The organism is Calothrix sp. NIES-2100, from assembly GCF_963875285.1.
Taxonomy (GTDB): domain Bacteria; phylum Cyanobacteriota; class Cyanobacteriia; order Cyanobacteriales; family Nostocaceae; genus Aulosira.
This window is the reverse complement of record NZ_CAWNLA010000001.1, coordinates 5742203-5799873: the sequence shown is the minus strand read 5'-3', so window position 1 is coordinate 5799873 and position 57671 is coordinate 5742203. Positions and strand designations below refer to the sequence as shown.

General features: G+C 41.1%; 47 protein-coding genes and 1 pseudogene (2 of these 48 running past the window's edge). 25 read left to right on the top strand and 23 right to left on the bottom strand.

Going from position 1 to position 57671, the window contains the following annotated elements; genetic code table 11:
* From AACU32_RS23590 to AACU32_RS23580, 3 genes are all read left to right on the top strand, one after another.
* A protein-coding gene (locus AACU32_RS23590) for an ATP-binding protein (RefSeq protein ID WP_096603657.1) crosses the window boundary here: on the top strand, positions 1-1817 show its 3' portion. The gene continues 457 nt to the left of window position 1, outside the view; only the last 1817 of its 2274 coding nucleotides appear in the window; its start codon lies off the left edge, out of view; its stop codon occupies positions 1815-1817.
* 185 nt (positions 1818-2002) lie between these two features.
* Positions 2003-2446 (top strand): response regulator, encoded by a 444-nt coding sequence (locus AACU32_RS23585; RefSeq protein ID WP_096603656.1) that lies wholly within the window; start codon positions 2003-2005, stop codon positions 2444-2446.
* Between the two features lie 398 nt (positions 2447-2844).
* Positions 2845-4491: a hybrid sensor histidine kinase/response regulator gene (locus AACU32_RS23580; RefSeq protein WP_096603655.1), complete on the top strand. Its 1647-nt coding sequence runs from the start codon at positions 2845-2847 to the stop codon at positions 4489-4491.
* Positions 4492-4598: 107 nt separating this feature from the next.
* On the opposite strand, the gene AACU32_RS23575 is transcribed toward AACU32_RS23580, so the two are convergent.
* Both AACU32_RS23575 and AACU32_RS23570 read right to left on the bottom strand, forming a co-directional pair.
* Entirely contained in the window at positions 4599-5396 is a 798-nt protein-coding gene (locus tag AACU32_RS23575) for a class I SAM-dependent methyltransferase (protein WP_096608142.1), read from the bottom strand.
* Positions 5397-5657: 261 nt separating this feature from the next.
* The gene (locus tag AACU32_RS23570; RefSeq protein ID WP_096603654.1) at positions 5658-6176 is read right to left on the bottom strand and encodes a GNAT family N-acetyltransferase; all 519 of its coding nucleotides are present in this window, start codon (positions 6174-6176) and stop codon (positions 5658-5660) included.
* Positions 6177-6301: 125 nt separating this feature from the next.
* On the opposite strand from AACU32_RS23570, the gene AACU32_RS23565 reads away from it, so the two are divergent.
* Positions 6302-6664, top strand: coding sequence for a hypothetical protein (locus AACU32_RS23565; protein ID WP_339378206.1), 363 nt, complete (start codon positions 6302-6304; stop codon positions 6662-6664).
* Between the two features lie 384 nt (positions 6665-7048).
* Here the strand turns inward: AACU32_RS23565 and AACU32_RS23560 are convergent, their stop codons facing one another.
* Together AACU32_RS23560 and AACU32_RS23555 are read right to left on the bottom strand one after the other, a co-directional pair.
* On the bottom strand, positions 7049-9283 hold the full coding sequence (locus AACU32_RS23560; RefSeq protein ID WP_096603652.1) for a CHASE2 domain-containing protein: 2235 nt from the start codon (positions 9281-9283) through the stop codon (positions 7049-7051).
* Positions 9284-9559: 276 nt separating this feature from the next.
* Complete coding sequence (locus AACU32_RS23555; protein ID WP_096603651.1) at positions 9560-11230, bottom strand: glycosyltransferase family 4 protein; 1671 nt, start codon at positions 11228-11230, stop codon at positions 9560-9562.
* 282 nt (positions 11231-11512) lie between these two features.
* On the opposite strand from AACU32_RS23555, the gene trmFO reads away from it, so the two are divergent.
* Positions 11513-12826: an FADH(2)-oxidizing methylenetetrahydrofolate--tRNA-(uracil(54)-C(5))-methyltransferase TrmFO gene (gene trmFO / locus AACU32_RS23550; RefSeq protein ID WP_096603650.1), complete on the top strand. Its 1314-nt coding sequence runs from the start codon at positions 11513-11515 to the stop codon at positions 12824-12826.
* A gap of 189 nt (positions 12827-13015) precedes the next feature.
* On the opposite strand, the gene AACU32_RS23545 is transcribed toward trmFO, so the two are convergent.
* The 9 genes from AACU32_RS23545 to AACU32_RS23505 form a co-directional block, all read right to left on the bottom strand.
* Entirely contained in the window at positions 13016-13330 is a 315-nt protein-coding gene (locus tag AACU32_RS23545) for a hypothetical protein (protein WP_096603649.1), read from the bottom strand.
* A 192-nt stretch (positions 13331-13522) separates the two neighbouring features.
* Positions 13523-14257, bottom strand: coding sequence for a glutathione peroxidase (locus tag AACU32_RS23540; protein WP_096603648.1), 735 nt, complete (start codon positions 14255-14257; stop codon positions 13523-13525).
* A gap of 81 nt (positions 14258-14338) precedes the next feature.
* A complete protein-coding gene (locus AACU32_RS23535) occupies positions 14339-15247 on the bottom strand; it encodes an alpha/beta fold hydrolase (protein ID WP_096603647.1) in 909 nt (302 codons plus the stop codon).
* Positions 15248-15301: 54 nt separating this feature from the next.
* Positions 15302-16126 carry an SDR family oxidoreductase gene (locus tag AACU32_RS23530; RefSeq protein ID WP_096603646.1) on the bottom strand — a complete coding sequence of 275 codons (825 nt, stop codon included), beginning with the start codon at positions 16124-16126 and terminating at the stop codon, positions 15302-15304.
* A gap of 315 nt (positions 16127-16441) precedes the next feature.
* Positions 16442-16927, bottom strand: a complete 486-nt coding sequence (locus AACU32_RS23525; RefSeq protein ID WP_096603645.1) for a glutathione peroxidase — start codon at positions 16925-16927, stop codon at positions 16442-16444.
* Between the two features lie 26 nt (positions 16928-16953).
* Positions 16954-17847: an isocitrate lyase/PEP mutase family protein gene (locus tag AACU32_RS23520; protein WP_096603644.1), complete on the bottom strand. Its 894-nt coding sequence runs from the start codon at positions 17845-17847 to the stop codon at positions 16954-16956.
* Between the two features lie 823 nt (positions 17848-18670).
* Complete coding sequence (gene sugE, locus AACU32_RS23515; RefSeq protein WP_339378205.1) at positions 18671-19024, bottom strand: quaternary ammonium compound efflux SMR transporter SugE; 354 nt, start codon at positions 19022-19024, stop codon at positions 18671-18673.
* Positions 19025-19212: 188 nt separating this feature from the next.
* Complete coding sequence (locus tag AACU32_RS23510) at positions 19213-20598, bottom strand: cytochrome P450 (protein WP_096608141.1); 1386 nt, start codon at positions 20596-20598, stop codon at positions 19213-19215.
* Between the two features lie 349 nt (positions 20599-20947).
* Complete coding sequence (locus AACU32_RS23505) at positions 20948-22087, bottom strand: saccharopine dehydrogenase family protein (protein WP_096603642.1); 1140 nt, start codon at positions 22085-22087, stop codon at positions 20948-20950.
* A 396-nt stretch (positions 22088-22483) separates the two neighbouring features.
* Here AACU32_RS23505 and AACU32_RS23500 point away from each other — a divergent pair, with 396 nt between their 5' ends.
* The 6 genes from AACU32_RS23500 to AACU32_RS23475 all read left to right on the top strand — a co-directional run bounded on the left by AACU32_RS23500 (position 22484) and on the right by AACU32_RS23475 (position 29932).
* A complete protein-coding gene (locus AACU32_RS23500; RefSeq protein WP_096603641.1) occupies positions 22484-23161 on the top strand; it encodes a HEAT repeat domain-containing protein in 678 nt (225 codons plus the stop codon).
* Between the two features lie 304 nt (positions 23162-23465).
* Positions 23466-24692, top strand: a complete 1227-nt coding sequence (locus AACU32_RS23495) for an RNA-guided endonuclease InsQ/TnpB family protein (protein ID WP_096603640.1) — start codon at positions 23466-23468, stop codon at positions 24690-24692.
* A gap of 81 nt (positions 24693-24773) precedes the next feature.
* The gene (locus AACU32_RS23490; protein WP_096603639.1) at positions 24774-25340 is read left to right on the top strand and encodes a phycobiliprotein lyase; all 567 of its coding nucleotides are present in this window, start codon (positions 24774-24776) and stop codon (positions 25338-25340) included.
* Positions 25341-25765: 425 nt separating this feature from the next.
* A complete protein-coding gene (locus AACU32_RS23485) occupies positions 25766-27196 on the top strand; it encodes a GAF domain-containing protein (protein ID WP_096603638.1) in 1431 nt (476 codons plus the stop codon).
* Between the two features lie 8 nt (positions 27197-27204).
* Complete coding sequence (locus tag AACU32_RS23480) at positions 27205-27630, top strand: response regulator (protein ID WP_096603637.1); 426 nt, start codon at positions 27205-27207, stop codon at positions 27628-27630.
* Positions 27631-27643: 13 nt separating this feature from the next.
* Positions 27644-29932 (top strand): hybrid sensor histidine kinase/response regulator, encoded by a 2289-nt coding sequence (locus AACU32_RS23475; protein ID WP_096603636.1) that lies wholly within the window; start codon positions 27644-27646, stop codon positions 29930-29932.
* A 99-nt stretch (positions 29933-30031) separates the two neighbouring features.
* Here the strand turns inward: AACU32_RS23475 and AACU32_RS23470 are convergent, their stop codons facing one another.
* A complete protein-coding gene (locus AACU32_RS23470) occupies positions 30032-31330 on the bottom strand; it encodes a cation:proton antiporter (protein ID WP_096603635.1) in 1299 nt (432 codons plus the stop codon).
* A gap of 429 nt (positions 31331-31759) precedes the next feature.
* Between AACU32_RS23470 and AACU32_RS23465 the strand changes: the two genes are divergently transcribed.
* On the top strand, positions 31760-32380 hold the full coding sequence (locus AACU32_RS23465; RefSeq protein ID WP_096603634.1) for a helix-turn-helix transcriptional regulator: 621 nt from the start codon (positions 31760-31762) through the stop codon (positions 32378-32380).
* A gap of 60 nt (positions 32381-32440) precedes the next feature.
* On the opposite strand, the gene AACU32_RS23460 is transcribed toward AACU32_RS23465, so the two are convergent.
* Positions 32441-32920 carry a DUF4168 domain-containing protein gene (locus AACU32_RS23460; RefSeq protein WP_096603633.1) on the bottom strand — a complete coding sequence of 160 codons (480 nt, stop codon included), beginning with the start codon at positions 32918-32920 and terminating at the stop codon, positions 32441-32443.
* A gap of 128 nt (positions 32921-33048) precedes the next feature.
* The gene (gene holA, locus AACU32_RS23455) at positions 33049-34038 is read right to left on the bottom strand and encodes a DNA polymerase III subunit delta (RefSeq protein WP_096603632.1); all 990 of its coding nucleotides are present in this window, start codon (positions 34036-34038) and stop codon (positions 33049-33051) included.
* Positions 34039-34323: 285 nt separating this feature from the next.
* Between holA and AACU32_RS23450 the strand changes: the two genes are divergently transcribed.
* The gene (locus AACU32_RS23450) at positions 34324-36210 is read left to right on the top strand and encodes an ATP-binding protein (RefSeq protein ID WP_096608140.1); all 1887 of its coding nucleotides are present in this window, start codon (positions 34324-34326) and stop codon (positions 36208-36210) included.
* A gap of 30 nt (positions 36211-36240) precedes the next feature.
* A complete protein-coding gene (locus AACU32_RS23445; protein WP_096603631.1) occupies positions 36241-37503 on the top strand; it encodes a sensor histidine kinase in 1263 nt (420 codons plus the stop codon).
* A 93-nt stretch (positions 37504-37596) separates the two neighbouring features.
* Here AACU32_RS23445 and cofG read toward each other — a convergent pair whose 3' ends face one another.
* Complete coding sequence (cofG, locus tag AACU32_RS23440; RefSeq protein WP_096603630.1) at positions 37597-38571, bottom strand: 7,8-didemethyl-8-hydroxy-5-deazariboflavin synthase subunit CofG; 975 nt, start codon at positions 38569-38571, stop codon at positions 37597-37599.
* 236 nt (positions 38572-38807) lie between these two features.
* Complete coding sequence (locus tag AACU32_RS23435; protein WP_096603629.1) at positions 38808-39443, bottom strand: helix-turn-helix transcriptional regulator; 636 nt, start codon at positions 39441-39443, stop codon at positions 38808-38810.
* 316 nt (positions 39444-39759) lie between these two features.
* On the opposite strand from AACU32_RS23435, the gene AACU32_RS23430 reads away from it, so the two are divergent.
* From AACU32_RS23430 to AACU32_RS23410, 5 genes are all read left to right on the top strand, one after another.
* A complete protein-coding gene (locus AACU32_RS23430; protein ID WP_339378203.1) occupies positions 39760-40794 on the top strand; it encodes a hypothetical protein in 1035 nt (344 codons plus the stop codon).
* A 105-nt stretch (positions 40795-40899) separates the two neighbouring features.
* Positions 40900-41640 carry a prolipoprotein diacylglyceryl transferase family protein gene (locus AACU32_RS23425; RefSeq protein ID WP_096608138.1) on the top strand — a complete coding sequence of 247 codons (741 nt, stop codon included), beginning with the start codon at positions 40900-40902 and terminating at the stop codon, positions 41638-41640.
* A gap of 102 nt (positions 41641-41742) precedes the next feature.
* On the top strand, positions 41743-43161 hold the full coding sequence (locus tag AACU32_RS23420) for a radical SAM protein (protein ID WP_096603628.1): 1419 nt from the start codon (positions 41743-41745) through the stop codon (positions 43159-43161).
* Positions 43162-43197: 36 nt separating this feature from the next.
* Positions 43198-43518 carry a hypothetical protein gene (locus AACU32_RS23415; RefSeq protein WP_096603627.1) on the top strand — a complete coding sequence of 107 codons (321 nt, stop codon included), beginning with the start codon at positions 43198-43200 and terminating at the stop codon, positions 43516-43518.
* A gap of 150 nt (positions 43519-43668) precedes the next feature.
* A complete protein-coding gene (locus AACU32_RS23410) occupies positions 43669-45738 on the top strand; it encodes a variant leucine-rich repeat-containing protein (protein ID WP_339378202.1) in 2070 nt (689 codons plus the stop codon).
* Positions 45739-46092: 354 nt separating this feature from the next.
* Here the strand turns inward: AACU32_RS23410 and AACU32_RS23405 are convergent, their stop codons facing one another.
* Positions 46093-46647 carry a 1,2-dihydroxy-3-keto-5-methylthiopentene dioxygenase gene (locus AACU32_RS23405; protein ID WP_096603625.1) on the bottom strand — a complete coding sequence of 185 codons (555 nt, stop codon included), beginning with the start codon at positions 46645-46647 and terminating at the stop codon, positions 46093-46095.
* Positions 46648-47279: 632 nt separating this feature from the next.
* On the opposite strand from AACU32_RS23405, the gene AACU32_RS23400 reads away from it, so the two are divergent.
* Positions 47280-47462 carry a hypothetical protein gene (locus AACU32_RS23400; protein WP_096603624.1) on the top strand — a complete coding sequence of 61 codons (183 nt, stop codon included), beginning with the start codon at positions 47280-47282 and terminating at the stop codon, positions 47460-47462.
* Between the two features lie 66 nt (positions 47463-47528).
* Entirely contained in the window at positions 47529-48311 is a 783-nt protein-coding gene (locus AACU32_RS23395; RefSeq protein ID WP_096603623.1) for an HAD family hydrolase, read from the top strand.
* 250 nt (positions 48312-48561) lie between these two features.
* Here AACU32_RS23395 and AACU32_RS23390 read toward each other — a convergent pair whose 3' ends face one another.
* Positions 48562-48834: a GlsB/YeaQ/YmgE family stress response membrane protein gene (locus tag AACU32_RS23390; protein ID WP_096603622.1), complete on the bottom strand. Its 273-nt coding sequence runs from the start codon at positions 48832-48834 to the stop codon at positions 48562-48564.
* A gap of 829 nt (positions 48835-49663) precedes the next feature.
* On the opposite strand from AACU32_RS23390, the gene AACU32_RS23385 reads away from it, so the two are divergent.
* Positions 49664-51229, top strand: a complete 1566-nt coding sequence (locus tag AACU32_RS23385; protein WP_096603621.1) for an adenosine deaminase — start codon at positions 49664-49666, stop codon at positions 51227-51229.
* Positions 51230-51555: 326 nt separating this feature from the next.
* Here the strand turns inward: AACU32_RS23385 and AACU32_RS23380 are convergent, their stop codons facing one another.
* The 3 genes and pseudogenes from AACU32_RS23380 to psbQ form a co-directional block, all read right to left on the bottom strand.
* Positions 51556-52407 (bottom strand): alpha/beta fold hydrolase, encoded by an 852-nt coding sequence (locus tag AACU32_RS23380; RefSeq protein ID WP_096603620.1) that lies wholly within the window; start codon positions 52405-52407, stop codon positions 51556-51558.
* A 272-nt stretch (positions 52408-52679) separates the two neighbouring features.
* On the bottom strand, positions 52680-53774 hold the full coding sequence (locus AACU32_RS23375) for an NAD(P)/FAD-dependent oxidoreductase (protein ID WP_096603619.1): 1095 nt from the start codon (positions 53772-53774) through the stop codon (positions 52680-52682).
* A gap of 86 nt (positions 53775-53860) precedes the next feature.
* Positions 53861-54349, bottom strand: a pseudogene (psbQ, locus tag AACU32_RS23370) (photosystem II protein PsbQ); the annotation flags it as partial.
* A gap of 352 nt (positions 54350-54701) precedes the next feature.
* On the opposite strand from psbQ, the gene AACU32_RS23365 reads away from it, so the two are divergent.
* From AACU32_RS23365 to AACU32_RS23355, 3 genes are all read left to right on the top strand, one after another.
* Positions 54702-55130, top strand: a complete 429-nt coding sequence (locus tag AACU32_RS23365; RefSeq protein ID WP_096603617.1) for a hypothetical protein — start codon at positions 54702-54704, stop codon at positions 55128-55130.
* Between the two features lie 678 nt (positions 55131-55808).
* The gene (locus tag AACU32_RS23360; RefSeq protein ID WP_339378201.1) at positions 55809-56624 is read left to right on the top strand and encodes a polysaccharide deacetylase family protein; all 816 of its coding nucleotides are present in this window, start codon (positions 55809-55811) and stop codon (positions 56622-56624) included.
* An 80-nt stretch (positions 56625-56704) separates the two neighbouring features.
* Positions 56705-57671, top strand: partial view of a DUF5009 domain-containing protein gene (locus tag AACU32_RS23355; protein WP_339378200.1) — the 5' portion only. The gene runs 518 nt beyond the window's last position; 967 of the gene's 1485 nt are visible here — the first part of the coding sequence; its start codon is at positions 56705-56707; its stop codon lies off the right edge, out of view.

The window sequence follows — 57671 nt, the reverse complement described above, 5'->3', positions numbered from 1 at the left end:
AATTTTTGCATCTAGTCGCCATCCAAGTCAGACAAATCACAGCTTTTGATCGGGTAATGGTCTATCAATTTGATCGTACCGGAGCCGGTGCTGTGGTTGCGGAAGCTAAACGGGAGGATTTACCACCATACTTAGGGCTACATTATCCGGCTACAGATATTCCTGAGTCGGCGAGAAATTTATACCAGCGTTCTTGGCTACGATTTGTCCCTAATTTAACCGGTCAACCAGTTAAGCTAGTTCCCATTGAAAACCCCATCACACAACAACCTCTCGATTTAAGCTTTTCAGTACTGCGGAGTGTTGATTCTTGCTGTATTGAATATTACCAAAATATGGGCGTGACCGGAATTTTGGTGATTGCGCTAATGCAAAACCAGCAGCTTTGGGGTTTAATTTCCTGTCATCACGAGACTCCTAAGCATCTTTCCTCCGAACTGCGTCAAATCTGCGAGTTTTTAGGACGGATTGTCTCGTTAGAGTTAAGACACAAAGTTAATCAATTGGAATTAGATTATCAAGTTAAACTTCAATCTCTACAATCTGAGTTCATTGAGTCTATTTCTCAAGCAGATAATTTTAGCGATGCGTTGATTAAACCAGAACTCCGCTTATTAGATGTTGTGAGTGCTTCGGGAGCAGCAGTTTGTTTAGATAATGAAATTACACTTGTCGGCACAACACCTGAGATTGACCAAGTTCGTGCTTTGATTGAATGGGCAGAGACTCAGGTTAAGGACAATCTATTTTCTAGCGATTCTCTACCGCAGATCTATCCAGAAAGCGTTGCTTTTAAAGATACTGCTAGTGGATTATTACTACTGCGGATTTCTCAAGTCCGGCGCTATTACATTCTCTGGTTTCGTCCCGAAGTTATGCAAACGGTAAATTGGGCGGGTAACCCCAATGAAGCTATTCAAGTTGCCGAGGTAGATGGTACGCTTACCTGGAGTCCGCGAAAATCTTTTGCCAAATGGCAAGAAACGGTACAGTTAACTTCCCTAGCTTGGAAACAATGTGAACTTGATAATGCGATCGCTCTGAGAAATGCGATCGTTGGTATTGTACTTTCTAAGGCGGATGAATTAGCCAAAATTAACTCAGATTTAGAACGCAGTAACCGAGAATTAGCCTCTTTTGCTTACGCTGCTTCCCACGATCTTAAGGAACCTTTGCGAGGTATATATAATTACTCAACTATTCTCCTTGAAGATTACGCCCAAATTTTGGATGCTGATGGGCTTGAATGTCTAGAGACAGTGGTAACTTTATCGGTGCGGATGGAAACTCTGATTAATGCGCTGCTGCGACTCGCCCAGTTAGGACAAGCACAACTGCGCCAGCAAGCTACCAATCTCAACGAATTACTCAACCAATTAATTGATGTCTTTCGTGCTAGTCGTCAAGACTCTCAGCATTTTGATATTCGCATTCCTCGACCATTACCCACAGTTGAGTGTGATTCGGTTCTGGTGAATGAAGTCTTTAGTAACCTGATTAATAATGCGTTCAAATACAACGATAAAACAGAACAATGGGTGGAAATCGGCTATCTAGATTCCCCTGAACTCCACAAAAAAAGGCAAACCCCCGAACCACCAGTATTTTATGTCCGCGATAACGGGATTGGAATTCCCCAACATCACTTAGAAACCATATTTCGACTGTTTAAGCGTCTCCACTCTCAGGAAAAGTACGGTGGGGGAGTAGGTGCTGGATTAGCCATTGTCAAGAAGATTATTGAACTTCATAACGGTCGGATTTGGGTTGAATCTACCATAGGCGTTGGTTCAACCTTCTACTTTACCCTGGAATAGATCTCACCCACCCAGCTTCCCTCTCCTTCCTGGAGAGGGAGGAGTAACGAAAAATCATGGTTTTTCTCCCCTCTCCTTTTAGGAGAGGGGCTGGGGGTGAGGTCAAAATCTTGTGTATCGAACTCAGGTTAGTTTAAGATAAGTAACAAAATTCTTTAAATTATGACATTTTGTTAAGACAACTAATGACCACGAGACTTCATGAACCTCTACTAGTTGTTGAGGACAGCAATGAAGATTTTAGGATGCTGCAACGCCTCATGCGACGCATGGCTGTCCAGAACCCGATCTATCGCTGTACTAATGGGGATGAGGTTTTAGACTGGCTCTATAAACAGAGCAGTAATGAAAATTCTAGTGCAGGGCTACGACCTTCTGTAATCCTGCTGGATCTAAATTTACCGGGTATTGATGGTCGTGATATCTTAGAGCGGCTGAAGCAAGATATAACTTTCAAAGAAATCCCGATCGTTGTTTTTACCACATCATCCAACCCTAGAGATATTGAGTATTGTTACCAAAAAGGTGCAAACGGCTATCTCGTGAAGCCAATGGATGCGCAAGGATTGCGAAAAACGATTCAGGCATTTGTAGACTATTGGCTGGAGGCTAATACTCCACCAGCCTGAAAATTATATTTCTGTATTTCTGGTTGATGAGGTAGTCCCCACCAGGACAGGAAGCGGCGCGCGGTACAGCAGCAGACTGTAGTCGTCTGCTTGTGCTGGGGTTTGATATTCAGACTCGATAGAAGTTCTCAGTAAGTCCATATCTCTGTGTCTTCTGGATCTCTTGGTTCTCCGCGTCACGCTGTTTCCCCCTATTTGTGTCAATTTTTTCGATTCCCTATCATCCCTAGCTCACGACTTCATACTTACCTGACTTTTTCGGTTTGTGTAGTCGTTTGCTTTAAGTTTTCTCAAATAATTTTAGATTTTATTTATATTTATTTTAGATTATTTTTAGAATTATGCAATAGCAACCGAGATTAAAAAATCTCTCTTATTCCTCTGATCCTCATAATTTTATGGTGGACACATGGACGCTACTGATCATTGATGATTGTGCAGCGGATCGAAAAATTTATCGTCGATATCTTTTGCAAGATCCCTACTATTCCTATCAAATTTTGGAGGCAGACTGTGCAGAATCCGGACTAGCTTTGTGCCAAAAAATTCATTGTGATGTCATTTTGCTGGATTTTTGCCTACCTGATATGAGTGGGTTAGAACTGTTTGACCAGCTAAAGCAAGAGATATTTGATTCACCAATTACAGTGATTATGCTGACAGGGCGGGGTGATGAAGAAGTCGCCGTACAAGCAATGAAACGGGGTGCGCAAGATTATTTAGTCAAGCAATATCTGAAACCAGATGTACTGCAACTAGCTGTCCGCAATGCTATCAAACAATCGCACTTGCAAGCCCAACTATACAAAAATCGAGAACGACAGCGTTTAATTGCAACGACGGCATTACGAATTCGCCAGTCTTTGGATTTAGAGGAAATTTTAAATACAGCGGTAGTAGAGGTACAGCAACTTCTCAAATGCGATCGCGTGTTGGTGTATCAATTTTCCCCGGATAATGGCGGTAAAACGGTGGCTTCCTCGATGGAATCATGGGAAACGGTGTCATCATGCCATCATATCGAAAATCTTTGCCATGAGGTTAGGGGTGAAAACCATCATTGGGGATGTAAATTAGCCATTCCTCAAGTCTACGAAACGGGCTTGAGTAATTACCTCGATTTATTAGAACAATTTAAAACCAAAGACAATTTAGTTGTTCCCATTAATTTGAGTAACAATGGTAACCAAGAAGATCAGCTTTGGGGACTGTTGATTGCGCACCATAGTACGCAACAGCGAAAATGGCAAGCTGATGAAGTAGAAATACTCAATGAATTATCGGTGCAACTAGCGATCGCCATTCAACAAGCTGAATTACTAGCCCAAACACAAGCGGCGCTTGTCAAAGCAAAACAACTCAATGCATTTAAATCTCAAATCGTCGCCACAGTTTCCCACGAGTATCGTACACCATTGACTTCCATCTTGGCGGCGGCATCAACTTTGCTCAAACATGGTCAGCAATTCGATGAGTTTAAACAACAGAGGTTTTTGGGAATTATTGAGCAAAAAGCCCGGTCGATGTCCAAACTTGTGGATAACATGCTGATGGTTAATCGACTTGAACTCGACAAAACCAAGTTTAAACCCATCCCACTCGATCTGCTGCAATTTTTTCATGACCTGATTGAACAGGAGAGAGAAACAGTGAGCGATCGCCATGAATTAATTTTTAATAGTAGTGGAAACTACCAAAACTTCTGGGGCGATCGCGGTCTTTTGCAACAAATATTTGTGAATCTAATCTCCAATGCTATTAAGTATTCACCACAGGGAGGCAGTGTAGAATTTTACTTAATTGGGAAAGAATCAGAAGTGATATTTTACATTAAAGATGAAGGTATTGGCATACCGATGACAGATCAAGAAAAGTTATTTCAAGCCTTTAGTCGGGGAAGCAACGTAGATACAATTCCTGGGACAGGACTAGGACTAGCGATCGCTAAATCTTGTGTAGAATTACACAAAGGCAATATTTCTTTGTCTAGTCAAATCGGGCAAGGAACTAAAGTTACAGTCAGCTTACCAAAACAACCGCTGTAGTTGAGAAAGAGGGGCTAGGGGCTAGGGAGACAACTGACGGTTGACTGTTGACTGTTGACAAATGACAAATGACAAATGACAAATGACAAATGACAAATGACAACTACCTAACTAGCAGCAACAACTCCCACTGTTCCATGATAGATAGCCCAAGTAGTGGGATCGTCGGCAAACTGACAATACTGCTCAATGTCATCATCAGTTGCTTGACCAGTTGCAATGTATTTTTCTGCCAATTGTATGGCGGACATTTTCATCACTGTTGCCATACCAAAGCCACCATTAGATAATGGTGTATCGTGTTCTACAGATAAATTTTGTAATTTTAATCTTTGGCAGATGGCAGGTAACTTCACACCCAGAGCATAATCAAGTCCTTTATTTGCAAACATTTGCACGATAGCTTGATTAACTCGATGCACGGATTTGAGTGCTTCTGGATTTCCCACAATTGCTCTGGCTGCTGAAAAATCAGGTTCCTCCAGCACAATCCATCCGCCTGGTTTTAGCAGGCTCAACATTTGGGATAAAGCAACTCGAAAGTCGGAGATGTGGATCAAAACAAAACGTGCATGAATTAAGTCAAAAGAATGCTTCTCAAGCTGCAAATACCGAATATCTTCTTTTATTACTTCAACATTAGATGGCTGTAGATCTGTTAAAAACTCAGTATTTATATCTACAGCAACAACACTGCCGTTTTCGCCAACTATGTCTGCTATCCATCGCATGATTGAGCCAGCTCCCGCGCCTACTTCCAGACATCGCCAACCTGCTGTCAGGCCTGTTGCCAAAATTCGTCTGCGGCTTGCTGGATCAAATACTTCTTCAATTTTTTGAAGTCTTTCAAGCTCTCTGAGATGTTGGGAATTAGCAAAAACGTAGCTAGACTCTGTTACTCTCATGTTATTTTCTTCCTTGTTCAACATACCCTAGCAATCTCAAGACTGATCTGACCGAAGAAGAATAACTTAAAAGTACGTCAGCAAAGCTCTCATAATTTGTTCGGTACAGTAATCTTTTAGACTGACTATATCTTTTTAACACATAGAAATCTCTTAGGGATTTACTCGTAAAAAAATATTCCATTGCTATTGTCAACAGTCAACAGTCAACAGTCAACAGTTAACGACTGAAAGCGGAATAATTTATTTTCTGGAGTTCCCTTAGGTAAGACTCCACTGTTCACGGGTGATACCATAAATTAAAACGTCTCTATCAAAAAGTCTAGTTTTGTCTTCCAGCTTTTCTCCCAAGCGTTGAGCTACTTGGATCGATCTGATGTTCTCAGGATAAATGAGGCTGATGACATGATCTATATCTAGGCTGCTAAAACCATAATTAAGTGCTGCTTTTGCCCCTTCAGTGGCGTAACCTCGTCCCCAATAAGCAGGTTTTAGTGCCCAGCCAATTTCAAATCCAGGCCAGCCTTCAGGTTTCCAAAAACCAATTCGACCAAGCAAAACCCCGCTGTTACGTTCTTCAACCGCCCACATTCCATAGCCTCGCAGTTGCCAGTGTCCCACCATAGCTGCCATGCTGCGCCAAGCTGTAAAGCGTGACAAGGGTTCACCATCACCAAGATAACGGACTACTTCGCGATCGCTAAATATCGCAAAGTAGTCTTCAAAATCTTGTTCATGGAACATTCGCAATAGCAGTCTTTCTGTTTCTAGATTTACCATTGGTTTTCAAATTTAGTTACTTTCATTACTTTTGCGTTATTCAAGTTGGTAAATTCTGAACTATATAGTTGCTCAACTTAAGTATTAAATAAAATTACTACCAATGGTTTAGGAAAAGCAAAAACGTGAACCATTTCCAAAAGCTATCCTCAATAGTGTTCCTGCTGTTAGCTTTCGTGTATCCACCTGTGTTAGCCGAAGCTAAGGATACTACTCCCAATCATGTGCTTAATGAACAGAGTATTGACGCACAGACAACATTAGTTGTAGAGCAAGGTGAAGAGCTGCTGTTAGCTCACCGACCAACTCGACGACGTTATCATAGACCGCATCGGACTAGACAATATTATCAACGTCCGGGGACTCGAAAACATTATTATAGAGGACGCTATCGCTCTGTACGTTATCGCGGACAACCATATCGTCATGGACAATGGGAACTTGTGCGCGATCGTCATGGACGATTAATATATGATTGGCAGCGTTAATAGTACACTAGACTCCCAATTTTCCTAGAGAATCTTGATGCGTAAATCTGCATGTAGGTAGACTTGTTCTTGATCGCAAATTAAAGGGAACAGGAAAGAAAGATTTACAAATGTACTTCGTTTTTTGCTCTAATTAAATAAGAGTTATTTATAGCAATCTTATCTGAGTTGTGAAAATATTTTTTGACGAACCGCCCTCCGGGTGACGCTCCTTCTCCCAAGGGGAGACGCTAACGCGAACGTCGCTAACGCTGCGCTAACAGCAGTTCCTCATGGGGGAAACCCCCAAGATCGGACTGCTTCACCAAGTACGCTAAGTACGCCAAGGGTAAGAGAAATAATTGAGAGTTGGTAAATTTCACAAATGATTTAGAACTGCTATATCTAGATTGGTTTTGATTGGGTTGTGTAAATTCTCTGCAATTGTTTCTCAACATCTGGCGGTTGATTTGTAAAGTGAATGTAAAAACTATTCGCTGTGGTTTGTTCTAAAATTTTGGCATAGATATCGGCGCTGAATACTTCACTATTAGGCATGAGTAAGTTAAGTTTGAGATTAGTGAAGGGTGCTAAAACTCCAGTATTTTCATCTTGCTCAAGGTAAATTTCTCCTCCTTTAGCGGAAAGTTTAATTAACCTGCCTTTACGCATATTACTATCAATATGTTTGCCATCTAACACTGTATATTGCAAGGGCAAAGTTTCAGATAATGTAAAATATACTTCTGCTTCTTTAGTCAAATAAAGATTGTATTTTCCGCCAATACCACCAATTTCATAAATATTGATGGGCTGTTGCACACCTTTGGGTTGGACTGCTTTTTGCCCATCGATTCTGACTAATGATTCTACCTGTTTTAAAGTTGATTCAGAAATCAAAATTTGCCCACCAATACTATAAGATTCAATGCGGTAAGTCAGGTTAACTTGGTCGCCAACTATGCCATATTTACTGCGTTTTTCTGAGCCAATGTTCCCGACGACAACTTCACCCGTGTTAATCCCAATTCCCATTTCAAGATGAGGTAATCCTAGTTGTTGCATAACTTGATTCACAGGTTCCATCGCTAATTGCATGGCGATCGCACAAGCGATCGCTCTTATGGCATCATCTTCTCTACTGGTGGGAGCGCCAAACAAGACTAAGATACCATCCCCCATGAATTCATCGATGGTTCCTTGGTATTGGGCGATCGCATCAGCCATGTATCCCAGGTAGAGATTGATAATTTTTATGACTTCTTCGGCGGGTAAGCGCTCAGATATGGCAGTAAATCCCCGGAGGTCTGAAGTAAGAATTGTAATTGTCCGGCGTTCACCTCCCAGTTTCAACCCATCCGGCTGTTCTAATAAATTAGCAACGATTTCATCAGTTACATAACGCCCAAAGGTTTTACGAATTGCGCCAGCACTGCGGGCGAGGTAAGCTGTGATCGCGATCGCACTTCCCCCTAAAGCTAATAATGGCGGGACAACTGGTATCCACCAGCCACCTAAAAAAGCCATAAAAGTCATACCTGTTAAAGCGATCGCTGCCAGAACGGGTGCTATGATTTGACGAAATGAAACTTTGCTCATTCCGTCGGTATATCGTAATTGCCAAATCAGGTTAGCACCGACTCCTGACCATAACAAAATCCACAAATATTCTAATGGATCTGACCAAGTTTTAATTAAGGGACGGCGATCGAGTACACTGCTGAGAATTTGGCTAATTTGATTTGCATGGATTTCGACTCTGGGTGTGCGTTCGATACCTAGAGGAAAACCGCTATTGAAAGGAGAAAAGACGAAATCTTCAAAAATTTCGCCGACGTTACCAACTAAGATAATGCGATCGCGTCCCCAATCGGCTGGTAATCTGTCTTGCAAAACATCTTTCATAGAAACTGAGTGAAAGTACTTTTGCGGCCCCCGGTAGTTTAATAAAATTTGGTATTTGCTATCATTAGCCCGCACATAACCACCATCATTTCCCGTAAAAGCCGGGAATGTGGTTTTTCCTATACGGTATGTTGGCGCGTTAATTTCGGGAGGGTTGATTCCTTCTGGCTGTAAATAACGGAAAGCCAGAAGCATCCCAAAACTCCACATTTGTTTACCTTGGCGATCGCGAATTGATAAAAATCCTCGCCTGACTTTAGCATCTGGGTCAAGAACTAGACCATTAGCTCCTACTTGTCCCTTAGCTTTGAGTATAGGGGTAGGAGGAATACCTGCGCCAGTTATTTGCTGAATCCCAATTAGATTGGCACTATTTTGATAAACTTTGACTAAGTCTGTATGTCCTGGTTCTACAGGTAAATCACGATAAATATCCAGACCAATGGCTCTAGGCTTTCTGGCTTGTAATTTTAACAGTAACTGAGCTAAAAACTTATCTGGGATGTAGTCCTGTCCAATCAGTTCATGTAAATCGTCTTCATTAATACCAACAATTGCAATCCTATCTTCCGGTGCTTCTTGGGGGCGTAAACGCATATATTGATCAAACGCCGCCCATTCTAAAAACTGAAGTAAACCAGAAAAGCGTAGTAAGATAATCAATCCAGCCACACTAGGGGTGATTATCCATAAGCTGCGCCATTGCCAAAGCAGCCGCCTAAGCTTTATCCACATTGCACCAGACCAAATGATTGTTCATTGTATTGTGCGATCGCCAAAATGCCTAGATCCAAGTTGAGGGGTTAGGGTTTAGGGAAGAGAGATTCGGTACCAATACTGCTCGGTTAAGCATTTTTAACTCGGAATTGGGTTTGGGAAAAAGGTTAAAGGGTAAAGGTTAAAGGTTTTTTCTTTCCCCTTTCCCCTTCCCCTTTTCCCCTTAACCGAGAAGTATTGGATTCGGTACAGAATTTTACCATCATTGTAGGGGCGCGGTTTCCGCGCCCAATATTACGAATTGATGCGCAGAACATCAAACTTTACAAGATACAGCAGGGTACGCAGTAATTGGGCGGGAGAAACATCTCGATGAGAATTGAGAATTGTGTCAATTGAAACTGGGCCGTTTTGGGCGATCGCAGTTAATATTGCATCTATAGTTAAATTTGCGTTTCTTTTCTCTGCACCAAAGTTAGTGATCCAATTTTGCCGAATTTGTTGTAAATTTTCTGGTGTACTCATCGCACCCAGTCCTAATACTAAATCCTGGCTGGGCGTGTTACTTGTGTAATGGGCAAAAACCCTAAAAGGATCGTCACATAAAGGGACTGGTGGGCTACCTGGTTGTAAGGGTACAGACATTGGTGCAGTAGCGCGAATTTCGGCTAATTCTTGCCATAAATTTTCATAAGCGGCGATGACAACTGACCAATCATAAGTTTCTCTAGCCCGTTGTCTGCCATTTTCGCCCAAACGCTTTCTTAGTTCCGGCTGAGTAATTAATTTTATGAGTGCGTTGGCTGCTGCATCTATATCAACTGCAACTACCATTGATGAATGGGCAATGTAGCTGCTGTAATTTAAACTATTGTTGTGATACCCAGCAGCTAAATCTAATCCTAACCCTGGTTGTGGCATGAATGTGGGAATTCTCAAACCATCGATTTCATGGCGTACAGACTCTTGATAACCATCCCAATCGGAGACAATTACAGGTAAACCAGCCGCCATCGCTTCAATTGGTGTTAGCCCAAATGTTTCTTGAATATTATCTACTAAAGATATAAATATATCAGCCGCAGACCAAATTCCGGCACGAATTTCTGGTTTGCGTCCATCAACAAAAATACAATTAACTGAGGGACAGAAAGTTTGCGAACTTTGGATAAAACTAACTTTCTCTTTTTCATCTTCAAACCAGCCAGCCAGGACAAAATGAATTTTGGTTTTGGTTGCTTGGGCTGCTTTTTCTAAAGCCAAATACATCGGGACAGGATGGGCTTTAGCGTAAAAGCACAATCTCCCGACAAACAACACCACAATCTCATTTTGGGGAATACCCAGGGCTTGACGCAGGCTGCTGCGTAGATTCTGAGTATTATCACCGTGATTAAATGTATCGCAATCAACACCCAAAGGAATAATTGGCAGTTGGACATTAATCTGCGGTTTACCACCTGTGCGTTGCGCTAAATATTCAGCCCAAGTATTGAGAAGACGGTCAACAGCATTCTTCACAGCCACAGATGTACAGATGATAGCATCCCAAGGCTGAACCGGGGCGATGAGTGCATCACCAATACCATCCATAACCCCCATACTTGCAATCGTATGGGTGACACCGCAGATACTATATCCCCGTTGATTATCAAATCTTCGCGCCCAAGCAAGTTGAGATAAGATGGGATCTGGGTGATAGATTGTCCCGGCTTGTGTAAGTATTTGATGATTGTTGCTGGGTAACCAGGTAACTTGACGAGAGCGTGTCATCCAAGGTTTAATGCGATCGCAAAATTCCGCGAATTCTCCTTGGCTAGAGGTATAACAATACAGCGAATCGGCTTTTCCATGTTGTACTAAAGCCTTGAGGAAACCTTCACCCGCAGCTTGACGACCGAGGAGTCTTGTTCCAGAGGTATCGTAACCATCCTTTTTATAGAAAATTGCAGCAGTGTTATTCATAATAATACATAGGCGTGAATAATGAATAAGAGTCTCACGCCTTCGACGAAGTCGTTCCCGAAGGGTAGGCGCAAAGACGCAAAGGAAAATTTATAAAATCATCTCGCATTTATGCAAGGATTCACAATCTTTCAAGCTTTGTTGCTATATATGGTGATGACTTTGCTTAATCAAGCCTAAAACTCATGTTTTCCTCGTCTCTCATAACAATCATTTATCATTACTATATATAAATAATCCCAGCAAAGCGGATTTGATTAATTAGGAATTGACATTGTAACTATGACTCAACAACCGATACAAGTGATTGGAGGTGGACTAGCTGGGACAGAAGCAGCATGGCAAATAGCCCAAGCGGGAATACCAGTGATTTTGCATGAAATGCGTCCAAAACGCTTTAGCCCTGCCCATCATACAGAACATCTGGCAGAATTAGTATGTAGTAATTCCTTTGGTGCAATGGCGAGCGATCGCGCTACTGGATTATTACACGAAGAGTTACGTCAACTCAATTCCATTGTCATTACCAAAGCCGATGAACACGCTGTTCCTGCTGGTGGTGCTTTAGCTGTAGATAGGGGACAATTTAGTCAAGAGTTAACCGAAACTTTATCCAGTCATCCGTTAGTTGAATTCCGTCGCGGTGAAGTTCCAGCCATCCCCGAAGGTATAGTGGTTTTAGCCACTGGACCCTTAACAAGTCCTGATTTAGCAGAAGATATCCGCCGCTTAACGGGGATGGAATACCTGAGCTTTTTTGATGCAGCTAGCCCGATTGTTGTGGGAGAATCGATTAACCGGGATATTGCCTTTATGGCTTCTCGCTATGACAAAGGCGAAGCGGCTTATCTCAATTGTCCCATGAATAAGGAGCAATACCTGCACTTTTGGGAAGAACTCAGGAAGGCTGAACAAACAGAATTAAAGGATTTTGAACGGGAAACAGCGAAATTCTTTGAAGCTTGTCTCCCGATTGAAGAACAATCACTGCGCGGTGAAGACACGATGCGCTATGGCCCCTTAAAGCCAGTTGGGTTGTCTGATAGTCGCACCGGGGAACGTCCTTATGCGGTGGTGCAATTGCGTCAAGAAGACAAAGCCGGTCAACTGTGGAATATGGTAGGATTTCAAACTAATTTGCGTTGGGGTGAACAAAAGCGAGTCTTCCGCTTAATTCCCGGTTTGGAAAATGCCGAATTTGTCCGGTTGGGAGTAATGCACCGCAATACTTTTATTAATGCACCCCAATTAATGCATCCAACTCTGCAATTTAAACAACGTCCTAATTTATTAGCAGCTGGACAATTGATTGGTACTGAAGGCTACACAGCAGCAGCTGCGGGTGGCTGCTTGGCGGGAATTAATGCTGCACGAATAGCTTTAGGAAAAGAAACTTTAACTCTACCACCCACAACTATGATGGGGGCATTATTTGAGTTTATCAGTTCTGCGTCACCGAAACACTTCCAACCAATGCCGCCCAACTTTGGGATTTTTCCCGAATTAGGCGTGAAAATCAAGAATAAACAAGAGCGCTATGGAAAATACCGCGATCGCTCTTTGGCTGATTTGGCACATTGGATTCGTAATTCCTAATTTGTCATTTGTCATTCGTCATTTGCATTCGTTATTTACCAGTCTCAGATTGGTAAAAAAATTGTGGTAGGTTTCGCCTCACGAGATCGTAAAATCAGGCGGAGCCTCCTAGATATACGCTCCCACACACAGTATGGGAGCAAGTTAATGTCATGGAATAATTACGAATTACGAATTACGAATTACAAATTATTTTAATTTATCTTTACTTTGATATTGCTCTTGAATAGTTGCTAACCCATGTATACCGAGTCCTGTAATTACTGCGCCAATTAATCCCCAAGTTCCATCAGCAAATACATTAATACGATGCGCTAAAGTGCGATGATAGGCATAATCTAATTGTCTATTACTAGCTTTTTCATCCTTTGCTAGCTTTTCTATATAAACTTCAGCTTTTCCTAGTGCGTCATAATCTAAAATAAACCAATAAAGCGATACTCCTACTACTGCTAAACCGGGCATAACTAAAGTAATTAAAAGAAGTGCTTTGCGTGTATTCATATAACTTTATCGGCAACTAGCACAATAAATCAGGGTTAGGGTTGTCAACAGTCTGTAGGGGCGGGTTGAGTGATATCTTTACACAGAAAACAGATATGTCGGTTAAACCCGCCCGTACAACAGTCAACAGTCAACAGTCAACAGTCAACAATTTTTGACCATTGACTATTGACTATTCAAGCTTTTTGCAATCTATTTTTCACCAAAATGAGCTGCTAAGGCCTCAGAACCGCCAATGAGTTGTCCATCGATAAAGACTTGGGGGACTGTTGTCGCACCTGTAACCGCTTTCAAAGAATGAGTAGTTACATCTTTACCTAAGACAATTTCTTCGTAATCTAAACCATGTTCTTTGAGCAAAGCCTTAGCGCGGGCGCAGTAAGGACAACCTACTTTCGCAAATAAGGACACTAGTTTAGGCTTGACAGCTTGGGGATTGATATACCTAAGCATTGTCTCAGCATCGGATACCTTAAAGGGATCTCCTGGCTCTTCTGGCTCAATGAACATGTTATCAATTACACCGTTCTTTACCAGCATAGAATAGCGCCATGAGCGTTTACCAAAGCCCAGGTCTGATTTATCCACCAGCATTCCCATGCCTTCAGTAAATTCACCGTTACCATCAGGTATTAAAGTGATGTTACTAGCTTCTTGGTCTTTAGCCCATTCATTCATCACAAAGGCATCATTGACAGAAATACAGACGATTTCATCAACGCCATTTTCTTTAAACACATTAGCTAACTGGTTATAACCAGGTAGGTGGGTGGATGAACAAGTAGGCGTAAAAGCGCCTGGTAAGGAGAAGACAACCACTGTTTTATCAGCAAATATATCGTCGGTGGTGACATCTACCCACTGATTGTTTTGACGAGTACGGAATGTAACATTGGGAACTCGTTGTCCTCGGCGATTTGACAGCATGATACCTCCGGAGATATTTAACCAATTGATAGTATGAGGCGATGGCTAGTATAACTGTCAAGCTGTGTACAATTTTACCAGCTAGGAGTAGCCAACAGCAGGTTGATCAATAAAGGGTGCGATCGCGGCTATAAATTCAGTCGTCGATTCATATGGTAGAACATTCCGCCCAGTTAGTTTAATTCCCTGCCCTTGAGGTAAACAGGCTAGGTAGTCTGCTAACCGTTCATCTGGGGTTTCTGCTTTACCTTCGCGACTGATACTTGATGCTGTATCCCCAACCACAACTAAGGTAAGTTTATGAATAGATGCGATTTCGCTACTATAATCCTGTCGCCAAAATCCCGATAAAAATGAAAATACTGCATAGCGATTGGCGGTATTTTCTGCACCAGCTAGTAAAGCATTCAACCATTCTCCATCTACAGTATCACCAGAGGCAAAAAGTTGCCGAGTTGAAAAATCGCGCAAAAATTTTGGGGTGCGTGCATAACGATAAAATGCATTACCCAAAGGTGAATCAAAGAGATTCCAAGCGATTTTTTGCTGCCATTTTGGTGATTTTTTGGTGATAGTAGCCCAAGCAGGAGGACTAGCAAATATTAGAGAGTGGATTAATTGTGGTGATTTTTGAACTAATTTGATCGCAATCGACAATAAAGCACCTTGCACTAAAATAATTACAGGTTTTTGCACTACTGTTTGCAAAAAGTACTGTAACTGTTGTGCCCAATCATCAGGAGTGTAAGCTACATGAGGCATATCACTTTCACCACATCCCAATAAATCAGGGTTATAAATTTGGTTTTGATGTCCAGCTTGATACCATTCCCGGCAAAATCGCTGCCAAAATTGCCGCGATAAACCCACACCAACAGGATGAATTAGAAGTATGGGAATACCCTCTGTTTTGGAATTATCAGGTTGATGAATTTCGTAAGCACAGCGATAATTCTGCCAAGTATAAAACTGAGTAGGAAATGCTGTCATATCTCACCATTGAACCTGATTAAATTATTGCATACTTGCCAACTATAATATTTGCTAAAAAATCATTTGTGGATGTATCAATTGATATCCAGCATCTTTAATTTTTTGATTCGATACCCAAGCATTATATGGGCGCTTACTTTGGAGGGAAGCATCCCAAATAATTGGCGGTAAATTGTGTGGCGTTAGCACATTATCAAAAAATTCCCGACTAATTAGGTGTGCATCGTCTACGACGTTATAAATGCCTTGCCAATTATGTTGGCGAGCAAAGTCGATCGCACCAACAATATCATCAAGATGAACCCAATTAGTGATATCATCGCCATTACCGGGACGAGTTGTCCCAGCGAAGCGACCAAATATGTTGATTAGTTCTCTACCAGGGCCATAAATTCCACCTAAGCGCAAAACACAAACCCGGAGATTTTCACTAGATGCTGATAGTAATAATTCTTCAGTTTGCCGCAGTATTATACTATTAGGATTGTTAGGCGTAACTGAGGTTTCTTCATCTACAACTGCACCATTTCTATCACCATATACAGAATAAGTTCCTGTATATATCAATTGCCGAATGTTAGGCATTTCTGGCAAGATAGAAGCTAAAGTTTTAGCGGTTTGCAAATAGGCTTCTTCATAAAAATCGCCACTTTTTGCCGCGACGCTTAACAGTACTACATCTTGATTTTCTAATACTGTCTTTAGCCCTTCTGGATCGTTTCCCTTTGTGAGGATAACTTTTTGAGCTACTGCTTCTAATATTGAGATACGTGCAGGTGTAGTTGTGGTTGCAGTCACCACAAAATTTGTTTTCTGTTGCCAATATTTAGCAACTGCACAACCTACATAACCACAACCAATAATTGCAATGTTCATGAGTATTTAGATCCAAAAAATATCTAGGTTAAATATAATGTTGACTGTTGACTGTTGACTCTTAAGAGAGATTTTCTCGTGAATGGCTAGTTTAAAAATAAGGCAGAGGTATACTGCGGGGTGCAGAAGGGGTAAGTTTAATTTGGAATTTACTCAAAGGAGTTGACGAAAAATAATAAAGTGTCATGGATTGTCATCATAAATGGGGAAACACCGGGCGGGGTTTCCCCGCCCCTACGAATTTTTCAAATTAGTATGAGATAACCCATAATTTTATAGTTAGGGTAATTTCATCCTTCATCCTTCATCCTTCATTTATTTTGCTAATTCACTTTCAATCGTAGCAATTAATTCTGGTGAATATGGCTTGACGCTACTCTTAAAACGACCTACAACTTCACCTTGCTTATTGACTAAGAATTTTTCAAAGTTCCAAGCTACAGGCCCTGTTGGTTCAACTGCATTAGTGAGTCGCGCATACAGTGGGTGTTCTTGTGGCCCTTTAGTTTGAATTTTATCGAATAGTTCAAAGCTGACTCCAAACTTACTTGTACAGAATTGGACTATTTCTTCGTTGCTTCCTGGTTCTTGTGCGCCAAAATCATTACAAGGAAAGCCGAGAATCTTTAATCCTGCGTCTTTATACTCTTGGTTCAACTTTTCTAGTCCTTCATATTGAGAAGTATATCCGCAGTAGGATGCTACATTCACAATTAAGAGTACTTTACCTTGGTACTCACTCAGTTGCTTATTCTCACCATTGATGGTTGTGACTGTAATGTCAGAAATGTTAGTACTCATGTTAAATTTTTTCTTTTGAATTCTGTCTAAATTTTGTCAGAAATTGGTGTGTAATTTTCCGCTGCAAACTTCTTTTCAATTTGCAGATATTGAGGGACACCAATCAGTGCTTGAAAATCGTGAAAGTCAACTAATTCTGAATAATTCGCGGTGCTTCCCTGGGCTTTGAGGTGAGCAAAGCAAGCAGTCATTACCTTGGTGACAGCCAACAAAGCAGTAACAGGGAAAAATGCTATTTTGAAACCTAATTGCTGTAGTTCAGCAGCAGAAATCTGTGGAGTTTTACCACCTTCAACGATATTAGCTACTAGTGGCACATTTGGGAAAGCAGCGGCGATCGCTTTTAATTCCTCCACAGACTGGGGCGCTTCTACAAACAGTATATCTGCACCTGCTGCTATGTAAGCTCGACCACGGGCGATCGCTTCTTCTAAACCCAGTGGCGCGCGCGCATCGGTACGGGCAATAATTACTAAACCACTATCACCTCTGGCTTCTACGGCGGCGCGGATTTTGCCGGCGTGTTCTGCTAGGGGGATGACTCGCTTACCTTCAAAGTGTCCGCACTTTTTCGGCCATTCCTGATCCTCTAGCAGCATCCCAGCCAAACCCAACTGTACAGCATCCTTGACAGTGCGCATCACATTCAAGGCATTACCATAGCCAGTATCTAAATCAGCAATCAAAGGCACACTTATGGATTGAGCAATTCGCCCTACACTGTAGAGCATTTCTGAAGCCGTGATCAAACCGTAGTCTGGTACACCCAAGGTAGAAGCAGCAATCCCAAAACCACTGGTGGCTACTACTTCAAAACCTGACTGTTCGGCTAGTTTAGCACCTAGACAGTCATAAACCCCAGGAATCACAATAATTTCAGGACGCGCCAATAACTGACGCAGTTTTTGTCCAGCAGACATAAAGCAGTTTATAAATGCAGAATACCCCTCTTTGAGGATACAGCCTTGGCTGCCAAATTTTACTTTTTGGGAATGCGATCAAATCGTACTTAGCAATTTCCCCATCGCTGCTTAAATCTCTTCGCCTAGGACAGGCGATCGCACTTTGCTAAGATTTGGTAGTAGTTTTAGATGAAGATTATTGAGTTTTGCGATCGCAAAGAACGCAAATCAGGGGCGATCGGCTGCTCGGTTGAGGATATTGGGAGCATCTCAAATGTGTAAATTTATTTTTTTGTAGTGCTGGCTCTCTAGAGGGCTGACTGTACATTAGGGAGCAAGATGCTCCCACTACAAATTTATTCAGGGCAAAATTTTGCGAATAGAGCGATCGCACTTAGTCAAAACTTTACATTTTGGCGACTGGTGAGGGCGATTCTTCAATCAAAAAATACATAAAGCTAATTTTAGGGAACTCCAAAAAATAAATTATGCCAAATTGTAGGGGCGGGGTAACCCATACGTGTCAACTTAACGTGAAACCCTTGCCAAGACGTGATGACCGAATTATCTCACCTACCATCACGATCCGCGTCACCCCACCCCAGCTTTGCTAACGCAAAACTTCCCCTCCCCGTTTACGGGGAGGGGATTGAGGGGTGGGGTAAAATGCCTGTGGGATAAGCCTTTTAACTTAAGTTGACACCAATGGGGGTAACCCCGCCCCTACGAGTTGCGGGTTTGGTAGGTTAATGATTGGAATATTTTTTTATTTGGAAGTCCCTTAGTAGGTGAAAAGCCATTTTACTTACTTAAAACCTCAAGATCACAGATGATGCTGAAGCTAATGTGAGGAGACCAGCCTGAGTCCCAACACGCCTGCAATAATTAAGCCTATGCAGAAAAAGCGCCTGATCTCAGCAGGTTCTCCAAACAGAATTACACCCAAAAAAGCAGTACCGGCTGCTCCTATTCCAGTCCAGACAGCATAAGCTGTACCTACTGGTAGTGTGCGGAGTGCTATTGACAAGAAAGCGAAACTCACTACCATACAAGTAACAGTAGCGATGCTAGGAGCAAGCTGGGTAAATCCTTGTGTATACTTCAAACCAATTGCCCATCCCATCTCAAGTAAACCAGCAATCACCAGGTAAATCCAAGCCATCGGTTTCGCCTCTACACGTTGCAGGAATTCCACACTATTACACACTAGAAATCTAGTGCTTAATCCCGAATTCCTGATAAGTTTTATAGCTTAATCAGCCAGCATTTATTATTAAGTGAATTTGACAAACCTTACCCACCCAACCTCCCTCTCTTGGGAGGACAGGGAGGAGTAAGGAAAAATTAGGTTTTTCCAATATGCAAGTTTCCCAATACTGGAGTTTATCGAGTCACAGGTACTTGCTTTTGTTCAGGTACAGAAGCTTGATTTGCAATCTCCTTAATCTGGACTTTAATACCATATTCTGGGCGCAGTGTAATTGAGGGTTGGGGTACAATCGGGAACCCTGGTACTAATTCGATTTGAAAGCGTTGGGCGATGGTAGCTAATAATAAAGCTGCTTCCATTTGCGCAAAGCCTTTACCAATACAAATACGCGGGCCATCACCAAAAGGAAAATATACGCCTCTGGGTAGTTGCTTCTCAAACTCTTCTGTCCAGCGTTCTGGTTGGAAGGCTTCGGGATTGGGGAAATATTTCGGATGGCGATGCATTACCCACTGACTAATCATAATCGTCGTACCTTGGGAGATTTCGTAATCGCCAATTGTGGTATCTTGTGTGGCTTCTCTCCCTATCAGCGATACTGGAGGATACAATCGCATCGACTCTTTAATCACTTGCTGGGTGTATGGTAAGCGAGACAGGTCTTGAATTGTGGGCAACTTTCCTTGTAAAACTTGGTTTAACTCAGCAGAGAGTTTCTCTTGCACTTCTGGATGTTGCGATAACAGCATCCATGTCCACGATAAAGTATTAGCGGTGGTTTCGTGACCTGCTAGCATTAAAGTTGCTACTTCATCTCGTAGCAGCTTATCGTCCATTTGTTGCTGAGTTTCTTCGTCCCGCGCTTCCATCAACATCGAGAGTAAATCGTTGGTTTTTTCGCTACTCTGACGGCGATCGCTAATTAGTTTGTAGATAGCTGCATCCATTTCCGCCACAGCATGAGTATAGCGAATGTTTTCCGGTCTAGGAAACCATTCCCACACTAAAAAATTTTGCCTGCGCTTACTTTCAAACCAGTGCATTGCCACATCTAAGGCATTAGCAACCACTTTGGCTTCACCTGCATCAACATCGGCGCTAAAAATGCACTTCATGACAATCGCCAAAGTCAGCTGCATCATATCTGCATGAATATCATGGATTTCGCCATCATGCCAAGCTTGCAACATACGGTTGCTATACTCTACCATTATTTGGCCGTATTCATTAATCCGCTTTTGGTGAAACACAGGTTGAGCTAGGCGACGTTGCCAAAACCAAGATTCTCCTTCTGCGGTTAACAACCCTTCACCCAGTAAAGTTTTTAATACCCGAAAGCCACGGCTTTTAATAAAAGTCTCGCGATTTTTTAGTACTTCTTCAATATATTCAGGATTAGTTAGCAAACAAGCGGGTGTTAATCCTAAGCGTAACGGAACAATATCACCATAATCACGACAACGGGAGAGAAAGCCTAATGGATCTTCTCCGAGATCAACTAAATGCCCAACAATTGAGTTAATTGGCGGCGCTGGTAACTCAAAAATATCTTGTCCCATTGCAGAAATCTTCCATGCTAATCTGTCTTTTTGAAGACTAATTTCTTTAACAAGGAAATTCTTCATCACAAAGAAAGATTTATTGCGCTTCGTGGGTCAATATTTAATAGTCCATAGTCAATAGTCTATAGTCAATAGTCATTTGTCGGTTGTTTGTAGATGGGTTTTGACACTTTTTTAACAATCAAATTTAGCCTCAGCTAACACAGAAGTAGTTACACGCAAAAATTTGTAAAAAAATAATCGCCAATTGAGCGGGTTGCTTAATAATCAATCTAATCAGCGATCGCTTTCTCTATGGATACCATTTGGAGAGCGATCGCAATTATCTGCCATTGACAACTGACAACTAACTTTTCACCCAATTACTATTAATTTTAATTCCTCGGCTGTTCATTGTTTCCACAAACAAATCTGTAGGTAGTGCCTCTTCTACAGGATAAACTCCAGGTTTTTTTAATTTACCTTCAAGTAATAATTGGGCAATACTACCTGTCCCACAACCAGAAGCTAGAGCGGTATTTTCATAAACTAAATTTGCACAATAAACGGCTGTTTTCCCATCTTTTTGTCCTGTGACTTCTGCACGCACTGCTACCCCAATTCCTGTATAAGCATTAGTCACATCCGTCATAAAATGACTGACATAAGACAAAAATTCAATCATACTGCGACGCTGCATTAACCATTTCGGGAAAATATGGGCTGCTATCCAAGTCAAATGATTATAAAAATCGGGGACTGAACCAAATTTGGTAATTACAGTCTTCACAGATGGAAAAGAATGGGGCATGGTGAAAGTTTCTGGCATATCAAACCAGTAAACTCCAGTATTTCCATAGGGTGATGCAAAACTAATATCTTCCCTCTCGCTGTATGGTTTAACTAATTGCCAATTGCCATCTATCCAAGCCTCAAAAGGATACTGCAACCCCAAAAAAGTTGTCCGCATAACTGTGACACCAGCGCCACCAGAACCGGAGACTAAATAACTCAAATGAATTTTTTCGGCTTGATCGAATTGCTCGACACATTGCCGTACCATACTATTAGAAATACCGGGGAAAATTCCCGTATTAATAATTGCCGTGACATTAGCAGCAGCAGCTTGTTCGTTATAACTTAAAGCCTTACTAGTATAGGAACGGTGGTCACTGACATCTAGATAATTAACACCTAGTTCAATGCAAATTTCCAGAACCTGAGTATCTCGGTAGTGAAAAGGACCAGCACAGTGAATGACTAAATCCGAGTTTGCGATCGCCTGCCGCAGTTTGTCAACTTCCACCAAGTCCAACACTAAAAACTGCACCCCTGTTCCTAAAGTCCAGTTATTTTTGCTACTGAGCCACTTGGCATCTTCGTTTCCTTCAGCCACTGGATAACGTCCAGTAATCGTAATTTCTGCCTGAGTGTGGGTGGCTAGATCCTGAGCAACACTGCTACCAATCCGCCCCCTACCTCCAAGAATCAAAACGCGGTTTGTCATGGGTACTGCTGGTCAAAACTAGTATTTATTGCATCAATTTTCAGTTCCGCTTGTCATCGGCAACAAGTAAGACCTTGGCGGTGAAGTAGGTAGTAGTCTGGGGGGAGGGGGGCAGGGGGACAAGGGGGACAAGGGGGAGTGTGGGCAGTTTTTTTCCCAATGCCCAATGCCCAATGCCCAATGCCCCATGCTCAATGCCCAATGCCCAATGCCCAATGCCCCATGCCCCATTCCCAATGCCCCATTCCCCATTCCCCATTCCCCATTCCCCATTCCCCATTCCCCATTCCCCATTCCCTACCAATTCATGTCTGGTTAACCGCCCAAGGAAAAGGTGTCCTTTTTTGGGAGTACTTTTGTAAAGTAAAGATAAGTAAAGAAAGTGCTTTAATCATAATGACTGCTTTAAGCTTAGAAGAAATTTCTGCTCAATTAGAAAGTCCCAATTTGCGCGATCGCATGGTAGCTCTGGCTAATCTGCGCCATGTTGCGTCTGAAGATGCTCTACCTTTAATTAAAAAGGTATTGAATGACGACTCTCTGCAACTGCGATCGATGGCAATTTTTGCTTTGGGAGTTAAACCAACGCCAGAAAGTTATCCGCTTTTAGTAAAAATTCTCGAAAATGACCCAGATTATGGTATAAGAGCCGATGCCGCTGGCGCTTTAGGATATTTAGGTGATGCCAGAGCTTTTGAGATACTAGCAAGAACTTTTTATGAAGATACTGATTGGCTAGTACGCTTTAGTGTAGCAGTTGCCTTGGGCAATATTAAAGATCCGCGTGCCCATGCGATTCTTGTGCAAGCGCTCGATAGTGAAGAAATTGTCATACAACAAGCTGCGATCGCGGCATTAGGAGAAATTAAAGACATTGAGTCTGTAGATCTAATCCTCCGCTTCGCCCAATCAGATGATTGGTTAGTGCGCCAGCGTCTTGCAGAAGCTTTAGGTAATCTTCCCACTCCCAAGAGTGTCTCAGCCTTGAAATACCTAGAAAAAGATAGCCATTCCCACGTCGCTGAAGCAGCGAGAATTTCTCTTGAGCGGCTGGAAGCAATAAATAGTCAATAGTCTAATGGGCATTGGGCATTGGGCTTGTGGCGGGACAAGGGCATGGGGCATTGGGCATTGGGCATTTATCTCCCTTGTCCCCCTTGTCCCCCTCCCCCTAACATTTAACGTAACGCGGAAGTCCCCACCCCGAAAGTGCAGGGTGGGGATAGGGAGAGGGATGCGACGATTGCATCTTTGACCATCATCAACCGTAGGTTGGTAAGGAAAAAGATGTATGAGGAGTAGCCAAATATTTTCCGGTTTTTCTTTACTGGTAACTTTATATAGTAGTAAGATATATAAATCAAGGAAGTGATATTGAGTGCTACATAAAGCTGTTCAGGTTTGTTTATACCCATCAAAAGAGCAAGAAAAACTATTGGCGCAAGCATTTGGATGTGCGCGTTGGTGGTGGAATTACGCTCTAAATAAGTCAATTGACACTTACAAAGAAACGGGTAAAGGATTAGGACAGTCGGCACTCAATGCACTATTACCTAAGCTCAAAAAAGAGAAAGATACAGAATGGTTAGCTGATTGTTATAGCCAAGTTTTACAAGCTACAACACTCAATCTGACTACTGCATACAAGAACTTTTTTGATAAGCGGGCAGGGTTTCCTAGATTCAAATCTAAACACGGTAAACAGTCGATCCGGTATCCTCAAAACGTCAAAATTGTAGATGGCAATGTTAAACTCCCAGGAAATATTGGGATAGTCAAAGCCAAAATACATCGACCAATTGAGGAGAAAATCAAGACTGTAACCGTCAGTAAAGCCCCATCAGGAAAGTATTTTGCATCTATCCTGACTGAAATGGACGGAGATGCCCCCACAATTACGGAGGGCAAGATTTATGGCGTTGACTTAGGCTTGAAACACTTTGCTGTTGTTACTGACGGCGAGAAAGTTTCTAAATACGACAATCCTAAGCACATCGCCAAACATGAGCGAAACCTGAAACGGAAACAAAAAAAATTAGCACGTAAAATAAAAGGGAGTAATTCAAGAAATAAATATCGTAAAGTTGTCGCTAAAGTGTACGAACGGGTTAGTAACTCAAGGCAAGATTTCCTACATAAACTTAGTTACAAGTTGGTCAGCGATAGCCAAGCTGTCATAGTAGAGAATCTTCATGTCAAAGGCATGGTTCGTAATCACAAATTAGCAAAAGCAATATCTGATTGTGGATGGGGAACGTTTAGCAACTTCTTAGCCTACAAGCTAGAACGCAAAGGTGCAAAGTTGGTGGAAATTGACAGATGGTTCCCCAGTTCCAAGCTTTGTTCTAATTGCTTCTATCAAATTGGTGAAATGCCACTGGATGTTCGTGAGTGGACTTGTCCCCACTGTGGCGCACATCATGACCGAGATGGGAACGCTGCGATAAACATTAGAGCAGAGGGAATCAGGATGCTAAAGGCGGAAGGTTCAGCCGTCTCTGCTGTAGGAGGGGAGGTAAGACCAAAGATGGGACGAAAGTCTCACCTGCGGCACTCCCCCTTGAGTACAGAAGCCCAACCTTCAGGCGAAGCCAAGGTTGGGTAGTTCACACTCCTTTCGGCAACGCCTCCTGCTACCGTGTAATAAGTGGGATTTTCAGCATTTTGATGCAGGTGAGTTTTAATCATGAATATAGAAGAGTTTTTTGAGTTGAGCGCTGGTAAATGGTTTTCCCATCGTACTAGCCATAAGTTGGCTTTTAAGCAATCCGAAGACGGTAAGTCAAATATCACCATTGAAATGCTGACAGCAGATCATCCAGATGTCGTCAAACTATGTCAAACATATGCAATTAACCCAAGTCTTGCGGCTTGTGGTATCAGAGTTACTGGAAACGGCGCTATAGCAGGTGATAAAGAAAAACATAGTGGAACTACTGTGTTAGTTTCAGTACCTGATGACGATAATCCCCATGAAGGGCAGTTACTTTGGGATCTGGGTCATACACAAAAAGCTCCAGTTGCTGGACGCTATAAGATTGGCAGTGATGAAGCTTTGACCCTAACAACAGAATATGAAAATATTTTGTCTGAGGAACGGCTATGGTTTGCTAGCCCTAATTTGCGGATGCGAGTAAGTACTATAAAACATCAGGGTGGCTTTAGCATGGCTTCTTTCACAACAGAGATTCGCATGGGTGGCGCTCCAGCAAATGTGAAAGCGTCACCAGCTGCTAATACGGCATCAAGTTAGTTTTCTGACGGGATTTGCAATTTAAAAATATTTCCATGCTAGGGGCACAATATTATTGTTGTGCCCTACGTCTTTAGTCTATGTTCATTAAATGAGCGATCGCATTTAAAGAATCCATGAGGTAAAAGCCTTGATTTACCGTAGGGGTAATTCATATTGCCCCCAAATTTCCTACTTGATACGTAAATTTTAATACAATTCAAAACAGCTAAAAACCCAGAAAGATAATTCTATTGACTATTGACAAAAGAAAGGATGAAGGATGAAGTGAGGGAAGGTCAGAGCCTCGCCCCTTGTGGGCGAAAAAAAATAAGTTTTTCCTTAATTCATGCTCCATCCCTTTATCGGTGGGGTAATTTCATACTTCATACTTCAGCGTTCAGCTTGACTTCTGCGCATTATTACATCCTCTAATAGGTAAAAAAATGAACCCAGAGACACTAGCAAGACTGCGGGATTTATGCCGCGATGAAGCAGCATTTGTAGAGCTAAAGCAGATTCTGGGAGATGAAATCCGCAATTTAGAGCATGAAATCAATCAGGCAAATTTCCAGATACAACGGCAAAAAACATTATTCCGTGTAATTACTCGCCTGCGCGAATCAATAGACCTAGACGCAATTTTTCAAGCTACAGCTACTGAGGTGCGCCAACTTTTAGTCGCAGACCGAGTGGGGATGTTTCGCTTCTACCCAGATTCAGGTTGGGATGATGGCGAATTTGTTTCCGAGGATGTAGATCCAGCTTTTCCATCGGCTATGGCGCAAAAAATCCATGACCACTGCTTTGGTGAACAGTTTGCAGTTGCTTATCAACAGGGACGGATTCAGGCAGCCGCAGATATTCATAATTATGGGTTGAGTGATTGTCACATCGAAGTTCTAGCTCAATTTCAAATTAGAGCAAATTTAGTAGTACCGCTGTTACAGAGTGAAAATCTTTGGGGATTGTTGTGCATTCACCAATGTAGCGAGCCAAGAGAATGGCAAGCTACAGAGATTGAATTTGCCACGGAAATTGCCAGTCATCTATCTGTGGCACTTCAACACGCAGAACTCGTTGCCGATTTACAAGCAGAAGTGCTGGAGCGCCAGCAAGCTGAACAAGCAGTTATCTCCCTCAATCAAGGATTACAACGAGCAATTATTGAACTACAGGCAGTAAATAAAGAACTGGAAGCTTTTAGCTACTCCGTTTCCCACGATTTACGCGCCCCTCTACGCAGTATTGATGGCTTCAGTCAGGCTTTACTGGAAGATTACCAAGACCAGCTCGATGACATGGGACAAAACTATCTGCGGCGAATTCGGTCAGCTACTCAACGGATGGGGCAATTGATTGATGATCTGTTGAATCTATCGCGGTTGATGCGTAGCGATATCCAGTTAGAACCTGTAGATCTAAGTTTATTGGCAAGAGAAATCTGCACAGATTTACAGGAAGCTCACCCAGGCAGACAGGTTGAGTGTATTATTCAACCAGGGCTTACTGCTCAAGGAGATAGCAGACTTTTGCACATGTTATTGACAAATTTACTCGATAATGCATGGAAATTTACTTCTAAGCACAATCAAGCTAAAATCGAGTTTGGCGCAATTTCTCAAGACAGTGGCATCCCCATTTACTTTATTCGAGATGATGGTGCTGGCTTTAATATGGCCTACGCCAACAAGTTATTTGGCCCCTTCCAAAGGCTGCATAGAGTAGATGAATTTCCCGGAAATGGAATTGGGCTAGCCATTGTACAACGAATTGTGCATCGGCATGGTGGTCGAGTTTGGGCAGAAGGAGTTGTAGAACAGGGAGCCACTTTTTACTTTACATTGGTAACAGATGAGGCTGGAGCAGAAGCGTGAGCAATAAAATGATTTTGCTGGTAGAAGATAATCCTGATGACGAAGCTTTAGCGATTCGAGCACTCAGGCGCAATCACATCAGTAATGAAATAGTAGTAGCTCGCGATGGTGTGGAAGCTCTAGATTACCTATTTGGCACTGGAGTTCACTCTGGCCGAGATATCAACATTAAACCTACTGTGATTTTGCTGGATCTGAAGCTACCCCGGATCGATGGTATGGAAGTCCTACGTCGCTTACGAGAAGATAAACGCACCAGCTTGTTACCTGTAGTCGTCCTAACTACTTCCAGTGAAGAAAAAGATTTAATTAATAGTTACAGTTTGGGGTGCAACAGTTATATCCGCAAACCTGTAGATTTCATTCAATTTACCGAAGCAGTCCGACAACTGGGAATGTACTGGTTATTAATGAACGAAGCGCCGCCCCTTTAGAGAGTTAGTCAAGATGCTCCCCCACCTGCGTGTTTTAATTGTTGAGGATTCGGAAGATGATACACTCCTACTGGTTAGGGAGTTGCGTCGCGGTGGATACACTTTGAATTATGTTCGCGTGGATACCGCCGATGGGATGGAGGCAGCGCTCAATCAACAATCATGGGATATTGTGATTGCAGATTATAGTCTGCCTAGCTTCAGTGGTTTAGAAGCTCTCAAACTCCTTCTCCGGCGAAAGCTGGATTTACCATTTATCATTGTCTCCGGCACCATTGGCGAAGATATTGCTGTCGCGGCAATGAAAGCGGGAGCGCACGACTATTTAATTAAGGGTAACCTCGCCCGCCTAGTGCCGGCGGTGGAGCGCGAGTTGCGGGAGGCTAAAGAAAGGTACAAACGGCATAGTGCGGAACAGGCTTTTCAAGAAAGTGAAGACCGCTTCCGTACACTCTGCTCTTCAGCTCCTTTGGCTATCTTCCAGACTAATGATCAAGGGCAGGTTACTTACATTAATCCTTTATGGTATGAAATTTCTGGCTTAAGTGAAAAAGAGAGTTTAGGCTACGATTGGACGCAAGCGATTCACCCCAACGATCGCTCTGAGGTTGTTGAAAATTGGCAACAGACAGTATCTCAACAAAGTACCTGGGTTCGCGAGTACAGACTCCTGACTTGCCAAAACGAGGTACGATGGGTGCGTGCCCTAGCTAGTCCGATGTACTCAACAGAAGGCAGATTCCTGGGTCATGTAGGTACAGTTGAGGACATTACCGATCGCAAGCAAACAGCACAGAAAATCTACGAACAAGCAGCTCTTTTGGATATTTCCATAGATGCGATCGCAGTTCGTGACCTGGAAAATCATATCTTATTTTGGAATAAAGGTGCCGAGCGTCTTTACGGATGGACGACAGCCGAAGTCCTTGGGAAAAATGCCGCTGAACTATTATTTAAATCTAGGCAACCTTCACCACCATTTCTAGAAATACAGTCAATCTTGGCGAAAGATGATAAATGGCAAGGCGAGTTCCACCAAGTAACAAAAGATGGTAGAGATATCATCGTCGAAAGTCGCTGGACGCTGATGCGCGATGAAGCTGGTAATCCTAAATCAATTTTGACAATAAGTACTGATATTACTCAGAAAAAACAACTAGAAGCTCAATTTCTCCGCACTCAACGCCTGGAAAGCTTGGGAACTCTCGCCAGTGGAATTGCCCATGATTTCAACAATATCTTGACTCCGATTTTGGCAATTGCCCAACTGCTACCGATCCAACTCCCCAACCTGGATGAGAACACTCAGCAACTGCTACGCATTCTAGAAGATAGTGCCAAGCGAGGTGCTGATTTAGTGCAGCAAATTCTCTCTTTTACACGCGGAGTTGAAGGTAGTCGTTCCATCGTCCAAGTACGGCATTTGCTTTCCGATGTAGCGCAGGTTGCCCTGCGAACCTTTCCCAAATTTATTGAAACTAAAACTGACATCAATCCAGAACTTTGGACAGTTTTTGCCGATGCAACTCAACTTCATCAAGTGCTGATGAATTTATGTGTTAATGCTCGTGACGCTATGCCAGATGGAGGGATTTTACACATTAGTGCTGAAAACCTTTGGCTTGATGAAAATTACGCTACTACTGTGCATGTCGATGCTAAAGAAGGTTCTTATGTAGCGATCGCGATCGCTGATACAGGAATAGGCATTCCCCCAGAAATTATGGAGCGGATTTTTGATCCCTTTTTTACTACCAAAGAAGTCGGCAAAGGAACAGGTTTAGGACTTTCCACTGTCATGGGGATTATTAAAAACCACAGTGGTTTTGTGACGGTTAACAGTGAGATAGGAAAAGGAAGCTGTTTTAAAGTTTACTTGCCGAGTAGAGAAGTTACAGAAACCAAAGCCGTAATTGATGCAGAACTGCCAAATGGTAATGGCGAATTAATTTTAGTAGTGGATGATGAAGTCTCAATTTGTGAAATTGCTAAAACTACCTTAGAAAGCCATAATTACAGAATTTTAACTGCTAGCGATGGCATTGGTGCGCTGGCACTTTATGCTCAACATATGGATGACATTAGCCTAGTGTTATTAGACATGATGATGCCAGTCATGGATGGTGCTAGCACAATACTCATGTTGCAACGCATGAATCCAAAAGTACAAATTATTGCCATGAGTGGACTGATGAGTTATGAATCTCCCGCTCAAAAGAAAAGCTTTGGTATCCGAGAATTCCTAGCAAAACCCTTTACAGCCCAAGTCTTACTTAATACCTTACATAAAGTTTTGGGGTAAGCAGGGGGGCAGGGGGGCAAGGGGACAAGGGGGACAAGGAAGAAATAATTAATTATTCTTCACTTTTGACTTTTGACTTTTGCCCAATGCCCAATGCCCTTATTCCAATTCATCAATTGTCGCCGGAATATGAGGTTTTGGATCTTGAGCAAGATGGCGCTCATACCAACTCATTAATGGCGTGGCGCTAATTCCATGCACAATTACAGAAGCTACAATCGTAGTGTAAGTTATCCAAGCAATTTGCTCAGCAGCGTCACCTTTTAAGCCATTACCAAATGCATAGGCAAGATAATATAAAGAACCAACTCCACGAATACCAAACCAGCCAAATAACCAGCGAGTTCCTGGATTAAAGGTGCGACGATGGGAATTTAGCGGACGTTTACCTATTGTACTAATCCAAACACCCACAGGTCGGATGACTAAAAATAACAAAACTATCACTATTAAAGATTGAACTGCATAATTGAGCATCGGCTGGATTAATAATATCGATCCCAATAGCAAAATTGTTCCAACTTCTAGCAGTTTTTCCACTCGCTCAATGAATTCAAGTTGTGCCAGTGGTTGTTCTGGGTTGTGGTAACTACGTTGAGCAACTAAACCTGCAACAAATACGGCTAAAAATCCATAGCCATTGATTACTTCTGTCAAAGAATAAGTTATAAAAATCATGCTGATAGCGATAAAATCTTCCATCAAGTTATCGGCACGACGACGCTTTTGGATTTTTTTATCTAACCAAACTATGGCTTTAGCAACAACAATGCCCATGACTATACCAGCAGCGATCGCCCAAATTAAATCTACTAACAACCAATTTCTCAACCAATTATTCCAGTTGCTATCTTTTAGAGCATAAATACCAAAATAAACAAAAGGAAATGCTAAAGCATCATTCAAACCACCTTCAGAAGTTAAACCAAAGCGTAACTCATCTTGATCGTTTGTATCGGTTAGTTGTACTTCTGAGGCTAACACCGGATCGGTTGGTGCGAGAATTGCTCCCAATAAAATAGCCGCGCCCCAATCCATACCTAGAAATAGTTTGCCGACAACAGCTAGAGCAAGAATTGAAATCGGCATCAAAAATCCGATGAGGCGGGCTGTAATATCCCAAATTCCTAAATTAAGTGGTCTGACTATTTTTAAACCACAGCTAAAGACAGAAATAATGACTACAAGTTCACTAATCCTTTCAAGAAACTCGGCATTGAATACATCATCACGGCGCAATTGAATCAACCCTAAACCATAAGGGCCTAAAAAAATTCCCACCAGAAGATAGATGAGGGCGAAGGAAAGAGGTAGACGTGAAATCCAGCCTGACCCTAATGTGACTATTAGCAAAAGTAGACCAATGACCAATAAGTCAAGAATATAAACATCTACCATAGCTATTTGTATAAAATTTTCACTAACGCTTTGCCAGTTTAGTGGCGATCGCACTTCGGACTAAATTACCTACGGGGAGATTTTGAGAAAATAATTTACAATCATTTTTACCTCTATTAGCGGAGGTAAACAGCACGAATAGCAACCTTTTTCATGAGCCAGGAGCGCAGGACAGTTTCACAGTTCGGCTTTACTCACTTAAGCAGGGTTGCAAGAGTTGTAGCAAATGGCGTGGTAACCCCCTACGTACCCGTGGCTGCTTCAATAAGTTGCAATCGACATATATCAGAACATATTTTTCCTGACGCTACCTGTAGGCTGAAAAAAATATTTTTTTGTATCCGAAATGGATAATTTCACAGTTGTAGGTAAATTATGTTGCCAATTTAACTGATTAAATATTTAATATTTTACAGATGCGGTTGTCATATGCTTACTATCACAAAAACTCCCGTACAAACAGCAATTAAATCACTAGAACTAGATCAGATTAATTATGGTGAACTGCTGCAAGTTTATTTTTTACAAGCAGTGATTGAAAATTTAGAAGATGGCATTTTAATTTTGAATAATGTAGGTGAGTTATTTCATGCTAATGCATCTGGCTCGCGGATGTGTGCTTACTTAACTTCAGAAAATAATCACCAAAAATTTCTCCACCCAGTTATCTGGAGGCTTTGCCAATCTTTAATTGAAAATCACAGCTTTAGTGATGAGCAACTCATTATTTTATCAGATGAGATTGTTGTGAATCAGTGCGATATTTTTCGCATTCGGGTGAGATTGATGAATTTAAATATTTCCCAATCACCTTATTTTTTAGTAACTATCGAAAATCGCGGTGAGTCTCTAAAAAATGTGGCGATCGCTGAAGTCAGAAAATACAATTTAACCCCACGCGAAGCGGAAATTTGGTCATTGTATAGAAGTAACTATAGCTATAGAGATATTGCCAATAAGCTTTACATCACAATCAACACTGTGAAGAAGCATATGAAAAATATCCATGCTAAGCGACAAGCATCTGTAGAAACCCAACATAGTTATTAATTCATAATTCGTAATTACCAGGTAAAAATCTGATTTTGAATTGTTGGTGATGACTATAGCTTAAGGATTTTCTGAAGAATTTTGCAGGCGGATTAATGCATTAGAAATCTGCTGTTTCACATTATTGTCATTTTGGTAGTCTACAGTAATCTGATTGAAACGCTCAATAGTAAGACCATTTTCTTGTACTATTTTTTGGGAATGTTTACAGTATTTTTCGGCGATAGTTTTAACTTTTGGGGGTAGACTATTAATGATTTTGGGATCGTTACAAACGATATTCGGGATTTCTCTACCACCCATAATTTTTTTAATTTCATCAAAGGCTTGTTGACGTGCTGGCTCCATTGCTAATACGGATTGGGCATACTTGGTGACTTCATCCTTATTAACTGGTGATGGGCTTTGAGCATTAGCTTGACTGCTGAAGATGAGAACACTGGCGACTAAACCAGTAGTAGCGATCGCACTGTAAGACAATGTTTGGGAAAACATCTGCTTTAAGCTACGTAGGAAAAATAAATTAGCAGTTTTTTTCATATAACGTGTGACACAGAACTACAGTATGGATATGATATTCGCTCTGAATTATTTTAGGAGTAAGAAGTTCCAGAAACTACCCAATCCATGAAATTTTTATATAATCAATCAAATTTTCATAGTTGGTGTCAAGTTCCTCGAGACACTTGACAAAGTTCTATAATTTTCGTCTGAAGTGTCGCTATATCTGAATATCCTTGCTTGAGGCTAACTTCTAATTCCAGCAACAGAGGTAAAGTAGCGATCAGTTGCTGTACAGAAAGTGTCTTGACTTCTTGTTGTAAAAAGTAAATCCGTTTAGGGTTACCTACCTCAGCCGCTTTGGCGATCTCTTGGGGATTGCGCTCACCACTGTCCATCATAATTTTTACCCATAACCAGGTGCGAAATTGACCAATCAATGTCGCAACTATCCTTAAACTTGGCTCGGAAGCATTGATCAGATCGTTCAAGGTAGCTAGAGCTTTAACTGTATCCCCAGTTCTAATGGCAGCAGCTAATTGTAAACTATTTTGGGTAGTATTTCTAACTAACTTGGCAACAGTATCTACATCTAGCGGTTGATTGCTAGCCGCACCATAGAGCCGCAATTTCTCCATTTCATTGTAAAGCAGGCGTGTATCGTTGCCTACGGATTCTGCAATCAATTCCATAGCTAATGGTGTCAATTTTACACCCACAGTGTGAGCAGCTTGATGAACAGCTTGTACTAGCAACTCAGTTTTCCAGGGGGGAATCAGGGCAAATTCCCGGAATTCTGTGGCGTATTGCTTCAATATTTTTGTTGCTTTCAAGCGTTCATCGGGTTTGCTACGACTAGTGAGCAATAAAAATGAGTTTTCGGGAATGACAGGTAAGGTGCGCGTCAGTTCTGCTAAAACATTGTCTGGGCAATGTTGACACAGAGTAGTATTAACTAGCCAGACTAACCGCCCACCAGCGCCAAAACATGGTGTCATCACTTGATTTAATCCTGAGACTACCGCATCAGCTTGATCTGGGAGCAAAGAACTATAGTTAAAACTTGTCCATAGGGGATCGAGGACGCGATCGCACAACACAGCAACCGCCTTTTCGATGGCAAAATCATCTTCACCCCAGTAAACATAGATTGGCATGGAAAAACCTTAGTTGTCAGTTGTCAGTTGTCATTGGGCATGGGGCATTGGGCATTGGGCATGGGGCATTGGGCATTGGGCATTGGGCATTTGTCCCCCTTGTCTCCCTTGTCTCCCTTGTCCCCCTTGTCTCCCTTGTCCCCTCTTCCCCCTCATCCCCCCATGCCCTCCAATCCCCTAACACCCAGTTTCTGGGAGAATAATGCCGATCAAGCTTCCCGACTGGATTATTTGGGAATACTGAGGTTACAGCTATATATTGCAAATTTAGCAACCTCTAGTATGATGGTGGCATTTTTCAAATATCCTTTCTACTCAACTGGTTTTATCCCACACGGACATTGTTATCTCTGGAACACTGGACTAGTGTGGCTCCACATTATTTCTGATGCCACGATCGCTCTGGCCTATTATTCTATTCCTCTGTTATTGATTTACTTTATTTCTCAGCGCAAAGATGTTCCTTTCAATGGAATATTTTTGTTATTTGGTGCTTTTATCATTGCCTGTGGTACTGGACATTTGATGGATATTTGGACGCTTTGGAATCCAGATTACTGGATTTCCGGGATTCTTAAAGCTTTAACTGCCATTATCTCGATATATACTGCATTTGCCTTAATTTATCTCATACCGCAAGCCCTAAAATTACCCAGTCCTGCCCAGTTAGAAACCATTAATCAAACGCTCATCAATGAAAATGTCGAACGCAAGCGCGTTGAGCAAGAATTACGCCAAGCTGAGGAAGCGGCGAAGAATGCTAGCGAAGCTAAGAGTGAATTTCTAGCGAATATGAGTCATGAGTTACGCACACCTCTCAACGGTATCCTTGGCTATACACAAATTCTGCAACGCACAGAAAATTTAAGTGAGAAAGCTAGCAAAGGAATCGGCATTATTTACCAATGTGCTTCCCATTTATTAACCTTAATTAATGATGTTTTGGATCTCTCCAAAATTGAAGCCCGAAAGTTGGAATTGAATCCGATAGATTTTTACTTACCTGCGTTTCTAGATAGTGTCAGTGAAATTTGTCGCATTCGTGCTGAACAAAAAGTGATCGGCTTTCATCTGCAACTTGATCCCGATTTACCAACAGGGATTCGCGCTGATGAAAAACGCTTGCGGCAAGTATTGATTAATTTGCTTGGTAATGCCATTAAATTTACTCATCAAGGTAGTGTTACTTTCAAAGTAAAAATCATTAATCAAACAGCCAATGACAAGGGAGAAATTATCTATACAATTCGCTTTGAAATAGTAGATACAGGTACGGGTATTACCTCAGAGCAAGCCGAGAAAATCTTTCTCCCGTTTGAGCAAGTAGGAAATCAAAAACGACAAGCCGAAGGTACAGGTTTAGGATTAGCCATCAGCCAAAAAATTATTTCTTTGATGGGTAGTCAAATTCAGCTTGAAAGTGAGTTTGGCAAAGGTAGTACTTTCTACTTTGATTTGGAATTGCCAGAATCTCAAGACTGGGCAAAGGTTTGTAGAATAGTTGAGCAAGGAACGATTATTGGTTATCAAGGACAACGGCGCAAGATTTTGATTTTGGATGACAAGTGGGAAAATCGTTCGGTAATTGTCAATTTACTAGAACCAGTAGGGTTTACTGTTGTAGAAGCTAGTAATGGTCAAGAAGGATGGGAACAAGTAAAAATCCACAAACCAGACTTGATTATCACTGACTTGATTATGCCTGTGATGAGTGGACTTGAGTTCATTAAAAGTTTGCGTCAATCGGAAGAATTTAAACAGATAGCTATCATTGCTTCGTCAGCCAGTGTCTTTGCAAATGACCAATATAAAAGTATTGATGTCGGTGCAAATGCTTTTCTGCCCAAGCCTATAGAAGTAGAAACTTTACTAGAGTTACTGCGCCATTTTATGCGAGTGGAATGGTTGTATGAAGGCAAGAAAAATATCATCAACAACACTGATTTAGATAGTTCATCTGTAGCAAATCATATAGTTTTACCTGCCAATGAGGTTTTAAAGGAATTTCTGGAATTGGCACAAGACGGAGATATTCAAACAATTGTAGAAATAGCACAACAACTTACTACATCTGATGAACAGTTAAGTGCTTTTACTCGTCAACTCATCCAATTGGCTAGTAACTTCCAACTTAAACGCTTGGAAACTTTTATTCAACAGTACATTAATTAATTCGACATAAATTTAATTGTTACATCTATTATGAGTCAGATTGCCAATAAAGGATTTATTTTGATTGTGGATGATAATCCCACCAATTTGTCTGTTCTATCGGAAGCCTTGGCTAGTAAGGGTTTGCGTTTCCGTGTTGCAGTTGATGGGGAAAGTGCGATCGCCCAAGCCGAACGCAATCAACCAGAGTTAATTTTGCTGGATATACAAATGCCAGGTATCGACGGATTTGAAACCTGTCGGCGGTTGAAAACTAATGCTGTTACCCAAAACATTCCGATTATTTTTACCACTGCTTTAACCGATATAGAGAGTAAAACTAAGGGTTTTGTTCTGGGTGCAGTAGACTACATATCCAAACCATTTGCGCAAGAAGAAGTTATTGCTAGAGTGCGTGTACATTTACGACTCAAGCAGCTGAATGAATCTTTAGAACAACAAGTACGCGATCGCACCGCTGCTTTACAACAAGCCCAAGTCCAATTGGTGCAGCAAGAAAAATTATCAACGCTGGGAGAGTTAATCGCTGGGATTGCCCACGAAATGAACAATCCCATCACCTTTATCAGCAGCAATATCCCACCTTTAGAGGAATATATTGCCGGAGTAACGGAAATTCTCCAACTGTATGAACAAGAGTATCCCCATCCCACAGCCAAAATTACTACTGCTATTGAAAAATTGGATTTGAAATTTGTTCTGCAAGATATACTAAAAATTTTGACTTCATTCAAGGTAGGAACTGAACGAATTGAGAACGTTTCTAATTCACTGCGTACCTTCAGTCGCTTGGATTCTGATACCAAAATACCTGCGGATTTGCACCAAGGACTGGATAGTACATTAATGATTTTGCAACATCGCCTCAAAGATAATGGCAATCGCACTTGTATTGAAGTGATTAAGAATTATGGAAAATTGCCAGAGGTAAACTGCTATCTAGGTCAGATGAATCAAGTGTTTATGAACATTTTGGCTAACGCCATTGATGCCATTGATGAAGCCATAGTTAAAGATACAATGAGCCATAAAAGTCCACAAATTCAAATTACAACAGAAACCGATTCACAAAATCAAGTTGTAATTCGGATTGCTGACAATGGGATGGGTGTTCCTGAACGACTCAAACAACGGCTATTTGAGCCTTTGTTTACTACAAAACCTGTTGGTAAAGGTACTGGACTTGGCTTGTCAATAGCCCATCAAATTGTCGTGGAAAAACACAATGGCACATTGGAAGTAAATTCTCACATAGGTATGGGAACCGAGTTTACAATCACAATTCCAATATAATCGTTAACTGTTGATTGTTGACTGTTGACTGTTGTAGGGGCGGGTTTAACCGACATATCTGTTTTCTGTGTAAAGATCTCACTCAACCCGCCCCTACAGACTGTTGACCATTTTTTTGCGCGATCGCTTTACAGCCCCTTGTACTTCCCCCGACAACCAATGATCAAACTGTGGATAAACAGGTAATCGCGGCACTAATTCCCACCCCGCAGGCTGTAAAATTTCTCTCAATGCTTGCTCTTGAATATGAGGATAATCAGGATTAACTTCGTCTTTTGGCCCAATTCCGCCTAAATCTCTCGCACCAGATGCTAAACAAGCAAGTAACCATTGGTCATCTTTTACCAAATTCGGCGGAATTTGAATTGTAATATCTGTCGGTAAAATCTGACGGGCTTTTGCAATGATTTCTGGTAGTTGATGAGGGTCAAAAGGTGGTGCATCAAAAGTCTGCTGATTTCCTGGGCTATGGGGCTGTAAGATAACTTCTTGAATATGATGATAACGCTGATGTAACTGAGATATCGCTGTTAAAGTTTCCCAGCAATCATCAATTGTTTCCCCAATTCCTAATAATAATCCTGTAGTAAAAGGAATCTTTAATTCTCCAGCCCATGCTAATTGTTGCAACCGCACTTCAGGTAATTTACTTGGTGCGTGTCGATGCACTGTATTTAATAACTTTGGTGTTAATTGTTCTAACATTAACCCCATTGAAACATTAACATTTTTCAGCTTTTGCATTTCGGCAAAGCTGAGTGGGCCTGCGTTGGTGTGGGGTAAAAATCCCATTGAAAATGCTAATTCGCACAAATCATAAATCCGTTGCAACCATTCTTTACGTCTTGCTGAATTAGGATGTACTTCACCGCTAAGAATGAGAATTTCACAAACATTTTCGTTTTGCAGTTGTTTGAAAATGCTTTCTGCTGCTGATAGATTCAGCCAAGGACTTTTACCAGGGTCAGTGCGAAAGTTACAGTAGCTACAGCGATTAAAGCATTCATAAGTAGGGACGATTGTATAAGCTGGGCTATAGGTTACAGTGCGAGAATTATTACTTAGCATGTCGGGGATCTGCGCAGATACTTTTATGAACTCTATTTTTTCAGGACTTACGCACTGTACAAATTAATAATTATATGAATTTACCAAATTCGAGAGTTTCCGGCTTTGATGAATCATTCCTTTGATGGGAGATAGATCCGCGCTATGCAGGGTTTAGCAGTGCTAAACCCCTACAATAGGTGTGTTTTTTTAAAACACATATTTTGTATTTTTTGTCAATGCATAAGTGCTATTTTCTAAACAAATCTGTATTCATTCATATTGTTTATCTCTTGTTGTTTAACATGAATATTTTTTAAATGTTTTTTAACTGTGTTAATAGTAATGTAAAGCTGATTAGCAATTTCTCTATAAGAAAAGTTAGCTCGCCGTAGCTGCCAAACTTCCTGCTCGCGGTCTGTTAAATTATATTTTTTACCATCGGCGATCGCAATACTTTGATTATACTGATTGCAATCCTCTACAGTCACTAATAAAAACTTGTGTTGACTCGCGCCTAGCGGGAACCATCTAACTCGTAACCGTAATTTAACTGTGGGTTTTGGTGTAATTTCCGCTTCGATAATTATGTGTTCTTCGGGAAATAACTCGCGACTCTCAATTAAAGATTCACAAACATACCAAATTTCTGCTGGTAATACATCACTATCAGCTGCTTTCGGCATTAATTGATGACAAATAGCACGAGCATAATTATTTGCATGAATTAATTTGCCTTCAGTTGTTACTATCAAGATGCCGTCAACAAAACTTTCAATCATCGCTTTTAGTAAATCAACTTGTGGTATCGGCTGCAAGTCATCTTTTTTGCTAGACTTATCTCCGGGGATAAAAGCAGAATTTAACTTTTCTTCGTCATCGGGAAATAACATTGTCTATTTTCTCCAAAACTCAGCATTAACTCAAGGATGAAGGCTGAAGTATGAAGTATGAAAATTTAAATATCTTTATAATTCATCCTTTATACTTGAGACTTCTTTCCAGGTGTTTAGCTAAATTTTTATGTTTGAGATTATGTCTATGCAATGAGTAAGCTGTAAGCACAGTCATGCTGTTGAGGTAAAACCTTGTGGGTAGAAGTTTACGTAATTGACGTGAAGCAGGGTGAAGTTTTTATGAAGTACAGCAAAATGTTCGGTTCCATCTGCTGATGCTTTCCAAGCTCTTAACAGTCAGAAGTCTTGCTATATGATAAATCCACAGAGTATTGACCGATGGTTTTCTCTTGAACAACAGCGTAAATACGTTTCTCAGTTGCAAGGGCGAGTGGGGATAACGCGCCGTCGCGCAGAATATTTTGTGAAGTTGTGGGTTTATTTACTCGTCAAACAAAGAGAAGAATTAGGACAGCGAGTAAAACAACCTTTAACACAACTGGATTTACCCGATGGCTTTGTTCCTTGTACCCATCGAGAAGCACAAGAAGTTTTTTATGGTGAACAAGAACGGGGAAGCGATCGCTCGGCGGGTATGATGATTGATAAGCTTGTGGCTTTGGGGCTGATTGAAAAGGACTTTGATGGTAATACTACTTGTATTCGCATTCGGTTTTCATTACCCAATCCCCAAGATTCTACCCCAGCTAAAACCGCGATCGCCCTTTTCAGCGATGACTTCAATCCCCGCACTGACACCATCCCCGTTGCTAGTTTCTTAGCCCGCAACTACAACTGGATGAACAAAAAAGCTACAGCACTAGCCCACAGAATTGTCACAATACTACGTGGTTGGGCTGAACTATATCCCCAGGGGATGCGGGTTTTGCGTCGCAGCGATACCCAAGATCCTGTTGGTTTTTATATCTTGTATCCGGTAGCGAGAGAATCGGAAGCGAATTTCTTTCTCTCCCCGCGTAAAAGCCTGCACCTGAGTACAAGCGGGGATATTGATCCATTTCAAATTGCGAAGATAGGCGATCGCAATTGTACTTCAGTTTTTGTTCGTAGTTGGTACATCGATTTACCTTACAAACAGCTAATTAACGTCCGTGAATTCTTAAAGGATGTGCAAAAAAAATTAGTTCATATCCAAACTGATTTTCCTAACCTTTGCGATATGTATCTTCTGGTCATACATCCAAATGATGAACAACTAGTATCAGCATTAGGCTTTCACAAAACTAACCAAGATCCACTAATACCTTTATATTGGATGTACATACCGATAGATAAATATTTGAGCTTGGATATTGACCAAATCGTATCAGGTTTAAAATTTGATTGACAGGGATTGATTAAAGGCCATTTATCAAGTAAATCTTAAGTAGGGTGCGTTAGGCTGAAGCCATAACTCACCGCCAAATAGAATGGTGCATTAGGCGCTTTTATGTTGACGTTCCCTGTTTATATATGGTTAGGTTCATTACGAATTCATCCGCATATTTTATTTGAATCTTTAGCTTATGCTACTGCCTTTCGTTTATTAATCCATCATGTCCGTCAAGATTCTATTGCACCTAGTCAACGTAGTTCTGTCATAGTTGGTGGTATGGTAGGTGCTTTAATTGGCGCCAAAATGCTGGTTTGGGTACAACATATTGACTTAATGTGGCAAAATCAACAGCAATTACTTTTACTATTATTGCAAGGAAAAACAGTTGTCGGCGCACTTTTAGGTGGATTAATTGGCGTAGAAACTACTAAAAAAATTCTGGGAATTCATCAATCTACTGGTGATGTATTTGTATATCCGTTAATTTTGGGCACAGCCATTGGGCGAATTGGCTGCTTTCTCACAGGGTTAAGCGATCGCACTTACGGAATCGCCACCAAATTACCTTGGGGTGTAGATTTTGGCGATGGTATTCACCGCCATCCCACACAATTGTATGAAATCTTATTTTTAGGATTATTAATGCTATTTTTACACTATCGCAGCCGCTATAAATATCAAAATGGCGATTTATTTAAATTTTATTTAATTTCCTACTTGAGCTTTCGTTTTCTGGTAGATTTCATTAAACCTGATTTTCATCCCTTTTTAGGGTTGAGTGCCATTCAACTTGCTTGTTTATTAGCGATTTTGTATTATCGCCGCAGCATTCCCCAGCTATTTCAACTCCAAAACTAATTTTAAATTGTATTTAGCTGACATTTTTCGGCATTATCAATAACCGTAAGGTGGGCATTGCCCACCCTACAAAAACTGTCATTTGCCTTATTCAAAAATCCCATGCCTACTCGCAATTATTTATTTTACGCCTTAACTAATAGTGTTTGCTCAAAATGTTTAGTTAAGGTCGAAGCCAAAATCATTTTTCAAGATGATTGTGTTTATTTAGTTAAGCATTGTCCCACCCACGGACGAGAAGAAGTTTTAATCGCTGATGATATTGAATATTATAAAAAGTCTCTAGAATTTATTAAACCGGGGGATATGCCCCTCAAGTTTAATACCCCAATTAAATATGGCTGTCCTTATGATTGTGGGCTTTGTCCCGATCATGAACAGCATAGCTGTTTAACATTAATCGAAGTTACAGATAAATGTAATCTTTCCTGTCCAATTTGTTACGCCGATTCTGGTGCAGAAGAAGTTTCTCCATTATCCTATCAACCAAGACTGCATCGGAGTTTAGCACAAATTGAAACCATGATTGATGCGGTAGTAGCGAATGAAGGCGAACCGCAGATAGTGCAACTCAGCGGCGGTGAACCAACCATTCATCCAGAGTTTTTTCAAATCTTGGATATTGTCAAAACCAAGCCGATTAAGCATTTAATGATCAATACCAATGGCGTGATGATTGCTAAGGATAAATCATTCTGCGATCGCTTGAGCCAATATCTGCCAGGAATTGAGATATATTTGCAATTTGATAGCTTTGAAGCCGACGCTTTAAAAGAGTTACGCGGTGCTGATTTACGTCATGTGCGGGAAAAAGCAATTGCCAATCTCAACGAATATAATATCTCTACTACTTTAGTTGTCACCCTCAAAAAAGGGTTAAATGACCACGAAATTGGGAAAATTATCGAATTTGCTGTGCAACATAAATGTATTCGGGGTGTGACTTTTCAACCGATACAAGCAGCCGGGAGATTAGCAGGATTTGACCCCAAGCGAGACAGATACACTTTAACAGAAGTTCGTCGCTCAATTTTAGAACAAAGTCCTTATTTTAAACCTGAAGATATTCTCCCAGTTCCCTGTCATCCTGATTGTTTAGCAATGGCTTACGCCTTGAAACTCAATGGTAAAGTTATACCTCTGACTGGGTTAATTAATCCAGATGTTTTTGTTAACATTATGCCTAACAGTGTGCTTTATGAACAAAATGAAGAATTAAAGCAGCAAATTTTTCAATTATTTTCTACCAGTCATTCACCTAATTCTGCGGCTTTATCACTCAAGCAGCTTTTGTGCTGTTTACCAATGATAGCCGTACCCGAAGGTATTAATTACTCAAATGTATTTCGGGTAATGATTGTCCAATTTCTCGACCCTTTTAACTTTGATGTTCGCTCAGTTAAGCGTTCTTGTATTCATATTGTGCATCCCGATGGTAGGATAATTCCATTTGATACTTTCAATATGTTTTACCGCGAAGGTAGTGCTGGATATCACTTAGTAAATAACCGCCCTGCTTAAATTTAATTGTTCGCTGCGATCTCCAAGGATAAATAAATGTCTCAAAGAAATGAAATTTTACAAACTTTATTAGGAATATTGATTTTATTTGTATTGCATGTACTAGCAGCAGGTATAATTTTTGGTCTGGCTGGGCTTGTCGATCAAATATTTTCCCCTAGTAGCTATTATGGTTTAGGTACTATATTGATTGGGAGTATGGGATTTTTTATCTGGCAATTGTTATATGTAATTCCCCTTTGTATTTGGCTAAGAAGACAACAGCGTTTAGCAATGATGAAAGGGGTAATTATTGGTGCTGTGATTACTGCTTTATTGAATGGTGGTTGTTTTTTAGTAATATTTGCAGGACGTTAAGCAATTATAAAAGATACGGAATCGCCACGTAACTTATTTTTGATATCTTGCAGCATTATCAGTTAGCTCCATAAACTACATCAAACTCGCTGATTTTTTCAAAAGTACGACGAGTTAGTTTTGGTGGGAATCAAGGGAACAATAAAAGCAATGAAAACAATGTTTATCAGAGCTTTTCCCCAACCACCTACGGAGTATCTACTGATGAATCGAGAGCAAGAAACAGCTTTCTTAGAAGCTGCAAATGAAAATACCGCATCTGAGCGTTTACGTGAGCTTGCTAAAACTAGCATTGAACTAGCACGGGTGGTTGCACAAAATCCTGGTGCTGATGCAGATATTTTGCAGGAACTAGGGTCTTATTCTGACACGATAGTGCGACAAAATTTGGTAATGAATCCTAACATACCACTATCTCTACTGATGGTTTTAGCAAAGCAGTTTCCGAGGCATTTATTTAGGAATCCGGCGATTGATTTATTGGTGTTAGAAAGCCCAAATTTACTAGTCACAGCTTTCGATACAGTTTTATGTAATTTAATTAAGCGGACAATTGTGCCAGTTTCTCTTTTAGAATATGCTGCCAAATCCTCATCGGAAAATGTAAAATTAGCAGTCACGATAAATTGCCAAACACCAAAAGCAACTCTTGAATATTTAGCATCTAATCAAAATACCCATGTGTCAGAAGCGGCGCGGATGCATATTAATTGGGATAATGCTAGTTGTGAAAATTGGGAAGAAATTGCCCAAACGGCGATAAATAATCTATTAAAAGATTCCTCTGAAGATTTTCAAGATGCAATTCAAGAAGTCGCAAAAATTAGTGCATTTCGTGCAGATATTCCCAAACATCTTTTACGCTTTGTACCTTATCGAAAAGCTGCATATCCTGAAACTACTGTTAATGAATTAGAAAAGCTAGCACAGTCAGATAAACCAAAAGAACGTCTAATAGCTGCTGAACATCCTCATACACCTGGGCAGATTCTGGAACAATTGCTAGAGTCTGCCGATGGTAGTATATTTTATGCACTTGCCAGTAATCCTAACGCTCCTGTTCATTTCTTGAAAAAACTCCTTGAGAAACCTGATACTTATGGTGACTTGGGTAGACGGATAGCTTGCAATCCTAACCTACCGTTGGAATTATTAGAAGAAATGGCAGACTCGAATCGTCACAATGCAGTTCATCAAGCGATCGCAGGAAATCCCAGAACACCTGTCTATATTCTCGAAAAACTGGCTAACAATCATCGTTTGATGGGTTATGTTCACGAAACAATAGTTTATAACCCGAATACGCCAATCACCTTGCTAGAAAAATTAGCCCATGACTATTTGGAGAGATCTGCAAAATACAGCGGCGCTGATTACAACGTTCTTAATAGAATTGCGAACAATCCCAAAACACCGAACCAACTTGTTCTCAGCTTACTCGCCAAATTTGAAGAAAAAAATCGGGGATACAGTTTAACTTCGGGTGTTGAAGAATTCGGTATTATGAACCCCTATGTTTCTGGCAAATTCTTGGAAACATTACTGGAACGGCAAAAAAACAATTTAAAGACAGCATGGCATAAAAACTTTGAACATGCTGCTAAATCCCAGTTGGCAGCAATTGCTCGTCATCCCAATTTACCAGAAAATTCTTTAAAAAAGTTACTTTTAGAACACGAAGAAGACTTTATCCGTTACGCTGCTACCGAAAATCCCAACACACCAAAATTTATTGTGCAAATATGGGGACTAGATATTCTCAAGAGTTTAAACCCAGGAATTGTTAATCTAGGAGTTTTAAGAAAAATAGCGGCTTCTCTCTATGCTACTCAGGAACTTTTAGCAGTATTAATTAACCATGAAAATACTGAAGTACGCAAAGCAGCAGCCAGCAATCCCTGTATTGACGATTCTATTTTAGAATCTTGGGAGTCTTCGCCTGCTTATAAGCCTGGTGAGTTAGAAGCCAGCCTTTATCCTGAAAGAGAACTTCTGACACAATGGGAAAAAATTCCCCGATCCAGTCGGCTAACAGTTCTATTAAATCCACAAGCACCAATGGGAATTTTAGCCAAAACTTCTCGCTCTTTTTCTTGGCTGGAACGCTATGCTGTTGCTCAAAATCCCAACACACCAACTCAAATACGCGATCGCCTCAGCAAAGATGGTAATCGAGTTGTACGCGCTGCTGCTAATTTACAGAAGTTTTCACGTAGTTGAACCACACTCTCAGGGCACAGCAGTGCTGTACCCCTACGACAAATGTGGTCTATTTACAGGAAGATGCTGTAACAAAGCAGTCATGTTCAAAAAAAGACAAAGAAATAGCAATTGCGAATCGCCAATATAGTAATTGGATACTCGAAAATATAGGGGTTTTCGGATTGGTGAGGTATAGTTTTAAATCGCAAAGCCTGTAGGGGCGGGGAAACCCCGCCCTTGGTTGTATTGCATCCAAGTGAGAACCGCTATAGTAATTGCGTAGACGTAGCCCGCCTTTGGCATCGCCAATATAGCAATTGGATACTCGAAAGCAGTAATTGCAACTCGCGAAATAGCTAGTAGCGTGTGTTATTAGCGCGGCTTATTGAGAGAATCGCTTAACTGAGTTCCTGTATAATTAGGCAGCCAACCTTCTGCGGTGATGAAATAGCGTACTCCTTTGAAATTCAAAGAAGCTGTAGGGCTACACCAATGCTCAACTCCCGCCGGAATCACAAGATAATCTTGAGCTTGAACTAAAAGCTGTATCTGGCTACCATCTGGTTTCACAAAGCCAAAAATCATCTCTCCTGCTAAAACGTAGACGGGTTCAGCAGCAGTATGAGTATGATAACGGCTGTAAGTGGCAATTAGCGTCTGGATATGGGGCGAACCAGGATGGATATTGAGAAAGTCACACCAGAGATAGCCTGTGTCTTGCTGGATAAATTCAAAGACACTATTGTGTAGTTCTAAAATATAGCGCTTCTCAGATTCTGTGACCAGGTCTTGTTCTATTAATTGGGGGAAAAGCAGCGATGTTCCTGGATCGTAGTGTTTCAGGTAAATGCCCAGAGGAGCCAATTCACGGACTATTTCGCCTAAATCACTCTCGATTGTACCGTCATCCAGCAATAAGGTAGCCATAACAGAAGCACTAATTCACCATTCATAAAAGTATACTTAATTTTTAATTAATTAGTCACTATGCCGATCGGCAAACCGGAGTTGTTTATCTTAGTTTTCTGACATTGGGCATTGGGCATTGGCCTCCTTTGCTTCCTTGTCCCCCTTGTCCCCCTTGTCTCCCTTGTCTCCCTTGTCTCCCTTGTCTAATCCTGCTCGCTACTGAATTGTACAAGCCATAATCGTGGCGATCGCTGGAGTTTTGCAAAACTATATTTTCCTAGGAAATTACTTCAACCGTACTGCTGATAGAAAAAATGCTACTCAAAGTTTCGATTAGGTATTCTCCCGCCATCTGACAATCTTTAATTGTAGTCGAGAAAACCTGTGTTTAATGTGGCGATCGCATATACATAGCATTACGAAAAAATATATTTTATTGGTTATAAAATATACTTAAATTCTGATTTCAGACATAATATTTTTTGACCAAGTAAATTTATAAATCTCTCCAGAAGCTTGTAACAAAAGGGTTTTGGGCTTTAGGTGTTGTATAATTTAATGTTGAGCAGAGGAAATTCCCAGCAACCTCTAGGCCTGATACTCTAACATGTTACTAGACACCACCACAATCATTAATGGTAGAGGTATCGATGGACGCTTTAGTGGAAACCCTAGACACAAAATTGCGTCAGTGGAAGCCCGATGTTGCTGAACAGGTAAGACAATATGTAGCAGCAATCATTGAGATGGCAGACCAAGATGCGTTAGACATTCTCCATTCCAAGGATGTTAAGCAAGAAGCCCTGGACTTTGCCGATGAATCTGCAAACTAGTGATGATACAGAAAAATCATTCCCGGATGGGATAAGCTAGCCAAAGCAGTTTTCATCCTCAAAACCATGACAGCAAGTAGTCCCACAATTTTAGCCTTAGACTTTGATGGAGTGATTTGCGATGGACTAATTGAATATTTTGAGGTAGCATGGCGCACCTATTGTCAAATTTGGTCGCCTGCTAACAATACACCAGCCGATAATTTAGCTTCAAGATTTTATCGGCTAAGACCAGTAATTGAAACAGGTTGGGAAATGCCTGTTTTAATTAAAGCTTTGGTCGATGGCATTGACGACGAAAAGATTCTTCACGAATGGGTAAATATTGCCCCAAAAATTTTATTAGACCACAACATACAAGCACGAGAAGTTGCTGCAAAATTAGATAATTTGCGCGATCAATGGATTGCTGATGATTTAAATGGTTGGTTAAGTTTGCATAGATTTTATCCTGGTGTAATCGACAAAATCAAAGCAACTGTTGCCAGTACAGTCCAGTTATACATCATCACAACAAAAGAAGGACGTTTCGTCCAGCAACTATTGCAGCAAGAAGGAGTAGATTTAGCCGCAAAAGCAATTTTTGGCAAGGAAGAGAAGCGTCCGAAATACGAAATTATCCGAGAATTAATCCAAACAGCCTCACGCAAGCCAGTTAGTCTGTGGTTTGTAGAAGATAGACTCAAAACTTTGCAGTTAGTCCAGCAGCAATCAGACCTTGCAGATGTAAAACTCTTCTTGGGAGATTGGGGCTATAATACCCAAGCTGAGAGACAAACTGCTGAAAATGACCAGCGAATTCAGCTACTATCACTTTCTCAGTTTGCGCAAGATTTTTCTGCTTGGTAGGGGTTAGGGGCTAGGGGTTAGGGTTCATCGTCAAAATTTTGATAAGTGCGTAGCTTGCCGCCTTTGGCATCGCTTGTTGTGGTTTCCAAGAGAACTAGAAGGCGATCGCCCCCGTGGTCGATTACAAAACTTGAAGGATATCACACCCCAACAAAATAATATTAGCGCCTACCTAAATAAAGGCAGACGCTATTGTTTTATCCAAATTCAGTCAGAAAATATAATGAAATGTTAATTCTAATTTAATTTCTTAAACAGCACTACTGCGAGTTAGCAAATTCCACAAGAAAACAGCGACGATTGCACCAAGAACTGCTACAAAAATACCGGGAATGCTAAGAGTTGGAGCAGCTAAAGCTAAAGTTCCTGTATTGAAAAATACACCCAAACTACCGCCTACAAAAGCACCAATGATTCCTAACAAGATTGTTCCTAAGATGCCGCCACCTTGTGAACCAGGATAGATAGCTTTTGCAATAGCACCAGCAATTAGACCTAAAACAACCCAAGCAACAATATTCATTGTTTTAATTTGATAAACGTTTTTACTGACAAATACACAATAACAATTCCATAATTCACATTCAATCTACCAACAGAGCGAATTACTGTTACTTCTTGTGATATACCCCCATTTCTTAAGATGGATAATCAATAAAAACTCCACCCATTCTTGGGTTGGAGTTTAGGAGCGTGACCAGTGGTCAGTCGCAAATAAATATATACCGCCCACTCTTGGGACGGCTTATTAAACTCCAACATTCAACAACTGACAACTGACTTTTGACTCGCGTAAAGCCTTCTCTTCTCCCAAGGGGAGACGCGCAAGGGACGAGACGCTCTTGCTAGCTTGCTTCCCCGTAGGGTACGGCATAGCTTCGCGCTAAGCGAAGCGTCCCGCTCTTAAGCACAATAAAAAAGCTCCTAGTAGGTCTAAAACTGGGAGCTAAATAAATTTATTGCTTGTAATTGCAATATATGGATTTTTAATTAGCTGTGCGCCTCTACTTGAAGAATTAAGTTGAGGTTTTTTGAGGATTAAGATTAGCCTTTTACGTTAAGTAGAAGAGGAAAATAGAAAATTGAGATTGCGTGTCCCGACTAATCCCCTTGGCAATAACGCACCGCAGATTCAACTAGCTTATCGATTTTTGTAGGTTGGCGTTACCCAAATCCTTTGCCAGACATGGTAGTTAATCTATTGAACACACGGATTTTAGCAGGGTTTAAGGGTTGTGAGGGGGAGCGATCGCCCTTTATTTTATTCATTAAAAGAGGAAAGTAGGCGAAGAAGCTTTGGCATACCTCTAACTGATATTGTTTCGTAAGGTGTCATTAATAGGTGTAGATAAATGCGATTGCCTTTATCTTTGTTTTTAGGAGTATTAACAAGTTCTAGCTGTTTTATCTTCAGTGTAGCAGCCCAAGTTTCATCTAATTCGCAGCAGTCCTCGACTAACAGTGAAGCTGAAGCTGCTAGTTGGTTTGAAGCCCATCGCACGCAACCAGCAGCTTTACGAGCATTTGTACAGCGAATGCCGAAGGGAGGAGATATCCACAGTCATCTAAGCGGGGCTGTGTACGCAGAACGATATCTGGAGTGGGCTGCTACCGATGGGTACTGTGTGAATCCACAAGCGGGGACTTTAATTGAACCCAAGGCTTGCGGTCAGGACAGTAGCTATTTTCCCGCCGCAGAATTGTTCAACCGAACATCTATTTATGATTTCCTCATCAATCGTTGGTCTACTCGTAACCTCCAATTTGCTGGAAAATCGGGACACGACCAATTTTTTGATGCTTTTAGTGGTTTTGGGGCAATATCAGATTCTGCAAGCCGTCGGGATGATATGGTCGCGGAAGTTGCAAATCGCGCAGCTTCACAGCATATTACCTATCTAGAGTTAATGCTTACCGTTCAAGGCAGTGAGGTTCGACAGCTAGGACGTGAAGTGGGTTGGAATAAAGATTTGCAAGAGATGCACCGTCAATTGCTCAAGCGAGGATTAACCGAGCTAGTGACACTCGGCTCTCAGCAATTAACACAGTTAGAGCGCGAAGTCTCGAAAACACTCGGTTGCGACACTCCATCGGCACAGCTTGGGTGTGCAGTGACGGTGCGCTATTTGCAGCAAACGACAAGAACAAAGTCGCCTGTCGAAGTGTTTGCTCAATTAGCTTATGCCTTTGCACTGGCTTCATCAGATTCGCGGGTGGTTGGCATCAATCTCGTCGCTCCAGAAGATAACCCAATTGCACTGCGCGACTACACAGAGCAAATGCAAATGCTGCAATTTTTCAAACGCCAATTTCCCAATGTCAAGGTCGCACTCCATGCAGGAGAGTTAACCTTGGGGTTGGTTCCAACCGAGGATTTACGTTTCCATATTCGGCAAGCTGTAGAAGTGGCACAGGCCGATCGCATCGGGCATGGCGTGGATATTCTTTTTGAGGATCGTCCCTTCCAGTTGATGGAAGAAATGCGGCGACGCGGCGTGATGGTCGAAATCTGCCTGACCAGCAATGAAGTAATTTTGAATGTACACTCCGAGAAGCATCCTTTTCGGGAGTATTGGAAGGCGGGAGTACCAATGACCCTTGCTTCTGATGATGAAGGCATTTCTCGTATTGATCTGAGTCATGAGTATCTGTTAGCAGCAACAAGATATGGGCTGGGATATAAAGACCTCAAGCGACTTGCTCGCAATAGCTTGGAATATAGTTTCGCTCCGGGAAATAGTCTCTGGAAGTCGCCTGAGTTTAAGACAATGGTTCCAAATTGTGCCAGCGATACCCCTGGTAAGGCCTCTGTTTCTCAAGGGTGCAGTGCTTTTTTGCAAAAGAGCAAGCGCGCGCAGATTCAATGGCAGCTAGAGTCGGAATTTGCTCAGTTTGAGTCATTGCAGAACTGGCTTTGATTGACCGAGACAATTTTGGATTTTAGATTTTGGATTTTGGATTAAATCTAAATCTAGAATCCAAAAAATGGTTTCAAGCCTCTGGGTTTACGGAGAAAAAACCAAAAAAATTCAATATTTAAGCCTCTTCTTTACAAGGAGAGGTTAATCCAAAATCGTAAATCCAAAATCTAAAATTGAATGACTATTTATAAATAGCCTCTGAAGTCTTGACTACGAAATATAGGGCTTCTGGGTTGGATGCAATACAAAATTATATCGTCGCGTGTAGGGGCACGGCAGTGCCCCTAATTTGTGTATTGGACTCAAGCGATAACCGCTATAGTTTAGCGAGATTCAGTACGACGCACAAAGGGTAAAAGGTCTTCTAAAATCGTCTCGTGATAGTGTTCTTGAGGGTAATGTCCGACGTTATTGAGTTTTACTAATTCAGCGTTTTGCACAGAATTAGTAAAATTTTCTGCCATCTCTATAGGTAACCAAGGGTCAATCATGCCCCACTGAATTAAAATTGGTTGTTGCCATTGTTTAAACCCAGATGTAATCTCTGTCATGGCTGAGTCGAGTTGCAAATTGCGAATAGTTGCAAGTAGTCCGCGCCCAGATGCAGAACTTTTCAAATATGGTTTGCGATAAACATCTAAATCTTTATCTGCTATGCGGTAACGGCTACCACCTTCTAATGTTCTATCAACTAAAAGGGGGTCTTGGGTCATCATTTCACCTGCTAAAGGCAAACCCATTTGTTTAATTTTCCAAGGTAATTTGGCAGCAGTAGAAATTGGTGTATTTAAAATAGCTAAATTGGCAATTTGTTCAGGGTGACGCAAGGCATATTGTAGCCCTACAGAACCTAAAAATCCTTGCACAACTAAAGAAAATTGTTCTAGTTCTAAGGCTTTAATAAATCCTTCTAAAGCTGTAATAAATGCCTCAGGAGTGTAAGCAAAATCTCGTTTTTCTGGGGTGGATGAAAAGCCATAACCAATCCAATCAGGGGCGATCGCTCTTGTTCCCTGATTTGCTAAAGCCGGTAAGATGTTGCGCCAACTGTAACTTTGGGCGACTATCCCGTGTAGCAATACCACAGGTAATAAGTCTGTTCGACCAACCGGTTCAGCTTCCCGATAAAACCACTCTAGTGAATTTACTGTTATTTTATGTTCTGTTAATGACACGTTATGTTCCTATTAAGTCATTTGTCATTTGTCATTTGTCATTTGTCATTTGTCATTTGTCATTTGTCATTTGTTAATTTTGTTTTACTATTGACAAATAATCAATGTTGGCATTAAGAGTTTTGAGCATTTAATGCCAAGGGACTTCCAAGTAAAAAAATATTCCCTTGTTATTGTTCATTGTTGACAGTTGACTGTTAACTGTGAACCGTCAACTGTCAACGACTTTAACGGAATAATTTATTTTTTGGAGTTCCCTAAAAGGGATGTTTTTATTGAGAATTGATAGGAATAATCATCTCACGAATTGCATAAGCTGTTGCGGGTGCTAGTAAAACGCCGTTGCGATAGTGTCCGGTGGCTAAGAGGACATTATTAAATCCTGGTAATTTACCAATAACTGGGGCGGGGCGACCTTCGGGGCGGGGACGTAAACCTGACCAAGTGCGGATAATATTTGCTTGGGCTAATTCTGGGCAAAATGCGATCGCCTGTTGTTTGACAGATTCCAATAGTTCGTGATTAGGCGGTATTTCCTCCCCATTACTAGGAAATTCTACGGTTGCGCCTATCCAGTAATCGCCATCTCCCACAGGGACGATGTGGACATCATTACCGGTGATTGCTGGCTGAAAGTCAGGATTTCCTAGTGGATGCTCTAAATGTAGTTGTAATGCTTGCCCCAGTACAGGACGGATATCAACTTTCTGATGTAACTGGGTTGTCAATGGAGTTGAACCTAGTCCGGCGGCGACGACAAACCAGTCAGCAGCAATTTGTCCGGCGGTTGTTTCTAGTTGGTGGCAAAATGGCGGTGAGGTTTGGCTGTTTAACACAGTTACGCCGAATTGGAAGGTAACACCATTGTGTTGAGCGGCCTCAACTAAAGCTAATGTTAAAGCTGTGGGGTCAAGCTGGCGGTCTTGAGGAGAATAAACAGCACCAGTAATATTTTTAGTATCTATCTGGGGACAGAGATTTTGCAGTTTAGCCTTGTCCCAGATTTCTAATTCCCAACCTTGGGATTGGCGAATTTCGAGCAGCTTTTCTCTGTCTGCTAAATCTTCCCCTGCTAAGCACAGACTGAGGATTCCTTGACGGTTGAAGGGGATTTTTCGTTTGGCGATCGCTTCTAATTCGGGAATCAAGGTTTCATAGCGTTGGATGCTAGTTTGTCGCATCTGCCAAGCTTTACCCTTGATTTTTTGGCTAATCACACCCATCAATACACCGAGTGCAGCGCCTGTAGATGCTTGTGCAGGTGGTTGACTATCCAAAACAGTGATCCTTAGTCCTGGAACGAGACTTAGTTCATAGGCGATCGCTGCCCCAACTACACCACAACCGATAATGACTACATGACTCATGACTTGATCCAAAAGTTAGGAGTTAGAAATTTTTGCTTCCTAACTCCTAACTCATAACTTATAATTCAGCACTCTTGACTCAGTACTTATGATTCAGCCGGAGTACTTGTCTGGGGAAGCAGATCCAGGAATTTATCAATATCTGCAACAGCCGCTTGCTGGTTATTCAAAGCAACTAGAGTATTCCCATCTGTAGCCGCTTGGTCGATTTTCAGCAGGTGGTTAAACAAATCACGCACTATTTGGCGTGCTGCGGATTGTTCTTTGGGTAAGAGATTAGGAATCACATAAGTGATATTCAGTCTAGCTTGTGTGATTGGCCCATGTATAAAATTACTCACATTTATCCAGTCTTTTTGTTTGATCAGGCTTTCGAGTTCTTCTGAGCGATCGCGCACAGCCTGAATATCTGGAACATATACCTGGATTTTCGTCAGTTGCGCTGTTGTATAAGTAGGAGGTGCTTTAGCGACAGTAGGACTGCCACAACTGATCAGGAATGTTGCCAATAATACTAAAATCAATGAAAAAAGAGAGCGTTGACGCGACATAGCTGGAAAAAATTTGCTGTTTGTTTGCCGACTAACAGTGTAATTTTATATTGCCACGGTAATATATATCTCTTACCTGCACAGGATTTTCGGACAAATTTTTTGATATTGGCTTTTTATTTTCTCAAAATAGCTGATCATCTATGTAATTTTGGAAAAAATTAAGTATAATTACTCAAGATAAGTGGACTGATCTAAAAATTTAAAATAGCAGTTTTTGGCAGCTTTTGTGAACAATGATTGTGAGGAAAGCATAATTTGTAGTTGCGAAATACTAAAAGAGCTTGATAAGCTAAAACACCAATACCATAAACTTTCTGGCGGTTTCCTGTCTTGAAATTCCCCATAAGCCGATGCAATATAGGAGTTTTTTTTCGTGAACGCATCTGAACAAGCAACTAACCTTGAACTCGCCAGCAAGATTGCTACGGTAGTTAATTTGTTTAAATTAGAGTTTCCTGATGCCAAATCGGATCTTAAACCTTGGAAGAACGATCCCCAAACGCGGGAGTTAGTCGATCCAGATTCGATAGATATCGGCTTTCACTTTCCGGGTATTAGTAAATCCTGGCGCAGTCGTAGCGTTTTAATTCAAATCCGATTTTATCAAGACCCGGTAAACAATTCACGGCGGGCGATCGGCGTAGAAGTTGCTGCATTTGATCATCGCGGCGAAGCTTGGCGACTTTCGACAATAGACAACTGGAGTATTGTTGGTGCTTCTCTACCTTCCTCTCAAATCGAAGATAAGCTAAAACAAATTTGTCGCCACATCCTAGAGGTGTTTAATAAATCTAGTGATTAAAATTCCTGCAACATTTTAGTTAAGCTATTACGCCTTTAAATTACACAATCACTCATGAGGTTTGTTGACTGTTGAGTGTTGACTGTTAAGAGGTTGTTTGAAAAGTATTATTGCTAACACCAAAGCCTCAAAAACCTAACCCCCCTCTCCCCCCTTCCCTACAAGGGAATCGGGGTTTCAAAGCCTCTCTCCTACAAGGAGAGAGGTTTGGAGAGAGGTTTCGAGTATATATTTTGACTTTTAAAACATCCTCTAAGCCTCAACAGTCAAAACGAAAAAATTTGCAAGTTAAATGGGTGACAACTTAACAAAGTGTAACGCACCATCTTCATATCATCAGCACTGCATTGGTCAGATTAATTTGACAAAATGAATTTATTAAGCCAGAATCCTTGCTAGATTTGCCAAATACCGTTCGCACTAATGGACTGTGTCATTAATTTTCAGGGTTTTGTAGTCAGCACTACTTTGTGGGAAGCCCTGCTTTGCACTATGCGTTTACAGTGCTGCTAAAGAAAAGACTAAAGCCCTAACTGCGAACTTATTAATTATTTGAGTACATAAAATCTATAATTACTTCATTAACCTACAATGTCTAGGAAATTCAAGCAGCATAAATTTAAATTTAAATATAAGTTAAATTTGCAATTTTTAGGTTTATATATCATTGCATTATTTTTGACTAATATCTTACTAGTTTCTTATATAACTGCTCCGAGAATTCCGCTTTTGGGATTTCATGGGATTGTTGATTTGAATCATCCTAATTTTGGCATAATTCAAAATCCCATAGCTCAGAAAATGTCTTATCCGATGCAGGATTTGGAAAACTTTTTAGAGTATTTAGCACGGAATAATTACTGGTTTTTATCAACCCAAGATTTGTACGATTACTTTATTGAGCGTCATCGAGATATTCCTCAAGAATATGTAGGTAAAAAACCGATAATGTTAAGTTTTGATGACAGCTATAAAACTGTTTATACCAATATAATTCCAGTTTTAGAAAGATTGGAGCAAGAATTTAATCAAAAAATAAAAATAGTTCTATTCGTCAATCCAGGTACGTTATCTAAATCTGGTCATCCATCCACAACTTATCTGAGTTGTGAGGATTTAAGAACAGGATTCGCCAAGGGATTTTATGATATTCAATCTCATGGACAAAACCACAAAAACTTAGTTAAAATAACTGTCTCGGAGTTAAATGAAGAACTGGCTCAAGCTCAAATTAAACTCCGAGAGTGCATGGCTGGATTAGCACCACCAGAGGAAATTGCTAGACATATCGCATATCCCTATGGTTCGATGAATCAGCAGGTAGAAACTCATGCTGCTAATTACTACCAATCAGGTTATCTTTATAACAGCACAATTTTGCGATTCCGTTGGTTACAAGATAAATATCGGATTTCACGCCTCACAGTAAATCGAGCCAAATCACCAGAACGATTGATTCAGATGGCTACTCGCTCTTTTACTATTTCTAAGTAGTTATTTGTTATTTTTCATTCCCCCTTTCACAAATAATTAAGGACTGCTATACTAAATTTCCTGATATTCAGGTAATCCCATTGACTCAGGAAAGTAATATTACCACTACCACAAATGTAAAACGCGCTGATGCTTTAGATGCACTGCGAGGATTTGCAATTTTAGCTATGGTTTTGTCAGGTACAATCCGTTATAAAATTTTGCCTGCATGGATGTATCATGCACAAGAACCACCCCCAAGTCATGCTTTTAATGCGCAGATTGCTGGCTTAACCTGGGTAGATGTAGTATTTCCTTTATTCTTGTTTGCAATGGGTGCGGCTATCCCGCTAGCACTATCACGTCGGATTGTTCAAGGTTGGAGTATTTACCGAGTTATTTTATATATTTTGAAGCGAGGCTTAATGTTAGCAGCCTTTGCGATTATTCTCCAACATCTTCGTCCCTTTACTATCAATAAAAATCCGACTACAGATACATGGTATTTAGCACTATTAGGTTTTTTGTTGCTATTTTTAATATTTGGTAGTTGGTCTATTTTAGGGAAGTGGCGTAAATATGGCGTGTGGCTCAATATAGCTGGATTTATCGCGGCGATCGCTATTATTTCTCAACTGCAATATGATGGTAAAGGATTTTTGCTTGAGCGGAGTGACCCCATATTAATAGTACTAGCAAATATGGCTGTTTTCGGCTCAATAGCTTGGTTGTTTACCCGCTCTAATTTGCTGTTACGTTTAGGATTACTTGGTTATTTGATTGCTTTTCAATTAGCCGCCAGCACTGAAGGCTGGGTGAAAACTTTATGGACAGCCTCATCTGTACCAATTTGGGGATATAACTTCAATTTTGGTTGGATATTTCAATTTTATTATTTGAAGTACTTGTTCATTGTTATTCCTGGAACTATTATCGGTGAGTTGATATTAAACTGGCTTCAAAAAAGTACTAATTCTGAAGATATATCAGCTAATCAGCAGAGTTTGGGTTCTCGTTATAGCCAGCGTTTATGGCTAATTATCTCATCCATGCTGATGATTTGCTTAG

Bases quoted from the DNA above. Each gene is read 5' to 3' on its own strand.
- AACU32_RS23585 (WP_096603656.1), top strand. From the start codon at position 2,003: ATGACCACGAGACTTCATGAACCTCTACTAGTTGTTGAGGACAGCAAT.
- AACU32_RS23580 (WP_096603655.1), top strand. From the start codon at position 2,845: ATGGTGGACACATGGACGCTACTGATCATTGATGATTGTGCAGCGGAT.
- AACU32_RS23575 (WP_096608142.1), bottom strand. From the start codon at position 5,396: ATGAGAGTAACAGAGTCTAGCTACGTTTTTGCTAATTCCCAACATCTC.
- AACU32_RS23570 (WP_096603654.1), bottom strand. From the start codon at position 6,176: ATGGTAAATCTAGAAACAGAAAGACTGCTATTGCGAATGTTCCATGAA.
- AACU32_RS23560 (WP_096603652.1), bottom strand. From the start codon at position 9,283: ATGTGGATAAAGCTTAGGCGGCTGCTTTGGCAATGGCGCAGCTTATGG.
- AACU32_RS23555 (WP_096603651.1), bottom strand. From the start codon at position 11,230: ATGAATAACACTGCTGCAATTTTCTATAAAAAGGATGGTTACGATACC.
- trmFO (WP_096603650.1), top strand. From the start codon at position 11,513: ATGACTCAACAACCGATACAAGTGATTGGAGGTGGACTAGCTGGGACA.
- AACU32_RS23545 (WP_096603649.1), bottom strand. From the start codon at position 13,330: ATGAATACACGCAAAGCACTTCTTTTAATTACTTTAGTTATGCCCGGT.
- AACU32_RS23540 (WP_096603648.1), bottom strand. From the start codon at position 14,257: ATGCTGTCAAATCGCCGAGGACAACGAGTTCCCAATGTTACATTCCGT.
- AACU32_RS23535 (WP_096603647.1), bottom strand. From the start codon at position 15,247: ATGACAGCATTTCCTACTCAGTTTTATACTTGGCAGAATTATCGCTGT.
- AACU32_RS23530 (WP_096603646.1), bottom strand. From the start codon at position 16,126: ATGAACATTGCAATTATTGGTTGTGGTTATGTAGGTTGTGCAGTTGCT.
- AACU32_RS23525 (WP_096603645.1), bottom strand. From the start codon at position 16,927: ATGAGTACTAACATTTCTGACATTACAGTCACAACCATCAATGGTGAG.
- AACU32_RS23520 (WP_096603644.1), bottom strand. From the start codon at position 17,847: ATGTCTGCTGGACAAAAACTGCGTCAGTTATTGGCGCGTCCTGAAATT.
- AACU32_RS23510 (WP_096608141.1), bottom strand. From the start codon at position 20,598: ATGGGACAAGATATTTTTGAGTTACCAGCGCCGCCAATTAACTCAATT.
- AACU32_RS23505 (WP_096603642.1), bottom strand. From the start codon at position 22,087: ATGACAAACCGCGTTTTGATTCTTGGAGGTAGGGGGCGGATTGGTAGC.
- AACU32_RS23500 (WP_096603641.1), top strand. From the start codon at position 22,484: ATGACTGCTTTAAGCTTAGAAGAAATTTCTGCTCAATTAGAAAGTCCC.
- AACU32_RS23490 (WP_096603639.1), top strand. From the start codon at position 24,774: ATGAATATAGAAGAGTTTTTTGAGTTGAGCGCTGGTAAATGGTTTTCC.
- AACU32_RS23485 (WP_096603638.1), top strand. From the start codon at position 25,766: ATGAACCCAGAGACACTAGCAAGACTGCGGGATTTATGCCGCGATGAA.
- AACU32_RS23480 (WP_096603637.1), top strand. From the start codon at position 27,205: ATGATTTTGCTGGTAGAAGATAATCCTGATGACGAAGCTTTAGCGATT.
- AACU32_RS23475 (WP_096603636.1), top strand. From the start codon at position 27,644: ATGCTCCCCCACCTGCGTGTTTTAATTGTTGAGGATTCGGAAGATGAT.
- AACU32_RS23470 (WP_096603635.1), bottom strand. From the start codon at position 31,330: ATGGTAGATGTTTATATTCTTGACTTATTGGTCATTGGTCTACTTTTG.
- AACU32_RS23465 (WP_096603634.1), top strand. From the start codon at position 31,760: ATGCTTACTATCACAAAAACTCCCGTACAAACAGCAATTAAATCACTA.
- AACU32_RS23460 (WP_096603633.1), bottom strand. From the start codon at position 32,920: ATGAAAAAAACTGCTAATTTATTTTTCCTACGTAGCTTAAAGCAGATG.
- holA (WP_096603632.1), bottom strand. From the start codon at position 34,038: ATGCCAATCTATGTTTACTGGGGTGAAGATGATTTTGCCATCGAAAAG.
- AACU32_RS23450 (WP_096608140.1), top strand. From the start codon at position 34,324: ATGGTGGCATTTTTCAAATATCCTTTCTACTCAACTGGTTTTATCCCA.
- AACU32_RS23445 (WP_096603631.1), top strand. From the start codon at position 36,241: ATGAGTCAGATTGCCAATAAAGGATTTATTTTGATTGTGGATGATAAT.
- cofG (WP_096603630.1), bottom strand. From the start codon at position 38,571: ATGCTAAGTAATAATTCTCGCACTGTAACCTATAGCCCAGCTTATACA.
- AACU32_RS23435 (WP_096603629.1), bottom strand. From the start codon at position 39,443: ATGTTATTTCCCGATGACGAAGAAAAGTTAAATTCTGCTTTTATCCCC.
- AACU32_RS23430 (WP_339378203.1), top strand. From the start codon at position 39,760: ATGATAAATCCACAGAGTATTGACCGATGGTTTTCTCTTGAACAACAG.
- AACU32_RS23420 (WP_096603628.1), top strand. From the start codon at position 41,743: ATGCCTACTCGCAATTATTTATTTTACGCCTTAACTAATAGTGTTTGC.
- AACU32_RS23415 (WP_096603627.1), top strand. From the start codon at position 43,198: ATGTCTCAAAGAAATGAAATTTTACAAACTTTATTAGGAATATTGATT.
- AACU32_RS23410 (WP_339378202.1), top strand. From the start codon at position 43,669: ATGAAAACAATGTTTATCAGAGCTTTTCCCCAACCACCTACGGAGTAT.
- AACU32_RS23405 (WP_096603625.1), bottom strand. From the start codon at position 46,647: ATGGCTACCTTATTGCTGGATGACGGTACAATCGAGAGTGATTTAGGC.
- AACU32_RS23400 (WP_096603624.1), top strand. From the start codon at position 47,280: ATGGACGCTTTAGTGGAAACCCTAGACACAAAATTGCGTCAGTGGAAG.
- AACU32_RS23395 (WP_096603623.1), top strand. From the start codon at position 47,529: ATGACAGCAAGTAGTCCCACAATTTTAGCCTTAGACTTTGATGGAGTG.
- AACU32_RS23390 (WP_096603622.1), bottom strand. From the start codon at position 48,834: ATGAATATTGTTGCTTGGGTTGTTTTAGGTCTAATTGCTGGTGCTATT.
- AACU32_RS23385 (WP_096603621.1), top strand. From the start codon at position 49,664: ATGCGATTGCCTTTATCTTTGTTTTTAGGAGTATTAACAAGTTCTAGC.
- AACU32_RS23375 (WP_096603619.1), bottom strand. From the start codon at position 53,774: ATGAGTCATGTAGTCATTATCGGTTGTGGTGTAGTTGGGGCAGCGATC.